This is a genomic window from Paenibacillus sp. FSL L8-0340 (assembly GCF_038593145.1).
In the GTDB taxonomy this organism is placed as follows: Bacteria; Bacillota; Bacilli; order Paenibacillales; family Paenibacillaceae; genus Paenibacillus_AQ.
Map to the genome: position 1 here is coordinate 2,479,009 of NZ_CP151967.1, position 57,671 is coordinate 2,536,679.

Here is a 57,671-nt window from a genome sequence, read left to right on the forward strand (position 1 = left end):
CTGCTCTAACAACTGGCGCAACTTCACTCGAATTGCCATGCTTATCCTCCTAACGAGTAACGCTTAACCGTACTGAATTTATGAAGCAATTATATCACCGCACATGTAGAAAGTCATTGTGTGTTTCGGTTAAGCGGTATATAATGAAATTAATGATTCGGTTAAGCGTTACGGTAATCTCAATTATCGTAACGGTGGGGGAGGAAACAGCATGAATGTCATCGGTTATGTAAGAGTTTCAACGAATGGACAAGCAAAAGATGGATACAGCTTAAGCTACCAACAAGACGAAATAAGTTCGTATTGTCAGACTCAAGGATGGAATCTGATTCATGTTTATACTGATGAAGGGATTAGTGGGGCAAAGGTCGATGAGGATGCTCTTGAGGTCGACAGAATGGGCTTTCAGGACATGCTTACTGCTCTGACTTCCCAGTCCATTGATGCAGTTTTAGTGCTGAATACAAGCCGTTTATGGCGGTCAGACATCGTGAAGGTATTGGTTCATCGAGAGTTTAAGAAGTGTGGCGTGGATGTGAAGAGTATCGAACAGCCAACTTACTCCATCTATAAGAACGACCCTAGTGACTTTCTAATCAACGGATTAATGGAACTGCTAGATGCATACCAACGGCTTGAAATCAACATGAAGTTAAGCCGAGGGCGTAATAAGAAAGCCCAACAGGGCGGCTACGCAGGAGGACGGGCGGCATTTGGTTACAAAGTCCGTAAAGGACACAAGGCAATTGAAGTGAACGACAAGCAAGCCCAAGTAGTGAAGCGGCTCTTTGACATACGGGAACAGAACCCGAATTGGACGTTATCTGAAATCGCATTTCAACTGAACCAAGAAGGCTTTACGACACAGCAAGGAAAACAGTTCACGAAAGTACAAGTGAAACGGATACTTGACCGCAGAGCGTTTTACGAAGGTCAGTATCAGTACGGCGGCATTACAGCAACAGGACTACATCAAGCCATTTTATAGCGTTTATAGAGGAAGAATAGACACGCTTACCCTTCAATGTACGCCTTCGGGCGAATACTAAACAGACGATGCGGCTATTCTTTTTCCCTAAACGCTATAAAGGCTAAGGGGGATACTAAATATGAGACATCGTAAAGAGCAGTTTATCTATGTTGGCGTTGATTTACATAAGCGGACGCATACCGCAGTTGTCATTAACTGTTGGAATGAGAAGCTAAAGGTTATAGAGTTCGAGAACAAGCCATCTGCATTTCCTGCGGTGGTGAATAAGGTCAAGAAGCATGTGCATGAGGGCATGTCTGTTGTATTCGGACTTGAGGATGTGGGCGGCTATGGAAGGTCATTAGCCGTGTTCCTAGTCGAGAATCATCTCCAAGTCAAAGAGGTCAATGCCGCTCTATCTAACTGGAAGCGTAAAAGCTATGCTATGACGGAGAAACATGACAGTTGGGATGCGGAGAACATTGCCAAGCTGTTACTTGATGAACTGGACAGGTTGCCGAATGCCCACCCACAGGATGATTATTGGATTCTGAAACAGCTAGTGATGCGGCGTTACAGCCTTCGGGATACACTTGTCATGCTAAAGAATCAGCTTCACACGCAGTTAAGCAACAACTATCCAAGTTACAGCAAGTTCTTCTCCGAAGTGGACGGAAGAACAGCATTAGCCGTATGGCACGAGTACCCTTCACCTTATCTATTGGAGGGCGTGACGTTAGAAGTATTGGCAGAGTTCTTACGCAAGAACAGCCATAATGTATGCTCGACCAAGAAGGCTGCTCTTATCCTTGATAGCGTTCAAGCTGATGGGAATACGAAGCGGAGCGGTCAGGAGTATCGTGATTTCCTTGTCCGTAGCCATGTGAACCAAATTCGTGACGTTCAACGTGAAATGAGTGACGTTGAGGACAATATCCGAGACATCATGCAGAAGTTAGATTTCAAACTGAACACGTTCACTGGCATTGATAACGTTACCGCTTCGGCTATTGTGGCTAAAATCGGAGACATAAGCCGTTTTACGAGTGCAGACAAGTTAGCCAAGTATGCAGGACTAACACCAAGCCAAATGAGTAGCGGCGGTAGGGGCAAAGACCGCAACCAAAGGCAAGGAAACCGAGCATTGAACAAGATTCTATGGGGATTAGCAGTAAGGCAAGTTCATACCGCTAGAACTTCCAGTAAGCCGCTCAATCCTAAGTTCCGTGAATACTACGAGAAGCGATTGAGTGAAGGCAAAAAGAAGAAACAGGCAATCATTTGTATTATGAGAAGGCTAGTAAACAGCATCTATGGCATGATGAAATATAAAACAGAATACCGACTTGCTTCTTTACCCGAACAGGTAGCGAGTTAATGATAAAATGGTGGTAGCTGATGCCACCTTCTGTCTTCCCTGAATCAAGTTTATAACTAACGAAGGGGAGAAAAATATCGAAGACATTGAGGTCGGAGATAAGGTTCTTTCCAAGGATGAAGAGAGTGGAGAGCAGGCTTATAAGGAAGTCAAACATCTGTATCGAAATGACAAGGAAATCATCTATGAACTTACAATAGGCAACCAGGTCATTGAGACAACCGACAATCATCCTTTCTGGGTTGAAGGAAAAGGTTGGGTGCTTGCGGCTGACTTGCAGGCTGGGGATAAGCTACAGCAAAGCAACGGAAATATCTTAATGATTGACAATATCAAGATAGTCAAGCATGATAACCCAGTTAAGGTATACAACTTTACGGTTGCTAATTTCCATACCTATTTTGTAAGTGATTTGGGGATTTGGGTTCATAATACTGGTTGTGATGTAATGAGAGTCTGGGATTTAGAGGGAACGGGCGATGCAATATCAAAGAAGAATCTAAAAGACATTACTGAGAATATGAAAAAGAACGGATGGGTTGGCGACCCAATAGAGATATATCAAATGAATGGTAAAAACTTTATTGTAAATGGACATCATAGGGCTAAAGCTGCAAGGCAAGCAGGCATTGAGAATGTACCAGTTAAAATGTTAACAGAGCAGCAACTCAGAGACATTTATAAGAAAACTCCAGATCAGTTGCTTAATGATTATTATTACGGAAGGTGATTGTAATGGGTTTAGAATCATACAACTTGTTATTAGTTCCACATGACTCCCAAGTTACTATTGAAGATGATATTGTTGACTATGTGGGAGGGAAAAGAACCCCTTTTTCCAAAGCAGTTGAAGCTATTTTATCTATAAAAGGGATTCGAGCATATGTGCCACCCGATATAACAGTAAGGAAAAAGGCGGAATGTTATTATGTTTATTCAGATGTTAAAACTATTGTTGAGATCGAAATAAACGCCGGATTAGTTGAAAAGGAAGGTATAGAGGAAATTTCGGTACGTTTTGCGGTAACTAGCAATGAAGAAACATTTGAAGTGGCTGTATTTATTTGCAAGGTTTTGAATGAGCAGCTACGAATGAAAACTATTGATATGCGCCTGAAAGAGGAAATAGACTTAACAAACGACTTTCAAATAAGAAGGAGTCAGAAAGCGTTTGAGCAAAAAAAGCGGAGGTTTTACGAAATGTACTCTCTGCCCTATAATTGCATTACTGAACCTATGAACTGTGGAAAAGCATTTTTTGAAGCATTAAGGGGCAAGTAATTTGATATCGAAATAGAACTACTATAATAACCGACCTTGGGGCGACAATTCTCAAGGTCTTTCTTTTCCCCCACCCAGTGCCGAATGAACTGGGGTAGAAGTTATAACAGCCCACAATGATTATTATAATTGAGGTGTTTCAATGAAACTTAGGCATGTTCTTTTAGAAGTATATTGTGAAAACAATACTTCTCGACCTTCTTTGTGTTGAAAAGATAGAATAGGTAACCCTGGATATCATTGTTTATCTGAGAATTGTCCGAATGTTAGTTATACGTATGCTCCGCATGAACTTGCTTACTCAGGAGAATTTGGGGTAGTACCCGACTCAAAAGCATGGATTGGATTAGGAGGCGAAATGTTCCCTGTTGACAAAGATGAAAATATGGAAGTTGAATTCAAAGAATTATGGGAACGTATATGTAGGCAGAAAATTCAGGAAGCCTACGAGGAGTACATGAAACAAGTTGATGAATATGAAAATAATATATTTAGTTTTTATTGTAGACAGATTACATTTGAAGTTTTAGTGTAATGTTCATTTTTGCCAAATTACTCAGAATTCCTTGACTGTGAATAGAGCCTTAGCAGTCTATTGCACCAAATTCAAAACAAAGCAGTAGGCGTAGGACGAAATATTTCAGTACATTGAATTTTTTATAACCACAAATGAATTCAGGGTGCTGTTCTATTCGAATGGGAGGGGAAGTATGGTGAAGATAGCTATAAACGTTGACCGGCAACTGGATGAAGAGACCTATCATTTAGTGGAAGGCCTTGCAAAAACAAGAAGAATGAAAAGAGATGTCAAGATACTTTCTAGTATGGTTCCAGATAAAGATATGGGGGTTGACGGCGAATTTTATTATAATCCATTAGATTTTCCAGAGTCTGGACAGAGCGTAGATCCATCCGTTGTTGATTATAATGCTCCGCCCAGTTGTCAACCGGACCTCTGGTTGCATTGGAAACCAACCAAAGATCGTAAGCAAATCATATGGACCTCCAGTGAACAAACGGTAAATATTGTGGAATGGCTGGTTTATTTGGTTCAAAAGGTCTTTGGGCCCAAAGGTTACTCCTTGAGTGGAGATGCACAAGTAACCGGGTCTATAAGGATCAGGATAGAGAACAATGAGATATTTGTAAACGACAGAGCTATAAACGCCATGGAAATTTTGATGAACATTATAGTGTCCAATATGAGGATGGATTTGAATACATCGGTTTTACCTGGACGAATACTTAAGATGGAGATGTCTCCTGGTGAGAAATGGGCTATCGAGGTCGAAGACACCCGTTCCGAAGTGAGGACTGTATTGTCTTCAGTTGAGAACGAGATTACTTTGGTACAGCAGTGTAATGATGTTTTATTCAGTTATTCTGGCCATCTCCAATTAGATAGTGAGGCTATTGAAATTCATTGGAGTGATGACGGCAGTAGATCCGCGGTTTTCCTGAACGGTTTTCTTGTGACTGTTTATGACTTGGCAAACCAAAGAATGATCAAATCCACGCTGAACGGAGGTGAGTTGATTCCAGTTCCTGCAAAGTGTTTTGTAAAGGGTATTATTGGAAATATAGGACAAGTAATCAGTATAAACATACGCACAAATCGATAAGGGATTTTTAATATATTCTATGCCTAGATAATGTGTATGTACCAATGGAGGAAGAGTACGCGGCTGAAATGACTGGAAAGTGGGGTGGATTCTATGAGTGATGAAATTCAATTAGAAAAGGAAATATCAACTCTCATATTAAATATTCTTCTGTATATAAGAACGAATAGGGAGTTGCCGGAAGAAAGTATAAGAGAGCTACTGGGTTTTTTAGAGGCACTAAGAAAATTCACTAAAGGAAGACATGAAATATCTAAACCTTTGGCGTATCAATTGTTCTACCTTTACACAACAGGTGTAAGTCAAGCTGCTCATAACAAGGATTCAGATAGTACTATACTTACGGAGTTATACATGGGCATTGTTGCCGTATTTAGTGATATTCTTTATCAATAATCAAATTTGCTAGATAGATTGAACTTAAAACTTGGATGATCAAATTTATCATTGACAAAATAATTTATTTATGCTATAATTTACATATCCGAATTTAACGTTTATAATAAGATTCTCCTGGCCAGGGGGAGTCTTATTTTTGTTTATGCGGAGGGTGATTGTATGAAGACAAATGAGTCCAGTGTAACTTCCTTAATCTCAGCATTTGGTCGAGCCTATCATAGTAAATATGACACACCCAAAATTTTCGATGATTTTATTGCCAAAGATTTAATTACGGCCAAAGAATTTGCAGACATCAGCGAGAATATGATCCAAGGCATATCCTTTTTTAACCAGGAGATTGCTCAAAAATATCAAGAGGACCCGGATGAAATTTTAAAATGGATTACACAAGTCCAGCTTTCTCCAACGCCTTTAGCACGGGCAGCATACTGTGAACAAGTATTCCTGAATGAAGCGATACTCGGATTAAAACAGTATGTTATCCTTGGAGCCGGGCTAGATACCTTTTGTTTCCGGCATCCAGAATTGGAAAACAAAGTGGAAATCTTCGAACTGGATCATCCGGCTACACAGGAGTTGAAGAGGAAGAGGTTGGAAGAAGCTAATTTAACGATCCCTATTAATCTTCATTTTGTTCCTATGGATTTTACTAAACAGTTTTCTTATCAGCATCTGATAGAGGCGGGATTTGACAGCACAAAAACGTTCTTTAGTCTCTTGGGAGTTTCTTATTATTTAACGAAAGAGGAAATTTCGAACCTGATCCATCATTTATTTGCCAACGTCCCGTCAGGCAGCTCAATAGTCCTTGATTATGCAGACGACAGACTGTTTGAAGAAAAAGGGAGTTCTAATAGAGTAGAAAATATGGTGAAAATGGCTTCGGTAGCCGGAGAGCCTATGAAATCAGGCTTCGCGTATGCGGAAATGGAGAAGCTGCTGGAGAGCGCAGGCTTACTAATCTACGAGCATCTATCACCGGCTGAGATCAATGACCGTTTCTTCAGTCACCGGACGGATTATTTGTCTGCTTTTGAGACGATTCATTATCTCCATGCGATAAAAAAATAATTGATCAATGACCGCAGGCTTAGGAAAGAGACCGCATTCCTTGGGATTGCGGTCTCTTTCTATATGTCCAGCTGAATAGTTAACTCATGATCCCCCCCAGGGTTTGACAAAATGCTAAATCATTAAGTACATTTTATTTATTCCGACTGTTCAGTATAAATAAAACAAGCAAGGAGAACATATGCCCAAACTAGGGATGGAACCCACTCGCCGGGCTGAGGTTATCATACCTGACGATCGAAGCGGAAATTGCAAACACCATGACAGCCGGGGATATGCTCGATGTTACACTGAAGTATATCTTACCGCCAGCCCGTAATGACACGGGAGAGCAGATTAATGTATCGCAGCTGGATGGAATTGAAAAGATGCATATTCCGTATTCAGCTCAAGGCAGGCTGTTTATTCAGTTTTTTTCGAAAGCTGTCTTGGACCGTAATTTACAGGAAGTTGTGTCCAGCAGTTATCTGGCTGATGTCCATGCATCGCAAAGATCTTTGATTACGGCAACAAGGCGGGACAAATGACTGTAGAGGATGCGCAAAGCGCTGCCTATGGGCTGCTGGCTATGGTAGTAGGACTAAGCTTCTTCAGAGTAGCGGACATACCGCCAAGCCGCAGCGAAGACAACCGGTACATTTGCGAGGAGTATGTCAGAAGGTTCACCAAGCATTGAATATGCAATCTTAGGAGGACAATTATGAATGTAGCAAAGGTAGAAGCAGGTGGCGTAGATATTGCTGTTGTGAGCAGCAGCGATGTATTAATTGGGGATGTGCAGTCAGCGCTGGATTTTATAGCTACCGTACGATATGAAACGGACTGTGACCGTATCGTTCTGAACCAATCCAATGTAAGCGACAGCTTTTTCGACTTGAAAACACGCCTGGCTGGCGAGATCCTGCAGAAGTTCATTAATTATCAAGTGAAGCTTGCGCTGGTTGGTGATTTTTCCGTGTATACCAGCCAAAGCCTTAAAGATTTCATCTATGAATGTAACCATGGGAATGACTTCTTATTCATGCCAACCGAACAACAAGCGATTCAAAAGTTAAGCACGCTGAAGTAAAAGATAGATCGGAAGTGGAGTCAGAGGTTGTGGAGCAACCTGCCCCGCCGCAGTCACCCTACGTTTTTCATTGACGATCTCGGATTTCGTATTCCCAGATCCTAAAAAAGGCGGAAACCCCCCCCTAGAAATAAATCGGATCAACCATAGTGTCTCCAATTATTTGCTAGAGGGTGTCCCCGCTCAATGGACTATAATGCAAAATTACATATTGACGGCTTTGAGGTAATACATGTTGGTCTTCTTGTCTAGTTCAAATTCCATAAAGACACTGAACTTAGAGATGAAGAAACCGGGCAAGTCTATTTCATAAGCCAAAGTAGTATAAGAATCACCTTTATTAGAGTAGTCCGTGTCTAACGTTACATCGTTGGCAGATGCACTTTTTAAAATGGCTGCATATTTCGTAATAATATCTTTTTCATTGACTTTGATGTCTGATTGAACTGTTTTGGCGAAGTTATCCTTCGTTCTTTTTTTGTAGCCCATGTCATAGTCATTTACATCATCGATCAAATATTTATCCACCATAGCATCGAATATGGCAGTTGATCCAGAGGTCAAGGCATTGCCATAGGCTTTGATAAAAGCTGCCGCTATGGATTTATTTTTTTCACCTGAGGCTTTGAGATCATGATTCACAGGCAGTGTAATCAAACCAGCCGGTGTGCTGACCGTCTGAGTTGCCGGAGCACTGGCTGCCGGAGCACTGGCTGCCGGAGCACTGGCTGCCGGAGCACTGGCTGCCGGAGCACTGGCTGCTGGAGCACTGGCTGCTGGTGTGCTAGGAGCAGCATCATTATAAGGGATACCGGCATTGGCGCCACCAGTGGTTGAAATGACAACGGTGTTGCTGCCGCTGTTCCAGAGGACTTCCGCATTCAGCGCTTCACCGACGGCTTTGGCGGGAAGATAGGTAGATCCGTTGTAGACCAGAGGGGAGATTTTGTTTCCACTAGCATCTTTAGGAGTCCAGGAAGCTCCATCTACAGTAAACTTAATTGTGCTATTCAGGTAAGCTTTGACTAAAGAAATCCCGTCAGCAGCGTAGACACCGGCAGCCCCGAACAACAATCCGCTTGCCAGAATGGTAGAAACGAATGCTTTTTTTGAAATGTGCATAAATATTAAATCCTCCTAATTCATTGCTTGGTTTATTTTAAATATGTACTTTAAATGAGGTTTAATTTTCCTCTCTTATTAATTTATAGTACCTTATTCTTATCGTCAACTTTAATGTTATTATCAAGGAAGAATAGAGAGAGTTTTGGAGCTTACACCATAAAACACCATCGAACGCCAAATTTGTCCACAAATTGGACCATACATGGACTAAAGAATACCGGACCTATGGGCGTAATTGTGGTGCTTTCATCCTTCATGATCTGATAGGCCTCCCGCAGAACTGTTTCGTTATCAAAGGTAGCGACCAGCTCTAAGATAGAATCGGATGAATGTTCTTTGTTGCCGCCGTAGTCGCTGAACATAACCCTTTGGCCGAGAATATGCATTTCCGCGTGAATGACAAATTTCTGGGGCTCCTTGTCGGGATCATACATGATGGAATCTGTAGTGGCGTTAAAAGCCTTTTGATAAAGTTCGATAGCTTTGCAGCAATCACCATTCAAATATAATTGTGGATTTAGCATACATTCTCTCCTTTAAGGGATTTATACTAAACGGGTAACAGTTTGAAGAAAGCTGATGCCAGTTTACCCGGTGATAATAAGTTATATTTTACCACCCGTCAATGAACTAATTATCGTTTTCTGATACCTGTGTTGCAGGGGGATCGGCTATCGCGGAGCCATCCGTTTTGAGCTGACCCTGGAAATGTGGGATAATAAGTTACACTGATTGGAGAGGTGAGAATTTAGATGACCTATTCGTTCGCAATTGGACCTATAGAGCTGCAGGAATTTGACAGTGAAGATGAATTGATAAACAAATGCAAGGAATGGAATCTCTTGTCGAGTACAGCAACACGGGTGAAGACCTTTCTGTACAAGAGAAACGGCATCACGCTGCCTTGTGAAATTGTGGGGTACGTCGATAGTATGACTGTAGTGATACAGTTTGAGAATAAGCAGCAGCACTGCATTCACCCTGCTTATTTAAAGGAGATGCAGACCTCCGGTTTTGGACAAAAATCAGCAGCAGCTGCTGAAGTTGAGGTGACAGAGGGAACGGATGAAGCTGGCAATGAAGCGGTAAGTGAAGAAACCGTAATTGAACCAGCGGCAATCGAACCAACCACAATCGAACCAACAACGCTTCCGCCGGCCGCCGGTGTGAAGACTGAGGAAAAACCGCAGGAACCCTTGAAGAAACAGGAGAAAGCGAAAAAGAAAGCAGCGCTTGAACTGCCTGAAGAGAAACTGCAAATGTCCGCTACAGTCAAAGAGTTTACCACCGTGCCCAACCACTTTTCAGATAATGATGATGAGGTCATCATCTATGATGAGGTAGCAATAGAAGGCTACGAGCTGGAGCTTGGGGAAGTTTGGTCCAGCCACAGCGCCACATTGAAGAAACTTGAACTTGCGGTCGGGGATAAAGTTTCTTTTGAAGCAAAGGTGGTTGCTAAGAAGCTCACCCAGCATCCTGTAAAGTATAAGATCAACAACCCATCGAAATTGAAGAAAATAACAGAATAAACAGGACCTTTAGCAGCAGGAGGACGGGTAAGCTTATAAGTGACAATTTTGAAAACAAGCCGTGCTCTTAATCGGTACAGATAGTCTCTCAAGCTGCTGAATGGTATGATAGGAAGCGGGGTGAATTGGACAATGAATAATGAGACAACGAATGAACCAACAAACGAGGAACTAGAAGGCAATCAAGAGAATATGTCTGCCGAGAATTGGTCCGAGCTTCTGAACGCTGTTCATCATAACGGCCTCGTAGCTTTGAAAATGAGCTTTAATGAAGTGGAAGGACAAGTGTCGCAGCTGGAGGCTTACGGTGCGGTGTTTGTGTACCGTGTTAAGGATGCGTCGAACAATGACTATTTCTGCGGGTTTTTCCTTCGCGAGCTGATCGCAAGATTTCAGTCGGGTAATGATCCTGCGATCTGGATGGCCTCTTTCTTCCACGAGCTGATGAAGACTCCAGGAGGCAAGGATCTTCCCAAACCGCCTGCAAACGAGGAAGAAGCAAAAGCGGTCATCGACAACGTGTTGGTTCCGCAATGCATCGAAGCTATTCGTGAAGAATTTGCTCCTGAGCAAATCCATGCGGGGCTCGCCTTGAACCCGGAGCATGGACCTGTCCTGGAAGCCGGATTCCCGGCCATTACGGATGGCCCTAACGTTTGCGCGATTCCGCTACATTTCTTGCTAACCCATTTGCAGCTGAACCGTGATCCGTCTGAGCTGCTAATTACAGGCATGTACAATATCCGTAAAGAGCATGGATTGGACTAAAATGTGAAAAGCATGAAACCATACAAAAGCAACCCTGCCATCGGGCGGGGTTGCTTTTGTAATTTGCAGTACATATTTCAGAGTGTTTAGCGGTACAGGGAAGCACGTAATCGCCGCAGAGGTAATTGGCTGACTATAAGCCCGAACCGCAGTTTGCTCCTGCTCATATGTTGAATGGATGACAGGAGAGGGGAGAACGGCCTTGGGAAAAGCAGCTGATCCATACGGCGTTTCAATCATCGTGTGCACCAACCGCCCGCAATTTTTTGATAATCTGTTAGGCAGCTTCAGAAGTCAGCAATACAAAACGAAAGAATTAATCATTATACTTAACAGAAACAGCATGAATCTGAAGCAGTATCAAAGTAAAATACGCGCCTATCCCAATATCTCGCTGTATAAGGTACCCGAAAAAACTTCGCTAGGACAATGTCTAAACTGTGGGATTGCTAAAGCCCGGTTCCCGTTTATCGCCAAGTTTGATGATGATGATTACTACTCCCCGTACTATTTGAAGGAGCAGATGAATGCGCTCAAGCGCACCAAAAGTGATATCGTCGGAAAACATGCTTGTCTTGTGTATCTGTCAGGCACCAAACGGCTCATCATCAGATCGCCCAGAGAAAAGAATAAAGCTGCGGATTTTGTGCAGGGGGGAACGCTGCTGTTCAGCAGACAAGTGACGAGGCAGGTGCGTTTTTCGGATCGTTCGCTGGGGGAAGATGTTGCTTTTTTACGCAGATGCAGCGCCAAAGGGTATCGTACCTATGCCACATCCCCGTATAACTATGTCTATATGCGCAGAGAAAACAAGGGCAGCCACACGTGGAAAGTGGGAGACCGCTTTTATCTTAAAGGAAGTATACCTGTCGCCGTGACCGACAATTACCGGGCAATCGCAAAACGGAAAGTGTAGAAGTGGAATTGAGGGGAAGGCCAAGGGGGGACAACCACACAGGTGGTTAATCCCCAAGCCTTCACAAGAAATAATGGCATTAGCGTTCGGAGGATTTTCTTGCCCGGATAAATAAAAATTGCGGTTTGCGCAGCAGCTTCTCATATGACTGAGGCAGCGCTTGCTTGAATTCTTCCGTCGGCATAGGCTCCAGCAGCTCTTTGAGTATAAAGCCAGCGTGAAGTACAGCGGACATAATCGCATTTAGAGGGCGGCCGTTCATAGTAAGCATTATAAGGTTTTTTGTCCACATCGTTGAGATAGTATTCTGCCATTTCTTCATAAGAATCCAGCGAAACTGACTCCTCGTGCATTCTGATCCCCCCTTTTCGCAATTAACCTTCCTGTAGCAGCCTTTGAAGTTCTTCTTCGTCACAGCCCGATACCAGCAGCTCTAGATGTTGAAACAGCTTGTGCTCATCCCAGTTCCACCACTGCACTTTGGACAGCAGCCCGATCAGCTTATCACTGAAGCGTTTTCGAATTAAACTGGCGGGATTACCGCCGACAATGGAATAAGGCTCTACATTTTTTGTTACGGTTGAATTGGAAGCGATAATGGCACCGTCCCCAATCGTGATACCCGGCATAACTGTAACCTGCTGGCCGATCCAGACATCGTTGCCAATTACGGTATTCCCTTTAAAAGGAAGCTGGTCCAGCGTAGGTGTCACCTTTTCCCAGCCGCCGCCAAAAATATTAAAGGGATAGCTTGTCAGTCCATCCATGCGGTGATTGGCACCGTTCATAATGAACGTAACACCTTCTGCAATGGCGCAGAATTTGCCGATGATCAGTTTGTCGCCCAAAAATTCATAATGGTGCAGAATGTGTTCGTAGAAATGCTCCGGGCTGTTGTTATTGTCACTGTAGTAGGTATAGTCACCGATTTCTACATTTGCCCTAGCTGGAAGATTACGGATATAGCATACAGTTTTAATATTCTCATTGGGGTACAGCTTGTTTTTATCCGGCCCGGCCATCATGGCTTTCACCTCGCGAGTTATATTTACGGAATATTGAAGCAGGGGTAAGCGAAACTCCGCAGTCATTCTATCTTACTAATTTATGGCAGTCCGTCAAGTTGGAGAAACTTAGGGAAAAGCGGAAAAAGCAACTCCCCCAACCCGGCAGGAATTGCTTTTTGTGTTGCAGCTTTATCAGTTACAGTGCTTTATCGTCAATGGAATTTAACCAGCCTTCAATCTCTCCGATGACGGAGCTGACGCAGCCATCCTCGAATGGTGAGATCAGACCGGCAAGCTGGGCCAATTGGACAAAAGATTGGCTTCCACCGGCCTCACAGAGGCGCAAATAATCGCTCCAGGCAGATTTGAAATCTTCATTTGAACGTTTCCAGAACTGGAAAGCACAGAGCTGGGCTAGCGTATAGTCGATATAATAGAACGGTGAGCGGAAGATATGTCCTTGCTTATGCCAGAACCCGCCTTGTTCCAGATAAGTGTTGCCGTCATAATCGCGGTGCGGCAAATATTTCTTCTCAATTGCCCGCCAGGCCTGCTTGCGCTCAAGCGGTGTGGCCTCTGGATTCTCATAGACAAAATGCTGGAATTCATCCACAGAAACACCATAGGGAATGAACTCCAATCCAGACGCCAAATGATTGAAGCGGTATTTGTCGGCATCCTGCTCAAAGAACAGGTCCATCCACGGCCAGGCAAAAAACTCCATGCTCATCGAGTGAATTTCCGCCGCCTCCGAAGTTGGGAACTCATATTCAGGCAGCAGCATATTACGGCTTGAATAGACCTGGAAGGCATGGCCCACTTCATGGGTCAGCACATCAATATCTCCTGCCGTTCCGTTGAAATTGGAGAAAATGAACGGGGCTTGATACTGGCTCAGATAGGTACAGTATCCGCCGAATTGCTTGCCTTTTTTACTTGTCAGATCCATGAGCTCGTTGTTCTTCATAAAAGTAAAGAATTCATCCGTTTCCGGAGAAAGCTCTTTGTACATCTTTGCACCATTTGCGACAATCCACTCGGGATCGCCTTTGGGTTCAGCATTGCCTGTATTGAAGTTAAAGCCTTCATCGTAATACTTCAGGGCATCCAGACCCAGACGCTCGGCTTGGCGCTGCTTCAGCTTCAGGGAGACAGGAACGATATGCTCCAGCACCTGCTTACGGAAATTGGCCACCATCCCGGCGTTATAATCGGTTCGCATCATCCGGTCATAACCGAGTTCTACAAAGCTGGCGTAACCCAGCTTCTTGGCTATGCGGGCACGAACCTTAACGAGCTCGTCGTAAATACGGTCGAATTCGGCCTCATGTGCGGCCATAAATTCATTTTTGGCCAGATATGCACGTTTGCGCGTATCGCGGTCTGTTGCCGTTTCAAACGGTGTCAATTGGGACAAGGTGCGTTCTTCCCCATCGAACAGGATCTTGGCGGAAGCGATCACCTGGGAGTATTCGGTGGAGAGCTTGTTCTCCAGCTGCAGATCCTCAATAATTTCCGGGCTGAAGATCCGGAGCGAAATTTCAGCCAGCTGGAGAAGCTGCGGGCTCCATTCCTTTTCAATTTCAGCTCTGAATTTGGAGTTTACGAGCGCTTTGTAGTATTCAGTTATGTATTCCTGGACAATGGGGCTGATCTCATCTACGTAATCCTGTTCTGCCTTGTAGAATTCATCCTCAGTGTTGATGGAATGCCGGATGTAGACGAGGGTTGTCATGGTTTCAAAAGAACTGCGGAGTTTGTTCAGCGCAAGGATTGCGGCCTTTTGTTCCTCCCAGTTATCCGCTTCGAGACCTTTTAGCAGCGCCGTGAACTCCAGCTTGAACTTGTTTGCGTCGGGGCGTTCATAAGGGTATTCTGTAAATTTCATGAAACCATCAACATCCTTTCTCTACCATATGGACTATATTATATACGCTGGAGCATCAAAAAAACAAAAAAATAATGTTCGGAGACCTTTAATTAATTTGGATGTGTGGTATTGACTCTCCCCTTAGAGGAGGCCCTAAACTAAGTTTTGAAAGGAGCGGGTTCAGTTGCTTTATAGCGTAAAGGAGACAGCCGCACTATCCAAGGTAACCGTCAAAACTCTGCATCACTATCACAAAATCGGCTTGCTGATGCCGTGTGAGATCAGTGAAGCGGGGTACCGTTTGTATGGGACGGAGGAGCTGGAACGGCTGCAGCAGATTCTTTTATACAGGGAATTGGATCTTACGCTGGAGCAAATCAAGCAGCTGCTGGAAGATGAGCCGGATAGACTAACGATTCTTGTAGAGCAGGAGAAGCTTCTGCTTCTCCGCAAGCAAAGGCTGGAAAGTATGCTTGGAACACTAAAGAAATCTATTATGAGCAGAAAGAAGGGAGAACAAATGGAGGATAAAGAGCTGTTTACAGGTTTTGAGAGTGAGGAAGAGTGGGCGGAGGCCATGCAGCCACAGTATGAGCATTTGAAAGAAACATATGATTTTGAATTGCTTGGTGCGGCTCCCGTTGATCTTCAGGGGATGAATGAGATGGCGGCGGAGGCAGCAGCTTTTATGAAGGCGATGGCGGAAGCTCTGCGTTCAGGAGTGAAGCACAGTGATGCGGCCATCACACAGTTAATCGAAAGCCATCTTGGGTTTTTGAAGGGGCAGGGGCATCCGGTTTCAGCACAGGATTTTGCACTGCAGAACCGCTTTTTCCTCGGGGATGACTTTCATTTGCAGATGCTTGAAGGCCAGCAGACCGGGCTTGCTTATTATCTGTCTGCGGCAGCAGATTATTTTGAAAGATAAGAATTTATATGTTTCACGCTATAAATTATCCTTCTATTTCTCGCTGAAACGGATACCGTCCTTTTGGGGACGGCAAAGCCGTTTCCACTTGCAGCGCAAGCGCAGTAGAGTGAATTCCAAACGGACAGCAGAGCTGTACGCACCGATATTCCGCCAAGCACGTTTAAGTGTTTGGCGGTTTTTGGTGATAAGGTACAGAACTATTTTTTGTCACGGAAATCCAAATGCATTCATGTTATCATCGGTTCAGCAAAGGAGTGCTGATGTTGAAGACGAAGTTGATCCCACCGCCAGGAAAGTTAATTCGGGTTAAAGGCAAACAAATGCATATCAGAATAAATGGGTTACCGGGAGGTAAGACCGTTGTTTTCGATCATGGCTGCGGCTACGGATCTTATTCGGATACATGGTCACTGGTTGAGGAGAAAGTAGCGCCATTTGCACAGACTGTTGTTTACGATCGGGCGGGGTATGGTTGGAGTGAGAAGGGATCCGTTCCTAGAAACAATGAGCAAGCTGTTGAAGACTTGCACGAGCTGCTTCAGGCAGCAGGAGTTCGACAGCCTTTTATCTATGTGGGCCATTCCTATGGTGGTGTAAATGCGCGTCTTTATGCGGCGCGGTATCCGGAAAATCTGGCTGGCATCGTGCTTGTTGATGCTAGTCACGAAGATGAGCTGACAGACCGGTTCCCAAGAGAACATGTGAAGGGGCAAAAGTCGGGAATATTGATGTTTCGGATGCTGTATTGGTTGACTAGAGCAGGTATCCTGAAATGGCTACTGCAGCGGAACAAGCTGAAGGATTTTGAAGCTCTGTTGAAGCATTTCCCTGAGTCAATATCTCTACGGATGAGACTAATGACCCCACAGAGAGCGACAGGATTGGCAGTATATCAGGAATTCAAAAATTTACAGCTTGGCTATGATGCAGTCCGAAAAAAAGGTCTTCCACCAGGAATGCCCTTGCTTGTACTAAAAAGTGGAAAAGTGGAGCATTTAGAGAAAGTACCGGCAGGGATCGCCGATAAAATAACGAGCTGTTTATTGGATGTAGCTGAAGAAATGTCCCAGTTGTCTGACCAGGGCGAACTGGTCGTTGTGGAAGACAGCGGACATAATATTCATATCGAACGGCCCGATGTCGTAGCTCAAGGAATCCGTCAAATGCTTTAAAACCGTGTTTCCGAACATATGCAACCTGTGGTTGACAGATTGTTAACGTCGCTTGGTAGTCAGGAACATGACGGTTTAATACGATAAGTTTGAGGTGATGATGATGGATTTTGCGGATAAACTGCAAGGCTACAGAAAACAAAGGGGGATGTCCCAAGAAAATTTGGCGGAGGTTATCGGTGTGTCGCGGCAAGCCGTATCTAAGTGGGAATCGGGTCAGTCGTATCCGGAAATGGATAAGATGATTGCCTTAAGCGAGTTCTTTGGTGTAAGTATGGACCATATGGTCAAAGAAGTTTCGGGTAATCAGGAAGCAGTCCTGCCACTCGATGCTGGGAATTTCCACTCTGATGTTACTGCAAAGTATCATTATGAATACAAGAGCAAACGAACGTTGTTCGGGATTCCCCTGGTGCATATTAATGTCGGACGCGGAATTTATGTCGCCAAGGGAGTTCTGGCTATTGGGAATATTGCCGTTGGCGGTTTGTCAGTCGGAATCCTCTCGCTTGGCGGCCTATGCTTCGGCGCACTTGCAGGGGGGATGATGAGCATTGCCGGGCTGGCTCTCGGTTTTCTTCTGGCCATTGGCGGACTGGCCGCAGGAATTATCGCTATTGGGGGTCTTGCCGTTGGGATCTTCGCCATCGGCGGGCTGTCCATCGGAATGTTCTCGCTCGGCGGCTGTGCGATTGCTTCGCGGATCGCCATCGGGGGTTATGCAAGCGGACATATTGCGATCGGCGACGTGGCCAAGGGGGCGTACACGATCCTAGTCGAACAGGATCATTTCAGCAGCATTCAGGCGGAGCAAGTGAGGGGACTGATAAATCAGGAGTACCCGCGCCTGTGGAAGCCAGTGGCGGAAGGGATCATAGCTATCTTCGAATAGAAGCCAGTGTAGCATCCAGCCGCTGATCACTGACAGGAACTTTCTAACCAGCTTCCGGAGCGCATGGCTGTGGCGGTGTACTCCGGGGGGATTTCTGCAGGAAGGCTGGCAACCCTGTTACAATTTGGTATACTGAGCCTATTATTACAACTTCCTATGCAACCAGAGTTTGACAGATGAAGTATGTTTCGCATAGAGATCTAATGTGTTATGGGGGAAATGGGATTGAAAAAGGCTGTTTTATGTTCAATATTGTTCATGTTTATAATGGGTAGCTGGATTCCCGGGGTGGGAGCGGCTGCGAATTCCGTCTATCCGGGTGATAATGGGCCCCGGCAATCCAGTTATGCTGCACCGTTAGCCAAGCCGGAGTTGAAGTGGGCGGTTCCGTTCACAGGAGAAATTAAGCAGGTGGTTGTTGATTCAGCAGGTATTTTGTATGTTCTGTCCGAAGGAGCGCGGGTAGTGAAATTAACGTCACTTCGGGCAAGCGGCGAGATCCTCTGGTCCAAGGAAATAAAGGGCGTAGAGGCGAATACACTCAACCTGTCCAACGATAAGTTTCTGATCGTATCAAGCTCGCTCGACGGCCGGGAGCTGACTGATTCTTCAAGGCTGAACGATAGAACGGCGATTGTATCCAAATACTCTATCGCCGGAGAACTGCTTTGGGAAAATACATACGAATATGTAATGAGACTCGGCAATATCACCGTAGGTGATGACGGCTATGTGGCGCTTGCGCTATCGTACTTTACTCAAGCAAGCGGATCGAAGAGATATACGGAACATGTGAAACTGATCGGCATGAATGCGAGTGGTGAAACCAAGTTCAACAACACAATGGTTTCGGACACGGAGATGGTCCCGGTATATTTCTCTGCTCCTCTAATTGTGAAGGACAACGTATACTTGTCGATATCCAAGGGATTCATGAGACCTTATAGTTCAAGAGCGATGAAGCCCGAATTCACGGATGCCCAATTTTTAAAGATCAGCAAGCAGGGGGAATTGTTGTCCAGCACGAAGTATAAAGGCATTAGTCCGTATGCTCCTGTCTATTACAACAACAATTTCTATGTGAGCGGTGAACCCTATGGCGGGGACAACAACTTGTATATTATCAATACCGCCGGGAAGATCACCAAGACCCTCAGCGTAGAAGCGGGCCATATCGGCAACCAGATTCCGGCTTCCATCAGCAGGGATGGGCATATTGTTTTTGCACAGCATGTGTATAGTCCTGCCGGCAAGCTGCTCTGGAGTTTTCAGCCGACTGTCAAAGGCAAGGTCTACCGCTTTTATCCGTATTCCGTACCTGGCCTCACCCTTGACAGCAGCCAGAATATTGTATATAGCGGCTATGATAGTCTATACGATGGCAATTACATCAGCTCCATCAATATGAAGACTAAAAAGATCAACTGGAGCTTGCCCAGTAACACAGACGCACGGTCTCCGGTCATCATTGGCAAGGACGGAACGATATATGTATGGGGATATAAGTTATATGCGTATGGCAAGAAAGCTTCGTAAGTAAGCTGAGCTTTGAACAGTCATTCCCAAACGGCAGAAATGCCGTTTTTTTTGTTGCCCGCGTGACCGGGTAAGTACACGTTTTTCAGCTGGTGAAGGCCGTGGAGCGGGAGGGGGCAATCCCTTGCCCTCAATAACTCTATCTCTAATCACGATGTTCGATTCGCTTTCTGCTTGTCTCGGTTTCAGATGTTGATCGTGCGTATCAGGTCTATGAATAACCCAATCAGCGGGGAGTAGTGGCGGTCGCGATTATAGGAGTAGAAGATATGCCGCTGAAAATTGTAGTCCGGAATAGTCCGCATCATTAATTTCCCCCTCGCCACCTCATCTTCCACGGCAAGCCGCGAAATAAAAGACACATGTCTGCCGCCTATAAGCGATTGCTTGATCGCCTCCAGTGAATCGAGCAGGATATGGGCTCTTGGCGTTACGCCGGATCGTTCAAACCACTTGTTGGTCAACTGGCGTGTGCTCGATTCCATATCATGCAGAATAAAATGGGCAGATGCAATCTCGGACGGACTAAGCCTGGTCTGAGCTGCAAATTCATGCGTGGGGGCGAACACCAGTACAAGCTCATCTTCGCATAAGGACTGGCTGTGCAGAGTCGGCACATAAAAGGATTCCGTGGACAATATGCCCAGATCAATTTCATGATTCACCAGCATCTCTTTAATTACGGGGGAGGGCTTAACCGATAGCGAAATCGTTGTCCCCGGATGCTGCTCTCCGAACTGGCCCAGGATTTGGGGGAGAATATATGTGGCCGGCACATAGCTTGCACCGATTTTGAGCGTGCCGCGGCCTGCATTACTGAATTCCTTCACTACCCGCTCGGCCTCTGCGGCCAGTGCATTGATTTTGACAGCATAATGAAGAAACGCCTTGCCGCTTTCCGTCAGGATCATTTTATCCATTTTCGACTCAAAAAGCTTCTCCCCGAGCTGCTGCTCCAAATTCTTCAAATGATAAGTCACTGTAGGCTGCTTCAGTCCCAGTTCTTCGGCTACTGTCGTGATTTTCCTGTGTTTATAGAGCAGTTCTACGATCTGCAGCTTAATCAAATTCAGGTTCATTTCTATTCACTCCCTCGTCTGCTAGCTAAACGATAACATAGAAAAATTCTATGAATGTTAAAATAAATCGGTGAAAAAGTTAATATCGGCGTTACACCCGGCAAATATTGCGGGAATTGTTTGCCTTTAAACTAAGGACATGTTCATAGCAACCTTACTTTAGTGCAGTCATTATCTCTTTATAAGTTAAGAACAGGCAGGTACATGAGAATGAAGCAGCTTATCATTAGTGGACTGGAAAAGAAATTCGGTGACGTGCATGCCCTGAAGCCTGCCGATCTGACCATTGCAGCAGGAAGCTTTACCACGTTGCTTGGGCCTTCGGGCTGCGGTAAAACCACCCTGCTTCGCCTGCTTGCAGGACTGGAAACACCGGATGCCGGAGAAATTGTGGCTGACGGGGAACTTATTTTCTCGAGCAGCCGGAAGATCAGCCAGCCGATTCACCGCCGGAACTTTGGCATGGTCTTTCAGGATTTTGCGCTTTGGCCGCATCTGAGTGTCTTTGAGAATGTAGCGTTTGGGCTGCGGGCATCGCGGCAGAAGAAGGAGCTGCGCAGCCGGGTGCAGGAAGCGCTACGCAGCGTAAGACTGGAAGGACTGGAGCTGCGGTTTCCCCATCAGCTGTCTGGCGGGCAGCAGCAGCGGGTCGCTTTTGCCAGAGCGGTGGTGACCCGGCCCCGGCTGGTGCTGTTCGATGAACCACTCAGTGCGCTGGATGCCGTCCTCCGGGATGAGATGCGGCTGGAACTGCTCTCCCTGGTGAAGGACATGGGCATCACCGCCCTGTACGTGACACATGACCAGACCGAAGCGATGTCTATGTCGGATGAGGTGGTTGTCATGCATGGCGGAAGCATCCTGCAGACTGGTGCCCCCGAGGAAATTTACAGGAAGCCGGCTGAGCCATTTGTGGCCCGTTTTATCGGCAGGTCGAACTGGATTGTCCCCGGGAAGCAAATGCTTCGGCCGGAGCAACTACGCTGGATCGACAGAGAGGGAGCCTCTCAGGTATTTACAGGAGTCATCCGGCATGTCAGCTATATGGGTGACCGCTATGAGGTCATTCTGGAGATGCAGGGAATGGGCACCTGGACGGCCTATCATTCACACCGCTTAACGGTGGGTGAGAGCATTCAGGTCTACGCCTCACAGGAGCACATTCACCATCTGAACTAACCACAATTATTCTTAGGAGGTCTTCCCTTGAAAATCATTAAAAAAAGCAAACTAGGTTCCGTTCTCTTGACTGCCGTGTTAAGCATCAGTCTGGCTGGCTGCGGTTCCTCCAATACACCCGAGGCTAACGCCAAAGCGAACGACAGCAAGAGCAAAAACAGTAATACTCCGTCTGCTATTGAACAAGCCTCACCACCGGCAGAGAATACGCTTAGCGGCAGTCTGGTGGTATACAGTGCTGGACCTGAGGGACTGGCGAATAAAATCAAAGAAGGGTTTGAAGCGAAAACGGGAGTCAAAGTGGAAATGTTCCAGGGTACCACAGGTAAGATTCTGGCGCGGATGGAGGCGGAGAAAACCAACCCGGTGGTCGATGTGGTGGTACTTGCCTCCCTGCCTTCCATGCAGGGCATGAAAAACGACGGGATATTGCTTCCTTATCAAGAAGCGGTGAATGCCGGCAAGCTTGTCAGTGACTGGTCGGATGCGGAAGGGAATTACTTCAGCTACAGTGCGTCGGCACTGGGAATTGTCTATAACACCAAGAAAGTAACCACACCGCCGGCTTCCTGGGCTGACCTGGGCCAGCCGGAATGGAAGGGCGTGGTCAACATCCCCGATCCATCGCTCTCCGGCTCGGCACTGGATTTCATGACCGGTTACCTGAGTGCTCAGGGAGACAGCGGCTGGGATTTGTTCAAGCAATATAAGGCAAATGGGGTGGCGATGGCAGGGGCGAATCAGGAAGCACTGGATCCGGTAATTACCGGTGCCAAATCCGTGGTTGCCGCAGGGGTAGATTATATGGCCTATAAAGCTAAAGCGGATGGGGAACCGGTGGATATCGTGTATCCGGCAGAAGGCACAGTGATCAGCCCGCGTCCGGCAGCCATTATTAAGACGAGTGCAAATGTGGACAACGCCAAAGCATTTATTGATTATCTGCTTTCCGATGAAGCCCAGGCACTTGTAGCCAAGGCGTACCTGCTGCCGGGAAGAAGCGATGTGAAGGCGGAGAACCGCGCCAATCTGGATGAGATCAAAACCTTTGACGTGAAATGGGATTGGATGAACGAATATGGCGATGAAGTGTCCACAACATTCACGGATTTGTTCAAGTAAGCGGAATGAAAATTAACGCTGTACGCTCATTTAAGTGGGTGAGCAGCAGCCTTGCTTTGTGTATACTGGCCATTCTGGTGCTGCTGCCGCTGCTTCTGATCTTCTGGACCAGCATTTATTCTGGTCAACAACTCGATATCACCGCGCCGCTCAGGACCATTACCGGAAACAGCGGGCTAATGAAGGTGCTGCTGAATTCTCTGGGTCTTGGAGCAAGCGTAGTCGCCTTGACTACAGTGTTCGCCTTGCCGCTGGCCTGGATTATGGCCAAGAGTGACATCGGGCGCCACGCTTGGCTGGATGTTGTCCTGCTGAATCCGTTCATGACACCGCCTTACATCGGTTCCATGGGGTGGATGTTATTTATGCAAACGGGTGGCTATATGGAGCAGGTTCTTCCGTCTTCTGCAGCACTGACCCCTTACTTCTTCAGCTATGGGGGGATGGTGCTGATCATGAGCCTGCATCTGTTTCCTTTCCTCTATCTGCTGCTGCGCAATGCACTGCTGCAGATCGGGGGCGGCTTGGAGGAAGCGGCTTCGGTTCACGGCGCTCCATTCCTTTACAAGGTTAGAAGAGTTATTGTGCCCTTGCTGTTATCGAGCTACGGGCTTGGTGTGCTGCTAATCTTTGTTAAGACAATTGCCGAATTCGGGACACCTGCGACCTTCGGGCGCAAAATCGGGTTCTATGTTCTGACCTCGGAAATTCACAAATATATTTCCAGCTGGCCGATTGATTTCGGCAAAGCGACTTCACTGGCCAGCCTGCTGCTCGGAGTCTGCCTGATCCTCTGGTATATCCAGACGATTATCAGCAGCCGCTATTCTTACCGCCTGGTGGGCGGGAAAGGGATACGCAGCAAGCATTACGCCGCAAAGGGAGCCTTGGGCTTCTTCAGCTGGGGGTATATTGTGCTGCTGCTGCTCGCTTCCGTCGGAGTCCCGTATTTCTCCATTATTACCGCCTCATTATTGAAGCTGCGCGGGGAGGGGCTGTCGTGGGGGAACTTGACGTTAAGTCATTATGCTGAGCTGCTCTCTCCAGGCTCACCAGGCCTTCAGGCACTAATCAATAGCTTCAGCCTGGCGATTGTTGCTTCGAGCATCGCAGTAATTCTTGGCACATGGCTCGCGCTGATCATTGGCAAGGGCACAGCCTGGCGGCAAAAATGGACCGATCTGTTCAGCCTGCTGCCGAATACTGTACCGGGCATTGTCCTTGTTGTTGGGCTGATCCTCATGTGGAATGCCCGCTGGATGCCGGTCCCGCTCTATAACACCTATGGGATGGTCGTGCTCACCTATGTCGTGCTGTTCCTTCCCTACACCGTGCAGTATGTAAAAGCCAGCTACGGGCAGATTGATTCCTCCCTGATGCAGGCGGGGCAGGTATTTGGCGGAAGCAAGGTTTACGTGTTCCGCCGTATCCTGCTGCCGCTCATTCTTCCCGGAATGGCGGCTGGCTGGATGATGACCTTCACCATCTCCGGCCGTGAATTGGTGGCCTCGCTGCTGATTCTGCCGCCGTCGATGCAGACGTCGGCGACTTATATCTTTGCCCAGTTTGAACAGGGTGCAGTGGCGATGGGCATGGCAATGGCCGTAATCTCTGTAGGCGTTACAACTGCATTGCTGCTTGTAATTCAATACTTAAGTCCAGACAGAAAGCGGAGACAACTATGACCAAGCTGACGATATGGGGGGGCGCCGGGGAGCATGGGCGCTCCTCCTACCTTTTACAGGGTAAGGAATCCAGTATTTTGCTCGATTGTGGTGTAAAGAAGGAAGGAACAGGAGAGTATCCGCTGCTGGCTGCCGCGGTTATTCCGCAGCTTCAAGCGGTCTTTTTATCCCATGCCCATGAGGACCATTCGATGGGCCTTCCGCTGCTTTATAAATATGGCTATAAGGGGAAAGTATGGACAACACGCGATACCTTCAGGCAGCTGCCCGGCTATTTCGAGGCGTGGAGCAGATATACGGCCGCTGAGTCAGCCGGGCTGCCTTATGGAGATGAAGATAAGCAGGCGATGGAATTTATGTTTCTGGACGAGCAGGCCGGACCCCGCACCTGGCTGAACGTTGCACCCGGCCTGCGTGTGCAGTGGGGGCGAAGCGGACATCTGGCTGGTGCGGTATGGCTTGCCCTGGAATGGGAGGGGAAGAGGATCTACTTCTCCGGTGATTACACCGAGGAGTCGCAGCTGCTGGCAGTGGACCGGCCACAGGCGCTGTTCTTGTCCGGGCCTGAGGCAGGCAGGGGGCAAGGAGAAGCCGATCTGGCCATTATCGACGCCGCTTACGGAGCGGATCCCGAAGAGCAGCATGTGAAACTGCTGCAGCTGGAGACTGTGATCCGGGATACTTTAGAAGGCGGCGGCTGCGTGCTGCTGCCAATGCCGCTGCAAGGCCGGGGCCAGGAGCTGCTCATCTGGGCTGCTGAGCGGTTCCCACAAGCGCAGCTTGTGGTGGAAGAAGCTCTGCTGGCTCCGCTCCGAGCGCTGCAAACCCGTTCAGCTTGGCTGAGAGATGAGGCTCCCGGCAGCATTGATCGGCTCCTGAACAGCAGGAACTTGAAAGCAGTCTCCAGTCCTTCCGAGCGGAAGGAGGCACTGCTGGAGCGGAAGAATAAGATAATCTTCACGAACGACGCACTGCTCCAGTCTCCTACAGCCCAGTGGTATTACCGGCAGCTGCTTGATGTTCCCGGCAGCCATGTGATTTTTACAGGCCATTTGCCTGAAGGCAGCTTTGGCCGCAACCTGCTTGGGCAGCAGAGCAGCGGCGGCTGCAAGGTTTCTCTGATCCGTTACAAGGTGCATCAAGGCCTTCCTGACATCCGCCGGATGCTGCGGGCTGTTCCAAGCCGCCGCACAGTGCTGGTTCATGCCCCTAAGAAGCAGACGGATCAGGTGCTTTCCATCCTGGAGGAAGAAGGGTTTACGGGACTGTATTCTCTGCTTCCCGGAGACAGTATCTCCTTCTGATGCACTCGAATACGCTCTTCAGACAGCAAGCCAGCTCGATACCTGAGCTGGCTTGCTGTCTGTTTGCTGTTTATCTACTAAACCCAGCGATACGCAAAAGGTCGGTTCAATGGGTTATTCAAATAGCTGCTGTTATTCCGTGACCAGAACCCGTGGTGAAGTGCTGCGGATAACGCTGGAGGCGATCCAGCAGCCGAGACCGGCCACGGTTATACTAAGCAAAGCGAGGAAGGAGATGCCAGCCCACTGCATTAGGAGCGGCAGCTTGACAATACCATAGGTGGAGAGCAGACCTCTTAATATGCCGGGGAGGAGAAATACCCCGCAGCCGATGCCCAGAGCCGTACCCGCTGCGGACAGCGCCACAATGCTCCAGGTTACTGCACCCCGGATGTTATTCGAAGTCAGCCCGATGGATTTGTAGATGCCATAGGTCTTGGTTTCCTTGCGGATATGAATCCGGCAGGTACTGTAAATAATGAGGCAGGTGACCAGCAGAAACAGCAGGCTCAGAATGCTCATCGGAAGGATCAGTACCGCCGTAGCTTCCTTGAATACCGAATCGAGCAGGGTTTGCTGTTTGATGGCCTGAATTCCAGGGCCATATTTGTCATTCAGCTGCTGCACTATCTTATCTGCATCATCGTCGTTTATTAAATTCAAGTACGCCGTATCAGGGTGAAACTGGGTGAGTGCATCCGAGGTTATTCTGGCCTGATTGGACATATTGGCAATCGACTGATAAATGCCGGTCACTGTAAAGGTGTGCCGCTCTCCTTCAACATACAGCTCGATAACATCCCCCAGCTCTTTTCCAAGCTGCCTGGAGATGTTGATGCCGATGGAAATTTCATTCCGGTTGGCCGGATTTCTGCCGTTTAAGGAGGCGAAGCCCACCTCATCCAGACTTCCTTCTACGGCATTAAGCGGAATGCTGAGGGATTGTGAAGTATCGCCCACCTTCCCGGAGCTTCGCATGGTTTCTGCAGATACAACGCCGATGGATTGGCCTGCCCAGTTAAGGTTCAGGATAGCAGGATCGGCCTTAACCCCGGCATTCAGAGCTTCACGGTCAAAATCCGCCTCGTTCACGACCATGACAACAATATCAGAGGCATCATAACCCCACAGCGGCGAGGTTTTCTGCATTTGATAGATGCTGTTCAACAGGACGAAGCCGAAGACCAGCACTGACGTTGTAACGGTGGTCAGAATAAGCATCAGGATAGAGCCCTTAAGATTTTTGGTTACATTTCTCAGCCCGATGACAGCAGGAACCGGCCAGCGTTCAAACTCACTGCCCCGCTTTCCCCGGCCTTTCGAACGTTTGCCAAGGCTGCTGTGCGAAGCTTCAGACATGCCATAACGAATGGCCTGCATCGGCTGGATGGAACGCGTTTTGCTGGCATAAATCCACACGCATACAAGAATCAGCAGCAGCATCCCTGCTCCGACCATCCAATCACTCCAAGCTCCCTGTAGCTGGATCGAGGAATGATCTGTTTTTAAGAAGGATAGAGACTGGTCAATAATCACTCCGGATAAAAAGCGGCTGATCCATAGCCCGGGCAGGATGGACAGCAGTGCAAGAAAACTGTACTGGGCAACGTAGGTGCCTATAATCTGCCTTGAAGTCAGACCCATGGATTTGAAAATCCCAATGGTTTTGTAATTGGCCAGAATCGCGTCCGAAATCGTAAAGCTGATCGTAAACAAGGCAACCAGTATCATTACAATGCTAAGGAAGCTCATGACAAAACCGATGATTTTATTCATGATAAAGTAAAAAGCAGAAATTTGCTCAAAGCTGGTCTTCTCCTCCATGAATGGAGTACCCAGAAAGGCTTCAAACCGTTCCCAATAATCAGCACGCTGGCTGTAGTCAGCGAAACGGAGCCCCAGAATATATGAATCAGTGTCTTGAGCAGAGCTTAGATCCTGCTGGTAGTCGCTGCTGTTCATCCAGATTCGCGCGGTTGTGGAAAAGGGCCCTCCCAGCGGAAGGTCGATTACGACAGCAGATACAGTTAAGCTAAGAGGAGTATTACCTGTCTTGAACTGAAGCTCGTCACCAATGGAAACATCATATTTATAGGCGAGTGAGGTTGGAATCCAAATCGTACCCTGTTCGGGTTGAGCAGTCTCCGGTCCTTGGGCAAATACAAGCTCATCTGTGCCAAAGGGCCGGTCCGGTGTATTCATCATATACAAATACAGGTTGGGGATATCTTCTCCTCGGTGTTTGACTCCTGCCAATGGCTTGTAAGGCAGCAGCACGGATGCCGTTACACCATCCTGCTGGGACCACCACTGGGCTGACGCCTGCGGATTATGAAGACCTCTGCTGAACATTAATAGTTCATGGGAGCCTTTAGTGTCGCGATGCAGGCTTTCGTAAAGATCTTCCGAGTTCGAAATAACGGTTATCGCGGTGTTCGTCAGCAGCGTGGACAGCAGAATAAGCAGCGCAATCAGACTGTTCTGAACTTTGCGTTTCCTCAGATTCCCCCAGCAAATCGTCAGTATTGCATGCATTACGTAAGGCTCCCTTCACGGGAGATGTAGGAGAAGATGAGGGACTCTCTGTCCTGCAGCTGATCAGGGGTAAAAGCACCAAGCTCCAGCACGCCGCCAACCTGACCATCGCGGATAAAAATCAGCCGGTTCGCACGGCAGGCCGATTTGATATCATGAGTGACCATGACGATGGATTGTCCTTCGGCATTCATGCTTGTCAAAATATCAAGTACCGCAACGCCCTGATCATAATTCAGGCTTCCTGTCGGCTCATCTGCAAAAATGATCTCAGGCGTATTGATTAATGCCCTCGCAATAGCAGCTCTTTGCTGCTGGCCCCCGGATACCTCAGCTGGCAGCCGGTGCTGCTGCTCTTCAATGCTCATGGCCTTCATCAGCGACAAGGCCTTCTGCTTCACTTCACGCCGTGGCCTTGCTGCAACATAGCCGGGTAAAGCGATATTTTCCAGCAGTGTCAGATCAGGTACAAGATTGCTGCTCTGATAGATATATCCGATTTTTCCAGCTCTCAGCCCGGAAAGCTCCTTCTCGGAGAAGCTGTTCATACGCTGCTGGCTGAAATGGACTTCACCTGCGGTGACCGTGTCCAAACCGCTAAGCAAGTAGAGCAGCGTTGATTTTCCTGACCCGGAATCTCCCATAATTACAGTAAAATCCCCTTGGTAGATGTCCAAATCAATATTTCGGATGGCGTGAAATTGCTCGCTGCCGGTGGAATAGGTTTTACACAGGTTTTTGGTATGAAGTATCGCGGTTTTCGGCATACATAAATCCCTCCAGGTATCATTTTCCTTCATTGTAGAGGGGGAATCTTGCAATAAGCTTATCAGGTTATTAATAAAGTATTACAAGGCAAGGAGCTGTCAGGAGATAGGCAGGGTGAAATAAAATTCGGTCCCTTGATGTTTGGCGCTTTTAAAGGAAATGGTGCCATGATGGGCTTCAATAATATGTTTGCAGATCGACAGACCCAGTCCGGACCCCTCATTGAACCGCTTCTCCAATTGGGAAGGCGCATGTCCCTGGAAATAACGTTCAAATATAAAGGGCATGTCCTGCGGCAGAATTCCCTCGCCTGTATCGGATACGGTCACCGTAAGCTGATGCTGTTCCTGGAGGATGGCTACCCGGATCGTATCTCCGGCAGAAGTATGCTTCAGCGCATTGGCGATAAGATTGGATAGAAGCTGTTCGATTCGGACAGGATCTATGCGGATCAGCACGTTTGGGATTTCGGCAGGCTCAGTAAATTCCACGCCTGCCGTACGGATATAAGGACCCATTGGCCTGAGGATGGACTCGAAAATCTCCTTGCTGTAATGCTCCACGGGATGTACAGAAATTTGGCCTAAATCCCTTAAAGCATGCACCAGCAGATCCTCGACCAGCACGGTCATCTTGTTGGCTTGCGCCTGCATAATCTCCATATACGCCATCACCGCCGGCAGATCGGAGCAGACCCCTTCGCGGATCGCCTCAATGTAGGCTTTTACGATGGTCAGCGGTGTTTTCAAATCATGTGAAATATTGGAGATGAGCTCCTTCCGGGCTTTGCTCTGCGCTTCATTCTGCATGCTCAGCGTCATAATTTCACTCCGCATTTGATCAAATACGGCGTAGACCTCACCGATTTCATCCTGCTTTGCATATTCGGCTTTCTGCCCGTAGTTCCCCTTGAGAATGGCCTCGGCATGATCCTTTAAACCGTTAACCGGATAAAGGAGGTCGTGATTGATTTTGTACCGGAGCCGGAATAGAAGCAGCAGCAAGAGGAACAAGGCTATCATCAGCAGAGTGAACATGGCAGGAAAAGACGCAGTTTGCCTATAAGCGAGGAGTGAGCCGGGCAAGGTGAAGATCGCATTCCCCGCCTGCACTCCAGACTCAGGATCAACAACCGGGAAGGCCAGTTTGAACCTTTCCTGTGCTGTTTTGGAGCTGTAGAGATCATAATGCAGATCACTTTTAAGATTCAGCTTGTCCTTATTCATGGAATGTGGAGCCGAGGAGTCGAAAAGAAGGGTACCATCAAGGCTAGTGTATTGCAGATGGAGCTGCTTCTCTTCACTCCACTTACGCAGTTCTTCCCGTATCCTGTTCTGACTGGAGACTTCTGTGTGATGCTGCTCCAGAACCAACATAATGCGGCTTATCTCAATACGAGCCTGATTCACCACTTCGTCCGGAAGAACATCCTGTTCCGTAGCCGAAAGTCTATACTGAATGAACGCCCCGCAGCCCCCCATAATTACAATACAAGCGATGGCTGAGGCGAACCACGGTTTAAACCAATTTCTCCAATACATAGTTCAGCGGCTCCATTCTTTGATTTAATCCAGGTTGAATTTATAGCCGACTCCCCATACGGTTTTGAGATACTCAGGATTGGAGGGGTCCGCTTCAAGCTTCTCACGCAGCCGGCGGATGTACACGGTAATGGTGCTTTCATCTCCAAAGGAGGTGTAGCCCCAGATTTGATCGAGCAGCTGGCTCTTGGAAAACACCTGATTTTTATGCTCGGCCAAAAAGAACAGCAGCTCAAATTCCTTGGCAGACAACGGAATCTCCCGACCGCCTTGCGTTACCTTATAAGCTTTTTTGTCGATGGTCAGGGTACCGATAGAAATCAGTTCGTCCTGCGGCAACGGATTTCCGAGGCTCTCCATTCTGCGCAGGTGAGCCTGAATTCTTGCCACCAGCTCGCTGAGGGAAAAGGGCTTGGTCATATAATCATCCGCACCGAATCCCAGCCCCAGCACTTTATCGGTATCACTGCTGCGGGCGCTTAGAATGAGAATTGGCGTCCGGGTTTTATCGCGGATTTGTCTGCACAGCTCAATCCCGTTTGCATCAGGCAGCATGATATCCAGAATAATGAAATCGGGCTGTACTGCTTCCAGCAGCCGAAGACCGTCCACGCCATTGTCTGCAATATGTACGTCAAAACCCTGCAATGTAATATAATCCTTCAGAATACGGGAAATGTCCTGTTCATCTTCAATGATGAGAATCCGTTTGCGTTGCTGCATCGTTTACACTCCTACTTGTTTATTCTGCTTCCATTATATAGGGCATTCCGGAGATTCACTATAACTCCTTATGTTCTCTATGGTTTCGGGCTGAACATAGCTTTATTATCGGAAGTATCGTCTGATATAATAGGCTTAACTATACAAATTTAAAACATAGGGTTGCTTGCTGCAATTTGGAGGAATACATAATGATTGAGAGCACAAAACTTCACATCCCCCATGGCCGCAACTCCCTGGTCCCCCGGCCAAGTCTGATGAACAAGATCAATGAAGGAATGACTGCAAGGCTCACTGTTGTATCAGCACCCGCAGGTTACGGGAAGTCAACAGCGTTAAGTGAATGGGTCAAATACAGCGGATCGCGTGCCGCCTGGGTGTCCCTGGATAAGCAGGATAACGACTGGATCACGTTTTGGAGCTATGTGGCAGCTGCGGTCGAGGAGCAGATTCCTGGGTTTGGAGCCGGAATCCGGCCTTTGCTTAAGAAAGGTTCCTCAATATTCTTTGAGCCTGCACTGGACGTTATGCTGAATGAATTCAGAGAAACTGCTGCCGATCTGGTCATTATACTCGATGATTATCATTTCATCAGTCTCCCGGAAATACATGATTCGCTGGTTTATCTACTCCAGCATTTGCCGCCTCATATTCACTTTTTTATAGCTGGCCGTACCGACCTGGCCATACTGATCAGCAGTATAACGGAAGCAGTCACTGTACATAAAATTACTATGCAGGATTTGAGCTTCCAACTGGATGAAGGGATGATCTTCTTCCGGGAGACAACGGATTTAAGGTTGACGAAGGAACAGGTGACACAGCTCTACCACCAGACCGAAGGCTGGATCAGCGGACTGCAGCTGGCCGCAATTGCTCTAAAGAGCAGTGATAACATCCCCCGCTCCATTGATAGCATTAGAGGTCAGCATCAGGACATCTCCCGCTATTTGCTGGAGGAGATATTCTCTCATTTGCCTGAGCCCATACGTGTATTTCTATTGGAAACCTCGATCCTGAGCCGGATGAACCATTCCATCTGTGAAGTCGTAACCGGTCAGCCCGATTGCCAGGAGCAATTGGAGAGCCTGGAACAGCTGAATTTGTTCATTATCCCTTTGGACGATCAGAGAAACTGGTACCGGTATCATCATTTGCTGTCTGATTTCTTGCGGGAACAGTTGTCAGCTGAAGATTCGGCAAAAATAACAGAGGCCCATATCCATGTGGCGCATTGGTGGGAGCATTATGGATTTGAAGCGGAAGCGGTGGAGCATTACTTGGAGGGCAAGCAATATGAGGACGCTGTCCGGTTGATTGAAAAGAATATCCTTCACCTTTTGCAGTCCAGAAGTGTTGTGCTCAACCGATGGTTATCCGTCATTCCGGAGCATTATTATGCCGGGAAACCCATGGTGGAAGTCTTCTATATCTCTGTGCTGCTCGGAGTGGGGAAATGGGAAGCAGCATTTAAAAGAACTCAGCAGGCTGAGGGTTCATTCCAAACCCTGCAAGCCACTTTAAGCGAACAAGCATATCATCAGGCGATGGGCAATATCTACTTCATGAGTTCGGTCTCTGCCTATCTGCGCAAGGACTTGGTAACCATGTCGAAATACTTCGAAAAGATGGAGCAGCATATACCGGAGGGCAGCTTTTTTCAAACGATGGGGCGCAACAGATATCAGGGATACGATGCCTTCGATGATCATTTGGTCTATATTAACGATCTTCATTATGCAGAAGAGACATTGGTGAAGTGGATATCTGTCTGGGAGAGTAAGCGGGAATATCCTTTTGTGGGCTTCCTGTTTGTCTCCTATACCAAGCTGCTCTACGAGTGGAACCGCCTGGAGGAAGCTGCTGTTTCTGTTCATAAGGCGCTCAAGCGTGAGGATATCAAACCTTTTGCACGGATATTGATTCACCTTACCGTCAGCGCCGTGCGAATTCATAACGCCCAGGGTGATCCTGAAGGTGCTTCGGAGCTGCTCTCCGGTCTGGGCTCACAGATTGATTCCCCGGATCATTTGCAATTTATGAAAAGAGTTGAAGCGGAGCAAGCCTTCTTGGCACTGGAGCAGGGCCGGGTGGAAGAGGCCCGCGCGTGGCTGCAGAGCTGCGATGTAGCCTATACGGATGAGGTATCTCCGAACCTTGTAGCCGAGCATCTGATCTTGGCGAGAGTGCTTGCGGCTTGCGAACAATCAGATAACGCACTGCAGCTGTTGGAGCGGATGTATCAGTTATTATGCCAGGAGGACCGTCAGCGCGGCCAGATTCAGGTGCTGGTCCTGCAGAGTGTGCTACATCAGGGAATGGGACAAACGGAGACGGCCCTTGTTAAATTGGGAACCGCGTTGCACTTGGCACAGCCACAGGGGTATATCCGCAGCTTTATTGACGAAGGGGCTGCTATGAAAGAGCTGCTATCCTCTTATTTGAAGCTGGGGTGGGAGAGCAATTTGCGCAAGCGTGCCGAAGTTTCCACGGAGTATGTTGAGCGGCTGCTGCAGAGTTTTGAATAGAGGGTAACTCTCTGGCAATGCATCCAAAGAAACGGCAGAAATGCCGTTTCTTGAGTTGTTATAAACACCAGATGGCCAGTACTCAGTAAGTACTTACTAATAGGCTGCTGCGCGATTCCTTGGTGTGATTGATTGGGCGCTTGCGGCAGGGAAAACCGTACCGAAACGCATTCGAAAACTACCGGAAAAAGTACCGGAAAGCGCATAAGAAAAGTCCAGAGTATCCAACCCGAAAGAGTAACGGAAAACGCAGCGGAAAAGTACCGGAGTACGTAACCCAAAAACTACCTGAATACGTACCTAGCAGATCATCCCCGCAAGCTGCGGACTGTATAGCCTCTATTTATGCTGGGTAGCTCTTTTTAGCAGGTTCGCGGACCGTATAGCCTTTATTCGCCTCCAGTTACTCCTAAATAGGAGAGAGTTGAGCAAATCCAAATACCGATAGCCATTATTGAAATCCCGAACCTCCCACTCAGGAAACAGATGGTCAAAATTCCCGACTGCCGGGAACCAGACTCTCTTTAGAAATTCAACCGTTCCATGTCCCAAAGCTTTGGCCAGCAGCTCCCTCCGTCTAGGATTAATCTCATTCGTGATATTCTTTTCTAACCATTCCATGTACTGCTGCTCGAACCGCGCCATTGCTTTCCCTCCCTAATAATTGTTTCGAACAAAAAGAAAAGCCGCTTTCCCACCACTCATCCCGGATTAACATACGAGAGATGAATAGTGTAAAAGCGGCGTGTTCTTCACGACCTATAATTCTGATTATACGTGGAAGCTTCCCATTCAACAATTGAAAATAGATAACCCTCCACTTCAGAACCATTTTCCTCACACCAAAAATAACCAATTCTATGATAAATTAGAATGAGGCCGAAGGCCGGGCCAATTTGATTATGTGGAAGGATTATAGACTATGGAAACTTTGCATCAGCCATTCGATTTCAACAAGCTGTGTGCAGCTTACGATTTGGGGCAATTAACAACACAGCCGGAACAAATTTTCGGCGGGTTCCTTCATAAAATGTACCGCTTAACTACGGACCGAGCTGAATATGCTGTTAAAGTGCTGAATCCGCAAATTATGAAGCGGAGCACAGCGATGGAGAACTATGTTTTTGCGGAAAAGGTGGCAACTCTGGCCCGTGAGCAAGGAATAAACGCTCTTCCGGCTCTCGTATCGAAGGGGAACTTTATGCATGAAGTAGAGGGTCAATATGTGCTGCTGTTTCCTTGGGTGGACGGAAAGCCGCTATCCTCCGGGACCATTGATATGGATGCCTGTGAGAAAATTTCCGGAATTCTCGCAGGCATACATCGCATAGATTTCTCTCAACTTACAGATGAGGCTAATTCAGCCAAGGAAGATTTTATACCGTCAACCGTGGATTGGCAGAGTTACGCCCTCAAGGGAGAGCAAGTTCACTTGGAATGGTCGTCCATGCTGACAGAATACTTGAGTAAACTGCAACTATGGGAGCAGCAGGCGAACGCAGCAGGGGCTGCTTTGATGAATAACAAGGTGATCAGCCACAGAGATTTAGATCCGAAAAATGTGTTGTGGGATAACAATCATGTTCCGGTTATCATTGACTGGGAAGCAGCCGGGGCGGTTAACCCCATGCAGGAGCTGATCGAAGTAGCTTTGTATTGGTCGGGCTCTAAGCCGGGGAATGTTAACAAAGACGTTTTCCGTACAATGATAAACACATACCGCAAGCATGGAGGCAAGATCGGCGATAACTGGCATGACGTGCTGAATTGCGGATTTCAAGGGAAGCTCGACTGGCTCAGCTATAGCATCAAACGATCGCTAGGAGAGGAAAGCACAGACGCTGCGGAACAAGAGCTGGGAACGAGTCAAGTCATACCGACAATACAAGCTATGGCGGATTATGCTGATTTTATACCGGTCTGCATTAAATGGCTGGAGGAAATGGAGAGTTGATCCTGCCTTTCGGTAAGATAGGTGAATTTGTTGACCGGTGCTTACCTGTAAATGGCCACTGTTAACACGGACAAGAAGGCGATCCCGGCTAAAGGGGTCATGATCCATTTTTCTTTTGGACTCTTGGAGAAAAGGTTGGCGAACGTATTCAGGCCCAAATAAACAGCAATGATCCAGATAAAAATAGATGTGAAATGAAAGCTGAATCCTGAGGCAAGGACTCCGGCGTGTTGCAGTGAAACTGCTGAAAAGAACAAGAGAATGAAAACCGACAGCAGACTGAACAAACGCAGCTTTCCAGGCAATTTGCCTTTATTTCTCCCGCCCATTGTGATTTCACCCCAGGGCATACCGAACGTCAGCAGCAATTGGATCAAAGCAATGATCATGAACAAGAGAGTGCTAAGTTTTGCCGCTGCCTGTATGTAAGAATCCTCCATCGTGTTAGCTCCTTTTTACTTTCTTTACAGTTCTCCATATTTTACGCCCAGTTAGTTTATATAGTCCAAAAGCAAGCAAACAGCCATATCAAATGGCTGTTTGCTCCAAGCTAATGTCTAGTATAACGGCTTTTTCTTTTGGCTTTGAGAAGATTCGCTCTACGGCTTCTGAGCTGTCTAATGATGCTTAGTTCGGTTAAGGAGAGGCGGAGAGTCTTCGACCGTTTCACTTTCAAGTGAAGTCTTCTGCTTTTTTTGTAACGAAGTTTAAGGTGGGTGACTTTCCGCTTTCTCCGTTTCAAATACGTTCTGAATTTTCTCCACGGCGTCAGGCTGAGGTATTTATGATGCAGACCTGCCCCCGGAGAGTTTTGATCCCAGAACTTTTCCGCTCCGGTAAAATGGATAATTTTATTATGGAAGTCATGATTGGGTATAGACTGGTTGAAGAAATTGAAGCGCCGATCCAACTGAAGGTAATTCCCCCCGAAAACTGCATTCAATGCATCCTGATCAGGCATCGTGGAATCCGGGAAACTGCGCAAAAAGTGCAGTGTTTCTTCGTACCATTCCTGGTGGCAGCGGATAGTATTCAGGGCAAACAGAACCACTCCGGAATTGAAATAACGCTCGGGAACCAAACCTTTGGAATTGATAACATGTGCAACTTCCATAATGCCCTGATCCCAAACTGCGCCTAAATAATACTGTCCCAGATCAATTCGCCACAGCTCTTCAAGGTCCATATTGACCAGCACATCGCAGTCCAGATAGATGATTTTTTCAACCGGGATAAGTGCGGGAAGAAGCAAGCGGTACATACATGCCTGTGTCCATACATTAATCGAGCCTACATTTTCCATTACCTGAAGCATGTTTTCAGGAAGAGTAATGGGATAGAAGGTAATGGTGTGTTTATATCGGCTTGTTAGTCTCATGAGCTTTGACTTGTTCTCTTCCGTTAAAGTCTGATCATGCAAAATATGAACATTAACACGGGAAGCGGTATTGTGGAAAACCGAGGCTAAAACAACTCCGGCATGCTCGGCATAGTGTCCATCCTGATCCTGAAAAGCTAACGCAAGTTCGATCATACGCTAATTCCTTTCTCAACTTTATTGTGTGAATGTACCATAGTATACGTTTGCCATGGATACATGGATCAGGCGATATGCCTACTCCATTCACCCATTTTCAAACGGTCTGCTGGATGGAAGGAAGCAGGCGACGTTGACGTAAACTTGTCTAGTTTCCGGATTCAATTTAATATTGAGATAAATTAAAGTGTTTTCTTCGAGGAGGGTCAGCATGAAATACGAGTCGGAAAGTCCGGAAGACTACATCAGCCAACTGCCGGAAGATCGTCAGGAAGCCATTAAGCAGCTACGGAGCACAATCAAGGGGAATCTTCCAAGCGGCTTCGAGGAAACGATGTCCTATGGCATGATTACTTATGTTGTTCCACATCACTTGTATGCGCCGGGTTATCACGTGAATGCTGAACAGCCTCTTCCGTTTATAAGCATAGCCTCACAAAAGAATTTTATCGCACTGTATCATATGGGACTGTATATGCACCCTGAGCTACTGGTGTGGTTCCGCGGGGAGTATCCGAAGCATGTCCAGACAAAGCTTGATATGGGCAAATCATGTATCCGGTTCAAAAAAACAAACAACATTCCATACGGGCTTATTGCCGAACTGAGCCGCAAGATTGCGGTGCAGGAGTACATTGAAATCTACGAGCGGGAAACAGAAAAGATCAGAAAAAAATAATTTATGCTGCGGATTCCCCGTTGGCAGCTAAAGGAGAGAAACGTTATGGACAACAAAATTACTTATGAATCTGTGGATGATTATATTTCAAGATCTGCTCCTGAAGTTCAGGAGATCCTCCAAACGTTGAGAAAGGTCATTCAAGAATCGGCCCCTGAGGCGAAAGAAAAGATAAGTTATCAGATGCCTACTTTCGAGCTGCATGGCAATCTGGTCCATTTTGCGGCATTTAAGAAACATATTGGATTGTATCCGGCACCGAGCGGGATTGAAGCCTTCAAAGAGGAGCTGGCGGAATACAAGGGAGCCAAAGGTTCCGTTCAATTCCCTTTAGATAAGCCGATGCCCTATGATTTGATCAGACGGATCGTTGAATTTAGAGTGGCTGAGAATCTTCAACATGCAGAGGACAAAGCGAAAAAGAAGAAGAAAGAGCAGAAGCAGGAGAAATAATTCAGGGTGAACCTGTAAGTGAGTGAGGTGGAATATAGTGACGGAACGGATTCCCTGCCAAAGCGAAGACTGTGCGGCAACCATTTTACCGGCTACTGCCCACAAAACGGGCGGATTCTGCATGCCGTGTTATCAGGAACAGGAACGCCGCAAACGCCAGGCGTATATTGAACAGCACCGCAGGGATGTGGATCTATATAAAGGAATCACTGATCCGGTGGAAGTGCTTAAGATTATGCATGCAAAACGAGCCTACGACCCTTTGATCCGCTATCTGCCCTATCCCTTAAACCGCGAGCAGGTGTATTCTTCCTTGTCGGGTGAGGATGCGGAGAGGATGAAGGTATATGCATTAGAGCTGCTCATTGCCGGTGACGAGGAGACCAGCGTGGATATTCTTTTGTCGCTGCTCTGTTACAACAACGTGCGGCTTACGGACTGTATCCCTGAGCTCATCGGCCATGAGCTGTATTACCCGGGGATTCTGTATAAAGATGCTTCAGCGGAGGTCCGGGATCAGCTGCTGGAACAGGTGGAACAGGATAGTGAGAACCGCAATCATCTGCTGCTGGCCTTAGCCTGGATAGGAGACGGACGGATTGTTCAGCAGTTTCAGCAGTGGCGGCAGCATCCGCCCCAGTGGGCGAAAGAGCTTTTTGTTTCACCTGATCAATACTCACTTGAAGCCGGCTGGAAGCTTACAGAAGCCGGAGTGCGGCGGGATTTGTTTTCTCACACCGTATTTGCAATTGAACGGGCAGCGGAACCGCTGGATGCTGAACTTGCTGCAAAAGAAGCGGCGCGGTTTCTGGGAGCGGCCCCGGAGGAATGCCCGTGGTGCGGCGGCGGGTTAATGCGGCTGATGGAGCTGCGGAAGAATCACCCGTCGATTCGTGATTTGGCTCTGGAAGATGAGTGGCTTAAGGTGGATACATGCCTGTCCTGCGGCAGTTACAGTGTGATTTATATGGAAACTGGAGTTCAAGGAGAACCCCGCTGGAGCCTATACAATCAAGCTCCGCAACCATTGCCGGAGCTTAATCTAGCCGACGATAATGACGAGTATTTAGCCGCTGCACCACGCCTGCATCTCGCTGCCCAACCGCGGAATGCCTATCATGCCGTGGAGTGGACACTGGAACCCGCAGCCTCGCAGGTTGGCGGACACCCGACCTGGATTCAGGATGCAGAATATCCGGCCTGTCCCTGCTGCTCTGAAAATATGATATTTATAGCCCAGTTGGATTGGTCACAGCTTGGCCCTTACGGAGAGGGCATCTATTATATGTTTATTTGTCCGAAAGATAAGATTACAGCTACCGTATATCAGCAATCCTAGTATATTAACGTCACTGGAGAAGGACCCTTATTCTCTGGAGCTGAACATCTTCGGATGTGGGGGTGATTTTTGTATTCCTTCAGAGCTCCCGGAAGGTTTAATTTTAGTGATTGCCTTGTTTGAATTTATATTTTACAGTAAGATTTGTGAATACCATGATTTGTAACTCTGCTTGGTGACATAAGGCGCTGATTAGGGGGTGTAAACCTTGTACCAGATTATTGATTTCGTACTCAACAAGCTCCATGCAAAGCCTGCGGAATAAACAAGGCGAAGCTTGGCATGGAGCGAAGGAATAATTTCGCCTGTAGTAACTTAAAAGTTGTGTTTATTAAAGCAGGCTTTGCCCTTAGAATATCTATTCTATTTTAAGGAGCGAGCCAATTATGGATTATATAAGAGCGACAGATGTGTTCCCGGATCGACTACTCCAGGAGATCCAGCGGTATATTCAGGGGGAATTGATCTATATTCCAACCCGTTCAACCGAGCGGAGAAAATGGGGCGAGAATTCTGGTGCGGCAAACTATTATATTGCCCGTAATGAAAAGATCCGCCAGAGTTTCCGCGAGGGTGTGACCATCGATCAATTGTCAGACCAGTTCGGATTGTCGGTAGAGAGTATTAAGAAAATCGTATATTCGAAGAGATAACATTGGGGGCTGTCCCAAAAGTGAACTGCACCCCGTCAAGTAGACAGCGTAAATAATAAAAGATCCTTAAGCGGCCTTAGTCCTGAATTCATTGGGACTGAGGCCGTTTAGTTTTGCCTGTAACCGTTCGTAATTGTAAAAATGTATGTAATTATCAATGTCTTGTTGGAGCTCTTCAAAGGTTTGGTAGGTATGCAAGTAGTACTTCTCACATTTGAGTGTCCCCCAGAAGGATTCCATGGGTCCGTTATCAATACAGCAGCCCACCCGGGACATGCTCTGCGTTAGTTCTGCCTCGTCCAGCATCTGCTTAAAGTGCAGAGAGGTATACTGGAAACCACGGTCGCTATGAAGTAAGGGGTGGGTCTCTGGTGCTGCCTGCAAAGCCAACTCCAGCGTCTTAAAAACCAGCGAATTATTATTAGAATGACCCAGAACGTAAGCAACAATGGACTTGTCATGTAGATCTTTTATTGCACTTAAATACGCCTTCCGCCCGTTACCATATTTAAATTCCGTTACATCGGTTACCCACTTTTGGTTTGGCATTTCCGCCTCGAATTTACGGTTCAGTACGTTCTCTGCAACCTGCTGAGGCGCAGAGCCTACGTACTTCTTCCTCTTTCTGCGGATGACGGACTGGATGCCTTGGAGCCTCATGAGACGGTACACTCGCTTCGCGTTAATGACTCTACCCATTTGTCTGCGCAAATGCAGGGTCAATTGACGATACCCAAAGATTCGTTCCACCTTCTCATACAGGAGAAGCATGGCCTGTGTAAGTTTCACGTTGTCGGTCTCCCGGGAACTGGGTTCACGATTCAACCATTTGTAGTAGCTTGACCGTGAGATCCCTGCGATGTTACACAAAAGCTGAATAGAGCAAGACTCCTCTTGCTGAACGGCCTGAATAGCCAGGTAGATGTTCTCCTGACGAACGTGACTTAGCGTCTCCTCCTTTCGAGTTCCTCTAACTTTTTTAGAAAAGCATTCTCTGCACGCAGCCGCGCATTCTCATATTCCAGCTTTTGCATCGCGAGTTTGTGGCGATCTGCTTCTGTGAGCTCTTCAGGTGCTTTGGTACGTCCTCTGCCGTCTCGTAATGCCTCTTCGCCGCCTATTTCGTACTTCTTCACCCAGCTATATATTTGTTGGTAAGAAACCTGGAAATGGTTTGCTGCCTTTGTGTAGTCTTGTCCATTCGACAGGCAGTACAGCACGATATCCATCCGTTCCTGCCAAGTGGTTACGCGTCCTTTGGTCATAGCTCTAGTTCCTCCTGAATTAGCTGTTAAGCTGCTGCTATGACCATTATACTTCTTAATCCAGTTGGCGAGTTGGGTTCGACTTGCGATCTTATACTTGTCGATGATTTGATATTGCGACAATGCCCCCTCCATATAATCTTTAACGGCCTGGCGCTTAATTTCCACAGTATATTTTCGGTTGCAGGACCGGACTTCCAGCCCCTCAAAACCGTACAATTGATAACGTCGTCGCCACTTCACTAGAGATGTTTTAGATAATCCGTACTTTCGAGCTGCAGCCTTGAGCCCGATCTGGCCGCATTCAACCTCTTGGAGAATCGTTAATTTTTCAAATGCTGTAAACTTCTTTTGTTCCATAAAAATACTCCCCATACAGTAACAGGTTTTTATTATTTCACCTGTCTACTATATGGGGAGCATATCAAAAGTGATGTAATGGCTGCTTGGGATAGCCCCTTGTTTTTAAGTAGGATCAACGTGAGCACTTGGGTGGTCGCTCCGCGAACGGACCGTTGTTCCAATCGCTGTGGTCTCCAGATTTTTTACATTCCCCTTAGCGGTGAAAATCCGGAGACCAAGACGACCGCTGCCGCTTTTCCACAATCGTTCCGTCCTCTCCGCTGCTTTTAAAGGAAAAAGTTTCTGTAATCCTTCTAAATTCACAAAAAAGAAATCGCCGCCGGACAAACGCTGCATTTCCGCAAAAAAAGCAAGGAAACGTTAGAGAGTGGATATGAAATCCGAAAACGTCATTACCGTAGCCAGAGCTGCGAGGGCTGCCCACTGAAGGAACGATGTACGAAAGCCGAAGGAAATCGAGAAGTGGTCGTCAGTTTGGAACGACTGCGGTACCAGAGTCAGGCTCGGGAGATTCTACGGAGTGAAGAAGGTTACGCCTTGGCCGCGCGCCGGATGACGGAACCGGAAAGTGTATTTGGCCAACTGAAGAACAACCGGGGATTCCGGCGCTTCCTACTTCGTGGGACGGAGAAAGTGAAACTCGAGGTCGGTTGGCTTTCCCTTGCCCATAATCTATTAAAGCAAGCAGCCAATGACCAAAAACGCAAAGCAGCGATTCTCCAGTAACGGGAGAATCGCTGCTTTGCTCAATTTTTGTGGTTTTAAGAATGAAGAAAGCTATCACAGTCAAAGAAATCTACTTTTGGGACAGCCCCTTCTACATTTCTCCCATTGCCTCCGCTTCGCCCGCTGGTCATTAGGGATGTCCAGGAATAGCCTCCGTCCGCTGTGCTCCAGGGATATTCTTATGTTCAAAAGATTACACAAATGTGCAAACGATTGACGTTACGGGTTTTCCATAAAAACTAATCATATCCATTTTATCAAAAATTAACATAAAATATATTTACTATTGGTATATTATATGGTATATTTATCCTGAATTTCATACCAAAAAAAGGAGATGTCGTAAAATGTTTAAGAAGATGAACAAGAGTTTATCGATTTTGGTTTTGGCAGCTGTTTTTGTGCTAACGTTTGCACAATCTGTCTTTGCCAGTGACCAGCCTGTTCAACTGACTTCAGCCAATCTATATATTTACAAGTTTGGATACGTTGGATTCAGCGGCAATATCGAAGTAAGCAACCTGGGCAACCCAAAAACTGTAACTATTCACTATACTCCTGGAGACGGTCAGTGGTATGATACGAACGCCTCCAATCAAGGCCCAACGGACTCCACGCATGAAAAATGGGCTTTTGCTGTTTCCACCGATAACATTAACAATAAAAATCCGCAGCTCGCAAATGCCGAAACGATTCAATTTGCAATTAAGTATGAAGTCAATGGACAAACGTATTGGGACAATAACAACGGACAAAACTATTCCGTCAGCCGTTCTAATCAAAGTTCAACCATTCTTGGTAAACCGAACGTTTTTCGCGCTTCCGATGATTTATATGAGAACACCTTCTCGGGAAGTGTATATGTCAAAAATTTAGCGGTCAGCAAAGAGGTTAAGATCAAATATACAACCGATAACTGGAATACAACTAAGGAAGGATACGCCAGCTACTCCATGCCGGCGAACTCCGATGGCAGCGTAGAAAACTGGCATTTCAGCTTTAATAATATTGACCCAAGTGTTACGCAAATTCAGTACGCTATCTCCTACACCGCAAATGGACAAACGTATTGGGATAATAATTACGGGAACAACTACACAGTAAACCGCTATTAATACAGAAATATATCCGTGAACTTAATGCTCTTCCCCTTATTTTGGAGTAGGATCAACGTGAGCCCTTGGGTGGACGCTCCGCGAACGGACCGTTGTTCCAATCGCTGTTGTCCCCAGATTTTATTTATTCTCCTTAGCGGTAAAAATCCGGGGACAAAGGCGACCGCTACCGCTTTTCCACAATCGTTCCGTCCTCTCCGCTGTTTAAGCGGAAAAAGTTTCTTCAAATCTTTCTAAAATCACAAAAAGAAACCGTCCTTTGGTAAAATGGAGTTACCACACAACCATTTCAAAGGAGAGGTTTCTTTTGTACATTCAATATACCATGGACCAACTTTGCTTGCCAATGGATCTGGAAGAAGATATTCCAGAAAGTCACCTTGTTCGTGTCGTGAATGCCGCCGTCAATCGACTGGACGACGCCATTTTTGACGCTGCCTATCCCGGCGGCGGCCGCGACAGCTATCACCCAAAGATGCTTACTAAAGTCATTATTTACGCCTATACTCAGCGAATCTATTTCGTTTCGTCAAATCGCTAAGGCCGTGCGAGAGAACCTTCCTTTCATGTGGCTGGCCGGACGGCAACGCCCCAACTTTCGCACGCTGAATCGCTTCCGTTCCCAGCGAATGAGGAATGTCCTTGAAACGGTATTTACAGCCGTGCTTCAGTTTCTGGCTGACGAAAAATACGTGTCTCTGGAGCATTACTTTGTGGATGGTACCAAGATCGAGGCCAATGCCAATCGCTACACCTTTGTTTGGGGGAAAGCCGTTAGTACCAAACTGCAAGAAAAGGTACATACATTGTTTGCCGACATTGAGGCTGCGGAGGAACAAGAAGAACAGGAACACCGCGGCCAGGACCTGAGCGAACTTGGCGAGTCCGCTGAGATCAGCAGTGAGAAACTCGAACAAATGACTCAGGCGCTAGAGTCGCAACTGCTGGAGAAGCCCAAGAACAAACCACTGAAAAAAGCGGTTCGGATGTTGCGTAAGGATTTGCTTCCCCGACTGCTGAAGTACGAACAATATCAAAAGCTGCTTGGTGACCGGAACAGTTTCAGCAAGACAGATCCAGATGCAACGTTTATGCGGATGAAAGAAGACCACATGCGAAATGGCCAACTGAAACCGGGATACAATGTGCAAATCGGGACCGAAAACCAATTTATTTTAGCCTACAGTTTACATCAAACACCGACCGACACCCGCTGTTTAGAGCCGCATATGGAAAAAACGCAGCAGATCCTCGGACAATTGCCAAAGACAGTCATTGCGGATGCAGGCTACGGCAGTGAAGAAAACTACGCCTATCTGGAAAAGAAAGAGATTCAGGCGGTGGTGAAGTACGGCAGCTACCATAAGGAAAAGAGTAAAGCCTGGAAAGCAAACGTTGGTAAAATCGAGAACTGGACATACAACACAGCCGAGGATCACTGGACGTGCCCAGCCGGGAACATGCTGCATTTCCACAGGGGAAGCAAGGAGACCTTAGAGGGCGGCTATGAAATTCATAGACGTCATTACCGAAGCAGCTCCTGTGAAGGTCGCCCCCTAAAGGAGCGTTGCACGAAAGCGGCAGGAAATCGGGAGGTGGTCGTCAGCCTGGAACGGCTGCGATACCAGAACCAAGCGCGGGAACGGTTGCGGAGTGAAGAGGGCTATGCCTTAGCGGTACGCCGAATGACGGAGCCGGAAAGTGTATTTGGGCAACTGAAGAACAACCGGGGGTTCCGGCGATTTCTGCTTCGCGGCATGGAGAAAGTGACGCTAGAAGTCGGTTGGCTTTCGCTCGCCCATAATCTATTGAAGCAAGCTGCAATGGACCAAAAACAGAAAGCAGCGATTCTCCAATAACGGGAGGATCGCTGCTTTTTTAACATTTGAAGCTTTTGAGAAATTTGAGAATCTGACTCGTCAGTAGAATATCTACTTTTGGGACAGCCCCTTTTAACTTTATGAAGAGCCGCGAGCATCGTAGTTTTGCGACATCGTAAGGCGCTGGATTTCAAGGTATGATGATGGAGTTAGTCAGTGTGTGCGACCGCACTGATTTCGATCCGTTGCTCAGGGTACGCTAGGAAGGTCACACCGATGAGACTGCCGGCTGGCCGGTGATCTCCCATGTATTCCTTGAACAGTTTGAGGCATGTCTCAAAGTCTTGCGCGTTTGTCAGATAAACCTCCACATAATCGAGGTTCGACCTCGTGACACCAAATCCCGCCAGCACGCGATCAAGATTCTCCAGCGTCTGCCGGGTCTGTACCTCGATATCGCCCTCGCCCACAAACGCGCCCTCCGTATCGTGCGAAAATTGTCCCGAAATGTAGATGGTGCCGTTTACGCTGTATCCCTGCGTGATGCCGTGATCCCAAAGATCGTGATTGTAGGTTTTGACATTAGCCATTTTTTTCTCTCCTTTACTTCAAAGTAAGGTCAGTATAAAGTGAACGTAAATAAAAATATAGTACGCACTTTTTTGATAGGTACTACCAGAAAGGATAGTGTAAATATGAGTATGGCTGAATATAAAGGTAAGGTTAAGAATATTCAAGATACACCTTTTGGTTACACCTTGTCCGTTATTGGCGGTAAATGGAAGATGGTGATTATGTACCTGCTGGCAGAAAATCAACCGGTTCGCTTTAATGATCTGAAAAGACAGATAGGAGCTATTACGTATAAAACATTGAGTTCACAGCTGAAAGAACTGGAAGCTGACGGTATGGTGATACGGAAAGAGTATCCACAAGTTCCCCCTAAAGTCGAGTACAGTCTGACAGATAAAGCCGAAACGTTATTGCCTGTTTTGGAAGGTTTATGTGAGTGGGGGACGATACACCAAAATAATTAGATGAGTCATGGTGTACAACTTTTAATAAGTAATCTCGGTATATCATCTCAGCCTGCAGTTTCCTTACAATAAGGTCATACAGAGATTAAGGGGCTGGTTAACGATGACAGTACGGTTCAGAGCCTATACTTCGGAAGATATGCTGAAAGTACGCCAATTTCTTTCACATGTTTATAGCAATCTTGGGCGGCCGAATAGTTGGCTGATTGCACGCTTTGAATTCGAGATTTTTTTCCTGCAAAAGAATGCCGGGTGGCTTCCCGAATGGGAGCAGAATATAGGGTTATGGGAAGAAGAGGACGGTAAGCTGGTTGCCGTAGCCTGCAAGGATGGCGATTTCTATTTCCAACTCGATACAGAACAGCCGCAGGAAAGCCTGCTCATGGAAATGTTCGAATTCATTGAAGAGAGGTCCCGCCAGGGAACAGCCGGTTATTGCAAACTGGCTGTTCCGGCCTTTATGCCACAGCTGGAAAAGATGGCGCTAAGTCGCGGATATGAGCTTCTTCCGAACGAAAGCGATAATTTCGTTTCTATCGCACTGGACCGGATTTTTCCTGTGGAGATTCCATCGGGGTTCACTCTTTGCTCTGGAGCGGATGTCTCTAATAGGGCTAAGGCGCAGGGGCATATTATGGCGTTTAATTATCCGGGAACTCCATATGCGGAGCAGATGCTTCAATATTATGGAGGGATTGCCGAAGCTCCCGGTTATCGGCCTGAGCTTGATCTGTCACTTGTTAATGGGCAAGGGGAGGTCGTGTCTTTCTGCAATGTTTTTCTGGATGAGGAGAACAAGATGGGCATACTTGAACCGGTGGGTACTCATAGGGATTACAGGTTGCATGGGCTGGGGCGAACGATTATTTATGAAGCGCTAAACCGGCTGCGGGCAATGGGGATGGTCAAGGCATATACGGGTCCCATGCAGCCTTTTTATCAGCATATCGGTTTTGAGCTGGACGTGGAGCTGACCGTGTGGAAGAAAGAAATATAGTATTCTATGTTGAACGTAAATCCCTTTATAGCGCGCAAACAAACCAAGCTCTGAGGTACTGGGGCTTGGTTTGTTGTATGTACTATTTTGAGGCGACTCTAATTCATAATCCCGATATCGGAAAATACAGATCACACTCGCAATAATGCTTGTTGCCCTTGGCGTAATTAATATATTCAAAGCTGAACTTCTCCTCTAATTGAAAAGGTACGGTCGGCATCCAGGTTGAGGTGATGTATTCCCAGATTTCACTCAGGGAGTGCGGCGTAATCTCCTCAGGCCGATGCAGCCCGATATAGGTAAACACACCGTATTTATGCGGTTTAATATGTTTGATATTCAGGTCAGGCGGGATGATGCTGCTGTGGTTGATTTGCAGGGAGGGCTGGTAGGTCATAGAGCCGGTAAAGGGCTCGGGAATGGAAGTGAAGCCGATATAGACATCCTTCTCTACCGGATTCATAATCCTGGAACGGGAAAGCGTGAAGAATTCGACACCATAACAGGCCGCAGCCTGGGACAGCAGGTTGTCCTCTGCATGAATAGTATAGGTGGGTCCTGCTATTGAAAAAGGGGGCAATACCGAGATGGAGCGAAAAAAAACGAGGCCATCTCCGGCGCGGCTCATAAAGTCGGCATTGAACCGGTCCAGGATATTCAGCGGGGAAGGCGATCTGCGCCATTTGGCCGGAGTGACATGATACTCTTCCTTAAAGGCCCTGTTGTAGGTCCGTTCACAGCTGAAGCCGTATTTGGCGGAAATATATTCAATGCTGCTCCGCTGATTCAGCAGATCGCCAAGCGACAGGGCAATCCGCCTTCTGCGCACGTACTCCATTAATCCAGTGGCTGTAGCCCCTTTCCAGATGCGCAGCAGGTGGAATTTGGAGACATTGACATGCCCGGAGATATCATCAAGACAGAGCGTTTCCAGCAGATGCTCTTCAATATATTCCGTTGTCTGGTTGATAGTTTCCAGTAAATAATGATCCATTGGGGTCTCCCTTCCAGCAATTTCTGTCCGGTTTTCATGAAAAACGTGAAGTATAATTTTACCACAAGCTCCAGAATCGGCAAGCGATTTCAATCATAGGGAGCGGTGGAGGATTAATTGGATATGGATGATAGAGTACTGCTGGAGTTAAAAGACCGCTATCTGGCTGCGACGGAAAGCTTTGTTGACAGGGTCAGGGAAGATCCGAACGTTATTGCCGTCATTGTGTGCGGAAGTCTCGCTTATGATTCAGTCTGGGAGAAAAGCGATATCGACATGGGCCTGGTCGTCCGCGACCAAACCCTGCAACAGAACGCGTATTGCCTCGTGGAGGATGGAATTACGATAAACGTCCAGCTGTTTGAGCGAAGTACCTTCAAGCGGGGTTTTGAACGAATAATCGGCGGGTCGATGCCGCAGTCTTTTTTTGCGAAGGGGCGAATGATCTATACTTCTGATGATAGTCTTTATGATTACTTCGAAGAATTCAAGCAGCTGGGAAGCTATGATATTGCGTTGTCCCTGCTTTGGAATGCCTGTGAGTTGATTGATGTGTACTACAAATGTCAAAAATGGCTGACGGTGCGCAAAGATCTGCTGTATGCCCAGTATTTTTTGCTTAAGGCAGGCAATCTGATCGCCAATATGGAGCTGTGCTCACAAGGTGAGCCGCCGATCCGGGAGTCGGTCCTTAAGATCCTCGAACACAGTCCGGAACGTATGGCCCCCTTTTACCAGAACCCGATGTCCCGGCGCTTAAGTGAGGATGAAATTCAGAACGCCATAGACACAATAGGACAAGTCCTGGACCGTCATCTCGACATGATTAAGCGCCCGGTCATTGAATTTATGGCAGATCAGGAGATGAAGACCGTAACCTTGCTGGCGAAGCATTTTCATATGCAAAGTCATTTTCTGATCAACATCCTGGAGTATATGGCTGAGAAGGGTGTCATCGAGAAGGTGTCACAAACGATCCGCATCACCTCCAAGAGCAAACCGGCCGTCGAGGAAATTGGTTTCTTGTATATTCCATAAAGAGAAGGGGGAATTGTCATATGTCCGTACGCACGACAATTGAAATATCGGGGGCCAAGCAGAACAATCTCAAGAATATCTCCGTAGAGATCCCGCGGGACAAGTTAACGGTCATCACCGGGGTATCCGGCTCGGGCAAATCCTCTCTTGCGTTTGATGTCATCTATGGGGAGGGACAGCGGAGATTTCTCGATTCAATCTCGAATTTTGCCAAAAGCAGGATCAGCCAGGTGAAGAAAGCCAAGGTTGATTCTGTGCGGGGGTTGTCCCCGGTTATTGCCATAGAGCAGAAAAAGGGCAACAATAATCCCCGTTCCACCGTAGGGACTGTGACGGATACCAATGATTATTTGCGGCTGTTGTTCGCGACAGCGGGTACCGGGCATTGTCCGGAATGCAGCCATCCGCTCAAGCAGCTGTCTGCAGCCCAGATCGCCGAACATATCTCGGCGCTGCCTAAAGGCACGGTCGTTGAGCTTCGGGCTCCAGTATACAAGATCTACGGGGAAGACTACAGCTATACTTTCCAGCAGCTGCGGACCAAAGGCTTCAAGCATTTGCTTATTGATGGGGCTCCGGTGTCATTGTCGGAAGAAATTGAGCTGGATGAATCTGCAATCTACAAGATCGAAATGGTTATTGACCGTTTCACTTTAAAGCATGACACCTACATACAGCTGACCAAGACCATTGAGGCGGCGATGCTGGCGCTGGATGAGGATATATTGATCAAGGTAGAAGTGATCGGGGGAGTGGACGACGGGTTTTACGAGCATTTTGGCTGCCGGGAGCATCATTTTTTCCTCTGCGATATGCAGCCGTTCCATTTCTCCTTCAATACACCGGCAAGCGCCTGCCATACCTGCATGGGTGTGGGCATGTCCTATGTCGTGGAGCCGCGTTTTCTGGTGGTTGCACCGGAGAAAAGCATTAATAAAGGAGCGCTGAAGAACACGGTGTTCAACACATCGGGCAAAGACAGCTACCGCTCGGTGATGATGTACAGCTTGTCCCAAAAATATGGCTTCAGCCTGGATACACCATTCCATGAACTTCCTACATCGGTTCACGAGCTGCTCTTCTTCGGCAGCAAAGGCGAACTCGTCCCCATGCTGCACCCGCCTGCCTCCCAAAAGAAGAACTGGATTACCGGCCGGGACCGGCCGTTTGCGGGATTTGTGCATGAGATGGATCATTGGTACAAGCAATACATCCGCAAGTCATCCACCTCGGAGGCATTTGAACCGGCCTTTATCAAGGAGTGCATGATCGAGCGAATATGCCCGGCATGCGGTGGAGCGAGGCTGAAGAAACAACGGCTACGGATTACGGTCGGGGACCGGAATTTTGACCAGCTTAGCCGCATGCAGCTGCATGAGCTGCTGGGATTTCTGGATGGCTTGACCTTTGAGGAAGAGGTACGGGATGTAGGGGAGACTATTATCCGCGAGCTGCATACGAGAATCTCCCTGCTGATCGAAATCGGGCTTTATTACATCAACCTGGGCAGAAGAAGCGATAGTATGTCCGGAGGCGAAATGCAGCGGATCAAAATGTCGACGCAGATCAGCAGTGAGCTGATGGGCATGCTCTATATTATGGATGAGCCGAGCATCGGACTTCACCCGCGCGATTCGAGCAAGGTGATTGATACGATGAGAAAGCTGTGCGATATCGGCAATACGATCATAGTGGTTGAACATGATCTGGATACGATACAGTCTGCCGACCATATCATCGAAATTGGTCCAGGGCCCGGTATTCATGGCGGGGAGATTGTTGCGAGCGGAACGATGAAGGATATTATGGACGAGCCGGAGTCGGTTACGGGCCAATACTTATCCGGAAGCGCAAGCATCCCTATTCCCAAGCAGCGGCGGAATCTGGGAGATCACTTCTTATCCATTCAGGGAGCCCGGGAGAATAATCTCAAGAATGTGGACCTGGACATTCCGCTGGGTGTTTTTATCTGCGTGACCGGGGTATCCGGCTCTGGGAAAAGCTCGCTGATCAACGAGATTCTGTCCAAGCAGCTGAGAATAGATAAAACGGGTGCACGGATTGTCGCCGGGGAGCATGATTATCTGTTCGGTTCGGAGCTGCTAAACCATGTGATCAATATTGATCAGACACCGATCGGGAGAAACAGCAAATCCAATCCGGCCACTTATATCGGGATATACGATAAAATCCGTGACCTGTTCGCCATGCAGCCTGTTGCCGTAGCGCGCGGGTATCAGCCAATCGACTTCAGCCTTACCCATGCAAACGGGACACGATGCGAACACTGTGCGGGCGACGGGATTATCGTCACAAGCCTGCAGTTTATGGCTGACATTGAATCCATCTGCCCGGTGTGCAAAGGCAACCGGTTCTCTGAAGAAGGGCTTGAAATCAAGATCCGGGATAAAAGCATAGCCGATGTTCTGCAAATGACCGTGGAAGAAGCCAGTATTTTCTTCGAGGAGCATAAGTATCTTAAGCATAAACTGGGGATTATGAATGAGCTGGGACTGGGATATATGACCCTTGGCCAAAGTTCAACCACCTTGTCCGGCGGAGAAGCGCAAAGAGTGAAGCTGGCTTACGAATTGGGCAAGATCAAGAAAGGCGCCCACAACCTGTATATTCTAGATGAGCCTACAACGGGATTGCATCTGGCGGATATACAGAAGCTGCTGCTTGCCCTGAACAAGCTGATGGACAGCGGGCATTCTGTCATCGTCATTGAACATCATCTGGATGTGATGAAATCGGCAGACTATATCATTGATATGGGACCGGAAGGCGGCAATGAGGGCGGATATGTTGTTGCGGAGGGAACTCCAGAGCAGGTGGCACAAGTGGAGGCTTCCCATACTGGAAGATACCTGCGCAGTGTGCTTGAACTACGGAAGTAGGAGTGAAGGAGCGAAAGTAATGAACGGACAATACAAAGTGAAATTTGCGGAAATGCAGGATGTTGATTCATGGATGTCAATGATTGAAGCTGTCCGCAGTAATTTTCCGGGTCTCCACAGCGAAGAATTGCTGGAGGGCTATAAACAGACCGTAATTAAGAACATTAACAGGCGGACGGCTATCTGCGCGGTCTATGCTGGCGAGGTTACCGGGCTGATGCTCTTCTCCTATAATGCCAAATGTCTTTCCTGCATGGCCGTACACCCGGATCACCGCAGACAAGGAATCGCCACAGCAATGATCGATCAAATGTTATCTTTGTTTCCGGAGGATACAGAGCTTTCCGTAACTACGTTTAGAGCAAATGATCCGCTGGGGGCAGCACCGCGTCCGTTATATAAGAAATTTGGATTTGTTGAGGATGAGCTGATAGAGGAATTTGATTATCCCCATCAGAAATTTGTCCTTCGCAGATCACCATCATAAAGGGGGATAACATTGAATCAGCCACAGATTTATCCATATGAATTGTCTGCTGTTGTAGAAGCGCGTATTGGATCATTTACAGTTCTCTCAGATCACAGACAAGGCAGCTCAAGAACAGGAGTGTGGAAGATTCAAGCGGCCCAAGATCAGACATGTTATTACCTGAAGACTCATAGCCGTATTCAAAGATGGCATCCCGAAGTGTATGCCTACAACCACTGGGTGAATGCTTTAAAGCCTTATGTGCCGGAGCTAATTGCAGCTTTTGAGGGAGTGGGTTGGCAAGCTATCTTAATCTCCGCACTCGATGGAGTCACTATGAGAGAGTCAAACCTGAAGCCGGCTGAGCGATACACTGCTTACAATAAAGCAGGGCAATTGACCAGGCAGCTGCATGATTCACAGACCGGTGATTGGTTTGGCCGTCCGGATAAAGACGGAAATCCCATTGAGCTATATCATCATGCGGATCCTGTTGTCTATATCCGCAGCACGCTTGAGGATATGGCCGGCAAATGTATGGAACTAAACCTTCTTCAGCCTGCTGAGCTTGAACTGCTGGAGTGGGCTCTACAGAATGCCGGTGTTTTTGAAGGCAGCAAGCCTGTCCCTATAAGCTGGGATTCAACCCCGGGCAACTGGCTGGTAGATTCTAACGGAATTCTCACCGGACTGATTGATTTCGAGAACATGTTATGGGGCGTAGATATTGACCATTTTTCGGTACTGTTTGAGAAATATTTTATTAAGGATGAACGGGCCAAGGTTGCGTTTTTTGAAGGCTACGGAGATGAGATACTGACTCAAAAGCAGATCCATATTAGAATTTGCTGCATCAAGCTGGCTTTGGGAGATCTCTATTGGGGTACTCAAAATAACATGCCTAAAGTTATAGCAAACGGGAGGAAACTTCTGGCGTCCTTGCTGAAAGCTAATGATGATAAATGATGACTTTTAACGAGGGTAGGATACTTTCGCTTATTCACAGTAATCTTCCTGCCAGTTCATTATTTTACATTTTTCGAGTTTCCTGTACAATATAAGTTACATATTATTACAGTCATCAATTGAAAATGCTTGCGTTATACATACGCTAAGGAGTGGATCAAATTATCTTAATGCAGTATTGGTGGCAACTGTCTTTAATTGGAGTCGTCAGCTATTTCCTGGGGAATATCTGCGGAGCGGTGATAGTCTCAAACAAGTTTATGCACAAGGATATCAGGGGGCTAGGAAGTGAAAATGCCGGAACGACGAACATGGCCCGGGTATTTGGCGTGAAATACGGAGTAGCGGCCTGGATTTAAAAGGAGGTAAGGGATTTGCTCAGGAATAGGTGTGTTTATGGCGCTCCAGCCGCTGTTTACACTGATTCTACTAGTCTACGGGCTTCTTAGCTCTACCATCTGCTGAAATATGGAAAAAGGGCTCATTGGGCTTGTGAGATTTATTAAACATTATAAATTTATGAATCTAGTAAGTGTGGAGGTTATAACTTGTGTCGAAACCTGTGTATGGAAAAAACGCTGTGCAGCTGAAGCATAACGAAAGATCAACAGGGGGAGTATGGCTGCTGGCTGCCGCTTTTATACTTTTTCTGGGATGGGCGCCATTTCAGAGGGGATTGTTTAACAGTCAGCAGCTCATATTCGAGAAACCTCTCTTTGTGTCTGCTCTATTATGCTGTCTTATGCTGTTTGGCTGGGTAGGTTTGAATTATAAAAAATTCAAGCTGCAGGAGCAAAGTGACTTGCTTGTCCTGGCTGCATTTATGTTGCCGGTCATTTACGCGCTAACACTGTTTGTAGCTGTTTCGCATTTCTCAGCGATGAACATGCTGTTTATTCAGACTATGTACGCTGCCGTCTTTATAATCTCCTTCTACCTGTTAAAGCAAAAGCAGGTAAACTTTGCGGTACAGCAGGCCATCTTGAGTATTGCTTATATCATTGTATGGTTTGGCCTGCTCAATTGGTTGGGGAGCGGGAAGTTAGCGGGCAGTCTGGTAGGCTGGTTCACAAAGGAAGTGGTCAATGGAACTTACAATGGCGCACTGATAACTGATTCCAACGGTTTGCGCCTGACCTCGATATTTCAGTATGCCAATACGTATGCAGCTTTCTTAATGGCCTTTCTGTTTGTTGCTCTGTTTGCACTGGTCCGCTCCAAAAAGGGGTACGGCTGGCTGATACACGGGTTCATGCTCGTCCCGATTATCGTTTCCATGCTGCTCACGCTGTCACGCGGCGGGCTTGTCATGATGCCGGTAGTATTTATATTGCTGTTGTTATTCCTGAAGTCTGTGCAGCAGATTCTATGGATCATTCATCTTGGGATTTCTGGATTGGCATCTTTAATTATTGCGTCACCCGTCACTAATCTGGGAATCAGCCTCAATACGGATTTCACGTCATCATCGGCATTAAAGGGCTGGAGCTACTTGCTCGGGGCTTCGCTCCTCACAGCCGGATTAAGCTGGGCAGTGCAGCGTTACCTGGCTCCATGGCTCCGAGGCAAGCTGGACGGCGAGAACTCCCGAAAACTGAATGGAATGTGGATTCCACTGGGTTCGGTAGCGCTTGTCGGTATTATTGCCTTTCTGCTGATCGGTACAGGCGTGCGGAGTATTCTCCCGGACCACATTGAAGTCCGGCTGGAGAATATTAACTTCAAGCAGCATAGTGTTTTGGAGCGGATTACCTTTTATAAGGATGCTGTTAAGGTTATTAAGGATAATCCGGTTCTTGGGATCGGAGGTAGCGGCTGGCAGGCAGTGTTCGGGCAATATCAGAATAATCCCTATGTCAGCCACCAAGTGCATAACTTTTTCCTGCAGTATCTGATAGAGGTGGGGATAGTCGGGTTTGTTGTGTTTATGAGTTTCATTCTCTATATTTTTTATAAGTATATCCGCGGGTATACGGCAAGGAAGCAGGATGAATTCAGCAATGGTTTCTTTTATCTGATTATTGCATTATCCATTCTTGTTCACAGTCTGTTGGATTTCAATATGAGCTATGCATTTATGGGGATTCTGGTCTTTTTGGGCATGGCCGGAATGGCAGTGGTGATGGACAGCAAACCGCTGCGCCGGAACTGGAACAAGGCAGGGGTGCGTTACGGGTACCTTGCAATCCTTACGGCAGGAGCGGTGTTCATGCTGGTTCTGTCCATTAACTATATCAGCTCCAACAATGCCGGCAATAAAGCCCGGCAGTTGTTCAGTGTCAGTCAATCCTATGATGAGCTCAAAGCTCCGCTGGTCAAGGCGCTGAAGATACGTCCAGGCCATCCGGAGTCGACGATCTATCTGTCTTCACTGGATCAGCAGGTGTATTCCCAGACGCAGAACGAACAATTTCTGGAGGAGTCGCACACCTTACTGACGACTGCGCTAAAGAGAGAGCCCTACGATAAAGAGTTATTGAAGCAGTTGGTTTCTTATTATGACCTTAAAAATCAAAGCGACCTTGCCCTCAAGGTCTACCACGATAATGCCAACAAGTACAAGTGGGATATCGATTGGTACAGTACGCTGATCAGCCGCTCCTTTATGCTGGGAGAGCAAGCCTTTAATTTAAAGGACGATGCGGCTAAACAAGAATATTTCACAATTGGACTTCAAGCCTACGATCATGTGACTGCCGGTGTGGAGCATCTGAAGACACTGCCACCCGAACAGCTGCAAGGAAATCCATTCTCTGTAACCCCGCTCATCGCCCTGAACGCGGGTAAGATAAAGTTTATGATGGGCGAAGTACAGGAGGCATCGGATATCTTAAAGCAGGCCTTAAGTGCAGATTATGCGGATGTTACTAACCGCGAGATCGCCCGCTGGTATCTGGCTGCACTGAAAAAGAATGGAGGCCAGGACCAGGCGGTCCATGATCTGCTGATTGCAGCGGACGCACAGGAGGCGGCCCGAATTGATGAAATCTTAGCTAAGCAGTATTAAAGGAAGGGACACTCTCCTGAATAAGAAATCGTTTTGCATATTGCATTTTTTGAAAATTAAAGTGTAATTGAGGCGTTTTTGCGTTATCCTCTAAGAAGACACAGCTTTCCCGGAGCTGGTCAAATCCAAAGAAAAGTAGAGAATACCGCAGGAGGAACCTGGATGTCAACTGAGATTTCCCGTTCGTATATTGAGAATGTAAAGCTGGAACTGCTCAGCAGGCTTGGCCTGAAGCAGGTCTATTATAAAGGTCCGGCAGGCGATGATTTACTCTTTGAGGCCACGGGCTTTGACAAAGGAACACAGCACAAATTTTGCGTCAGAACAAAAACAGGGACCATTGATGAGTTCGT

General features: G+C 47.3%; 55 protein-coding genes and 3 pseudogenes (2 of these 58 only partly in view). 41 read left to right on the top strand and 17 right to left on the bottom strand.

What is annotated here, in order from left to right:
- A protein-coding gene (locus NST07_RS10915) for a helix-turn-helix transcriptional regulator (protein WP_138754418.1) crosses the window boundary here: on the bottom strand, window positions 1–39 show its 5' end (the start). Its footprint begins 162 nt before the window's first position; the window shows 39 of its 201 coding nt (coding positions 1–39); the start codon lies at window positions 37–39; its stop codon lies beyond the left edge, outside the window.
- A 172-nt stretch (window positions 40–211) separates the two neighbouring features.
- Here NST07_RS10915 and NST07_RS10920 point away from each other — a divergent pair, with 172 nt between their 5' ends.
- The 11 genes and pseudogenes from NST07_RS10920 to NST07_RS10970 form a co-directional block, all read left to right on the top strand.
- On the top strand, window positions 212–988 hold the full coding sequence (locus tag NST07_RS10920; RefSeq protein WP_342481544.1) for a recombinase family protein: 777 nt from the start codon (window positions 212–214) through the stop codon (window positions 986–988).
- Between the two features lie 121 nt (window positions 989–1,109).
- Window positions 1,110–2,348 (top strand): IS110 family transposase, encoded by a 1,239-nt coding sequence (locus tag NST07_RS10925; RefSeq protein WP_342481545.1) that lies wholly within the window; start codon window positions 1,110–1,112, stop codon window positions 2,346–2,348.
- Between the two features lie 52 nt (window positions 2,349–2,400).
- Entirely contained in the window at window positions 2,401–3,078 is a 678-nt protein-coding gene (locus NST07_RS10930) for a polymorphic toxin-type HINT domain-containing protein (protein ID WP_342481937.1), read from the top strand.
- Between the two features lie 5 nt (window positions 3,079–3,083).
- A complete protein-coding gene (locus NST07_RS10935) occupies window positions 3,084–3,629 on the top strand; it encodes a hypothetical protein (RefSeq protein ID WP_038589198.1) in 546 nt (181 codons plus the stop codon).
- A gap of 358 nt (window positions 3,630–3,987) precedes the next feature.
- The gene (locus NST07_RS10940; RefSeq protein WP_341091609.1) at window positions 3,988–4,164 is read left to right on the top strand and encodes a hypothetical protein; all 177 of its coding nucleotides are present in this window, start codon (window positions 3,988–3,990) and stop codon (window positions 4,162–4,164) included.
- A 175-nt stretch (window positions 4,165–4,339) separates the two neighbouring features.
- Entirely contained in the window at window positions 4,340–5,251 is a 912-nt protein-coding gene (locus NST07_RS10945) for a hypothetical protein (RefSeq protein ID WP_341378087.1), read from the top strand.
- Window positions 5,252–5,344: 93 nt separating this feature from the next.
- A complete protein-coding gene (locus NST07_RS10950; RefSeq protein ID WP_341091613.1) occupies window positions 5,345–5,647 on the top strand; it encodes a hypothetical protein in 303 nt (100 codons plus the stop codon).
- A 162-nt stretch (window positions 5,648–5,809) separates the two neighbouring features.
- Window positions 5,810–6,724 carry a class I SAM-dependent methyltransferase gene (locus NST07_RS10955; RefSeq protein WP_341091615.1) on the top strand — a complete coding sequence of 305 codons (915 nt, stop codon included), beginning with the start codon at window positions 5,810–5,812 and terminating at the stop codon, window positions 6,722–6,724.
- Window positions 6,725–6,905: 181 nt separating this feature from the next.
- Window positions 6,906–7,400: pseudogene (locus tag NST07_RS10960) on the top strand (TetR/AcrR family transcriptional regulator).
- A 24-nt stretch (window positions 7,401–7,424) separates the two neighbouring features.
- Entirely contained in the window at window positions 7,425–7,793 is a 369-nt protein-coding gene (locus NST07_RS10965; RefSeq protein ID WP_342481546.1) for a DUF4180 domain-containing protein, read from the top strand.
- Between the two features lie 22 nt (window positions 7,794–7,815).
- Window positions 7,816–7,898, top strand: a pseudogene (locus NST07_RS10970) (formylglycine-generating enzyme family protein); the annotation flags it as partial.
- A gap of 99 nt (window positions 7,899–7,997) precedes the next feature.
- Here NST07_RS10970 and NST07_RS10975 read toward each other — a convergent pair.
- Both NST07_RS10975 and NST07_RS10980 read right to left on the bottom strand, forming a co-directional pair.
- The gene (locus NST07_RS10975) at window positions 7,998–8,915 is read right to left on the bottom strand and encodes a stalk domain-containing protein (protein WP_342481547.1); all 918 of its coding nucleotides are present in this window, start codon (window positions 8,913–8,915) and stop codon (window positions 7,998–8,000) included.
- Window positions 8,916–9,067: 152 nt separating this feature from the next.
- The gene (locus tag NST07_RS10980; RefSeq protein ID WP_038589217.1) at window positions 9,068–9,442 is read right to left on the bottom strand and encodes a VOC family protein; all 375 of its coding nucleotides are present in this window, start codon (window positions 9,440–9,442) and stop codon (window positions 9,068–9,070) included.
- Window positions 9,443–9,670: 228 nt separating this feature from the next.
- Here NST07_RS10980 and NST07_RS10985 point away from each other — a divergent pair, with 228 nt between their 5' ends.
- The 3 genes from NST07_RS10985 to NST07_RS10995 all read left to right on the top strand — a co-directional run bounded on the left by NST07_RS10985 (window position 9,671) and on the right by NST07_RS10995 (window position 12,134).
- Complete coding sequence (locus NST07_RS10985; RefSeq protein ID WP_341378089.1) at window positions 9,671–10,450, top strand: hypothetical protein; 780 nt, start codon at window positions 9,671–9,673, stop codon at window positions 10,448–10,450.
- A 132-nt stretch (window positions 10,451–10,582) separates the two neighbouring features.
- Entirely contained in the window at window positions 10,583–11,218 is a 636-nt protein-coding gene (locus tag NST07_RS10990) for a hypothetical protein (RefSeq protein ID WP_341091620.1), read from the top strand.
- A 202-nt stretch (window positions 11,219–11,420) separates the two neighbouring features.
- Entirely contained in the window at window positions 11,421–12,134 is a 714-nt protein-coding gene (locus NST07_RS10995; protein WP_341091621.1) for a glycosyltransferase family 2 protein, read from the top strand.
- Between the two features lie 79 nt (window positions 12,135–12,213).
- Here the strand turns inward: NST07_RS10995 and NST07_RS11000 are convergent, their stop codons facing one another.
- The 3 genes from NST07_RS11000 to NST07_RS11010 all read right to left on the bottom strand — a co-directional run bounded on the left by NST07_RS11000 (window position 12,214) and on the right by NST07_RS11010 (window position 15,029).
- Window positions 12,214–12,405: a hypothetical protein gene (locus NST07_RS11000; RefSeq protein WP_342481548.1), complete on the bottom strand. Its 192-nt coding sequence runs from the start codon at window positions 12,403–12,405 to the stop codon at window positions 12,214–12,216.
- Between the two features lie 103 nt (window positions 12,406–12,508).
- Complete coding sequence (locus NST07_RS11005) at window positions 12,509–13,159, bottom strand: Vat family streptogramin A O-acetyltransferase (protein ID WP_341097616.1); 651 nt, start codon at window positions 13,157–13,159, stop codon at window positions 12,509–12,511.
- A 178-nt stretch (window positions 13,160–13,337) separates the two neighbouring features.
- A complete protein-coding gene (locus NST07_RS11010) occupies window positions 13,338–15,029 on the bottom strand; it encodes a M3 family oligoendopeptidase (RefSeq protein WP_341091624.1) in 1,692 nt (563 codons plus the stop codon).
- A gap of 166 nt (window positions 15,030–15,195) precedes the next feature.
- Between NST07_RS11010 and NST07_RS11015 the strand changes: the two genes are divergently transcribed.
- The 4 genes from NST07_RS11015 to NST07_RS11030 all read left to right on the top strand — a co-directional run bounded on the left by NST07_RS11015 (window position 15,196) and on the right by NST07_RS11030 (window position 19,542).
- Window positions 15,196–15,939, top strand: a complete 744-nt coding sequence (locus tag NST07_RS11015) for a MerR family transcriptional regulator (protein WP_341091626.1) — start codon at window positions 15,196–15,198, stop codon at window positions 15,937–15,939.
- A 263-nt stretch (window positions 15,940–16,202) separates the two neighbouring features.
- Window positions 16,203–17,114, top strand: coding sequence for an alpha/beta hydrolase (locus NST07_RS11020; protein WP_342481938.1), 912 nt, complete (start codon window positions 16,203–16,205; stop codon window positions 17,112–17,114).
- A gap of 97 nt (window positions 17,115–17,211) precedes the next feature.
- Window positions 17,212–18,006 carry a helix-turn-helix transcriptional regulator gene (locus NST07_RS11025; protein WP_342481549.1) on the top strand — a complete coding sequence of 265 codons (795 nt, stop codon included), beginning with the start codon at window positions 17,212–17,214 and terminating at the stop codon, window positions 18,004–18,006.
- Between the two features lie 267 nt (window positions 18,007–18,273).
- On the top strand, window positions 18,274–19,542 hold the full coding sequence (locus NST07_RS11030; protein ID WP_342481550.1) for a hypothetical protein: 1,269 nt from the start codon (window positions 18,274–18,276) through the stop codon (window positions 19,540–19,542).
- 185 nt (window positions 19,543–19,727) lie between these two features.
- On the opposite strand, the gene NST07_RS11035 is transcribed toward NST07_RS11030, so the two are convergent.
- Window positions 19,728–20,621 (bottom strand): LysR family transcriptional regulator, encoded by an 894-nt coding sequence (locus NST07_RS11035; RefSeq protein WP_342481551.1) that lies wholly within the window; start codon window positions 20,619–20,621, stop codon window positions 19,728–19,730.
- Window positions 20,622–20,831: 210 nt separating this feature from the next.
- On the opposite strand from NST07_RS11035, the gene NST07_RS11040 reads away from it, so the two are divergent.
- Genes NST07_RS11040 through NST07_RS11055 form a run of 4 tightly spaced genes read left to right on the top strand, consistent with a single transcriptional unit; the run spans window position 20,832 to window position 25,911 of the window.
- Entirely contained in the window at window positions 20,832–21,800 is a 969-nt protein-coding gene (locus tag NST07_RS11040) for an ABC transporter ATP-binding protein (protein ID WP_341378096.1), read from the top strand.
- A gap of 27 nt (window positions 21,801–21,827) precedes the next feature.
- Window positions 21,828–22,922 (top strand): ABC transporter substrate-binding protein, encoded by a 1,095-nt coding sequence (locus tag NST07_RS11045; RefSeq protein ID WP_341091638.1) that lies wholly within the window; start codon window positions 21,828–21,830, stop codon window positions 22,920–22,922.
- A gap of 5 nt (window positions 22,923–22,927) precedes the next feature.
- Window positions 22,928–24,607, top strand: a complete 1,680-nt coding sequence (locus tag NST07_RS11050; RefSeq protein ID WP_342481552.1) for an iron ABC transporter permease — start codon at window positions 22,928–22,930, stop codon at window positions 24,605–24,607.
- The gene (locus tag NST07_RS11055) at window positions 24,604–25,911 is read left to right on the top strand and encodes an MBL fold metallo-hydrolase (protein WP_342481553.1); all 1,308 of its coding nucleotides are present in this window, start codon (window positions 24,604–24,606) and stop codon (window positions 25,909–25,911) included. The genes NST07_RS11050 and NST07_RS11055 overlap by 4 nt, the downstream gene beginning before the upstream one ends.
- Before the next feature lie 132 nt (window positions 25,912–26,043).
- On the opposite strand, the gene NST07_RS11060 is transcribed toward NST07_RS11055, so the two are convergent.
- From NST07_RS11060 to NST07_RS11075, 4 genes are all read right to left on the bottom strand, one after another.
- A complete protein-coding gene (locus tag NST07_RS11060) occupies window positions 26,044–28,446 on the bottom strand; it encodes an FtsX-like permease family protein (RefSeq protein ID WP_342481554.1) in 2,403 nt (800 codons plus the stop codon).
- Window positions 28,446–29,213 (bottom strand): ABC transporter ATP-binding protein, encoded by a 768-nt coding sequence (locus NST07_RS11065; RefSeq protein ID WP_342481555.1) that lies wholly within the window; start codon window positions 29,211–29,213, stop codon window positions 28,446–28,448. The genes NST07_RS11060 and NST07_RS11065 overlap by 1 nt, the downstream gene beginning before the upstream one ends.
- A gap of 99 nt (window positions 29,214–29,312) precedes the next feature.
- Window positions 29,313–30,755 carry a HAMP domain-containing sensor histidine kinase gene (locus NST07_RS11070; RefSeq protein WP_342481556.1) on the bottom strand — a complete coding sequence of 481 codons (1,443 nt, stop codon included), beginning with the start codon at window positions 30,753–30,755 and terminating at the stop codon, window positions 29,313–29,315.
- A 24-nt stretch (window positions 30,756–30,779) separates the two neighbouring features.
- Window positions 30,780–31,478, bottom strand: coding sequence for a response regulator transcription factor (locus NST07_RS11075; RefSeq protein WP_341091647.1), 699 nt, complete (start codon window positions 31,476–31,478; stop codon window positions 30,780–30,782).
- Between the two features lie 191 nt (window positions 31,479–31,669).
- Between NST07_RS11075 and NST07_RS11080 the strand changes: the two genes are divergently transcribed.
- A complete protein-coding gene (locus NST07_RS11080; RefSeq protein WP_342481557.1) occupies window positions 31,670–34,006 on the top strand; it encodes a hypothetical protein in 2,337 nt (778 codons plus the stop codon).
- 392 nt (window positions 34,007–34,398) lie between these two features.
- Here NST07_RS11080 and NST07_RS11085 read toward each other — a convergent pair.
- Window positions 34,399–34,651: pseudogene (locus tag NST07_RS11085) on the bottom strand (transcriptional regulator); the annotation flags it as partial.
- A 277-nt stretch (window positions 34,652–34,928) separates the two neighbouring features.
- On the opposite strand from NST07_RS11085, the gene NST07_RS11090 reads away from it, so the two are divergent.
- Window positions 34,929–35,960 (top strand): phosphotransferase, encoded by a 1,032-nt coding sequence (locus NST07_RS11090; protein ID WP_342481558.1) that lies wholly within the window; start codon window positions 34,929–34,931, stop codon window positions 35,958–35,960.
- A 41-nt stretch (window positions 35,961–36,001) separates the two neighbouring features.
- On the opposite strand, the gene NST07_RS11095 is transcribed toward NST07_RS11090, so the two are convergent.
- On the bottom strand, window positions 36,002–36,400 hold the full coding sequence (locus NST07_RS11095; protein WP_342481559.1) for a hypothetical protein: 399 nt from the start codon (window positions 36,398–36,400) through the stop codon (window positions 36,002–36,004).
- A 110-nt stretch (window positions 36,401–36,510) separates the two neighbouring features.
- Window positions 36,511–37,494 carry a glycosyltransferase family 8 protein gene (locus NST07_RS11100; RefSeq protein ID WP_341091653.1) on the bottom strand — a complete coding sequence of 328 codons (984 nt, stop codon included), beginning with the start codon at window positions 37,492–37,494 and terminating at the stop codon, window positions 36,511–36,513.
- A gap of 214 nt (window positions 37,495–37,708) precedes the next feature.
- On the opposite strand from NST07_RS11100, the gene NST07_RS11105 reads away from it, so the two are divergent.
- From NST07_RS11105 to NST07_RS11120, 4 genes are all read left to right on the top strand, one after another.
- Window positions 37,709–38,176 (top strand): DUF1801 domain-containing protein, encoded by a 468-nt coding sequence (locus NST07_RS11105; protein ID WP_341091654.1) that lies wholly within the window; start codon window positions 37,709–37,711, stop codon window positions 38,174–38,176.
- 45 nt (window positions 38,177–38,221) lie between these two features.
- Window positions 38,222–38,629, top strand: a complete 408-nt coding sequence (locus NST07_RS11110) for a DUF1801 domain-containing protein (RefSeq protein ID WP_342481560.1) — start codon at window positions 38,222–38,224, stop codon at window positions 38,627–38,629.
- Window positions 38,630–38,666: 37 nt separating this feature from the next.
- The gene (locus tag NST07_RS11115; RefSeq protein WP_342481561.1) at window positions 38,667–39,968 is read left to right on the top strand and encodes a DUF1963 domain-containing protein; all 1,302 of its coding nucleotides are present in this window, start codon (window positions 38,667–38,669) and stop codon (window positions 39,966–39,968) included.
- A gap of 386 nt (window positions 39,969–40,354) precedes the next feature.
- Window positions 40,355–40,621, top strand: a complete 267-nt coding sequence (locus NST07_RS11120) for a CD3324 family protein (protein ID WP_341091658.1) — start codon at window positions 40,355–40,357, stop codon at window positions 40,619–40,621.
- A 66-nt stretch (window positions 40,622–40,687) separates the two neighbouring features.
- On the opposite strand, the gene NST07_RS11125 is transcribed toward NST07_RS11120, so the two are convergent.
- Window positions 40,688–42,246, bottom strand: a protein-coding gene (locus NST07_RS11125) for an IS3 family transposase (RefSeq protein WP_342481277.1) whose coding sequence is annotated in 2 segments (ribosomal slippage) — window positions 40,688–41,613 and window positions 41,613–42,246 — 1,560 coding nt in all. Because the reading frame shifts where the segments join, the coding sequence is not laid out codon by codon here.
- Between the two features lie 333 nt (window positions 42,247–42,579).
- Between NST07_RS11125 and NST07_RS11130 the strand changes: the two genes are divergently transcribed.
- From NST07_RS11130 to NST07_RS11145, 4 genes are all read left to right on the top strand, one after another.
- On the top strand, window positions 42,580–42,975 hold the full coding sequence (locus tag NST07_RS11130; protein WP_342481939.1) for a transposase: 396 nt from the start codon (window positions 42,580–42,582) through the stop codon (window positions 42,973–42,975).
- A 347-nt stretch (window positions 42,976–43,322) separates the two neighbouring features.
- The gene (locus NST07_RS11135; RefSeq protein WP_342481562.1) at window positions 43,323–44,090 is read left to right on the top strand and encodes a hypothetical protein; all 768 of its coding nucleotides are present in this window, start codon (window positions 43,323–43,325) and stop codon (window positions 44,088–44,090) included.
- A 307-nt stretch (window positions 44,091–44,397) separates the two neighbouring features.
- A complete protein-coding gene (locus NST07_RS11140) occupies window positions 44,398–44,631 on the top strand; it encodes a hypothetical protein (protein ID WP_341097835.1) in 234 nt (77 codons plus the stop codon).
- Window positions 44,519–45,949 (top strand): IS1182 family transposase, encoded by a 1,431-nt coding sequence (locus NST07_RS11145; protein WP_342481940.1) that lies wholly within the window; start codon window positions 44,519–44,521, stop codon window positions 45,947–45,949. Before NST07_RS11140 ends, NST07_RS11145 begins: the two co-directional genes overlap by 113 nt.
- Before the next feature lie 170 nt (window positions 45,950–46,119).
- Here NST07_RS11145 and NST07_RS11150 read toward each other — a convergent pair whose 3' ends face one another.
- Window positions 46,120–46,500, bottom strand: coding sequence for a RidA family protein (locus NST07_RS11150; protein ID WP_341378104.1), 381 nt, complete (start codon window positions 46,498–46,500; stop codon window positions 46,120–46,122).
- A gap of 105 nt (window positions 46,501–46,605) precedes the next feature.
- Here NST07_RS11150 and NST07_RS11155 point away from each other — a divergent pair, with 105 nt between their 5' ends.
- Both NST07_RS11155 and NST07_RS11160 read left to right on the top strand, forming a co-directional pair.
- Complete coding sequence (locus NST07_RS11155) at window positions 46,606–46,947, top strand: helix-turn-helix domain-containing protein (RefSeq protein WP_038589298.1); 342 nt, start codon at window positions 46,606–46,608, stop codon at window positions 46,945–46,947.
- 103 nt (window positions 46,948–47,050) lie between these two features.
- Window positions 47,051–47,944, top strand: a complete 894-nt coding sequence (locus tag NST07_RS11160; protein WP_342481563.1) for a GNAT family N-acetyltransferase — start codon at window positions 47,051–47,053, stop codon at window positions 47,942–47,944.
- 103 nt (window positions 47,945–48,047) lie between these two features.
- On the opposite strand, the gene NST07_RS11165 is transcribed toward NST07_RS11160, so the two are convergent.
- Entirely contained in the window at window positions 48,048–48,938 is an 891-nt protein-coding gene (locus tag NST07_RS11165; RefSeq protein ID WP_342481564.1) for a helix-turn-helix domain-containing protein, read from the bottom strand.
- Between the two features lie 123 nt (window positions 48,939–49,061).
- On the opposite strand from NST07_RS11165, the gene NST07_RS11170 reads away from it, so the two are divergent.
- The 7 genes from NST07_RS11170 to NST07_RS11200 form a co-directional block, all read left to right on the top strand.
- The gene (locus NST07_RS11170; protein WP_342481565.1) at window positions 49,062–49,976 is read left to right on the top strand and encodes a nucleotidyltransferase; all 915 of its coding nucleotides are present in this window, start codon (window positions 49,062–49,064) and stop codon (window positions 49,974–49,976) included.
- Between the two features lie 20 nt (window positions 49,977–49,996).
- Window positions 49,997–52,876 (top strand): excinuclease ABC subunit UvrA, encoded by a 2,880-nt coding sequence (gene uvrA / locus NST07_RS11175; protein ID WP_342481566.1) that lies wholly within the window; start codon window positions 49,997–49,999, stop codon window positions 52,874–52,876.
- Between the two features lie 19 nt (window positions 52,877–52,895).
- Window positions 52,896–53,363 carry a GNAT family N-acetyltransferase gene (locus NST07_RS11180; protein ID WP_341091667.1) on the top strand — a complete coding sequence of 156 codons (468 nt, stop codon included), beginning with the start codon at window positions 52,896–52,898 and terminating at the stop codon, window positions 53,361–53,363.
- A 12-nt stretch (window positions 53,364–53,375) separates the two neighbouring features.
- Window positions 53,376–54,311, top strand: coding sequence for an aminoglycoside phosphotransferase family protein (locus tag NST07_RS11185; RefSeq protein ID WP_342481567.1), 936 nt, complete (start codon window positions 53,376–53,378; stop codon window positions 54,309–54,311).
- Between the two features lie 170 nt (window positions 54,312–54,481).
- Window positions 54,482–54,670 (top strand): glycerol-3-phosphate acyltransferase, encoded by a 189-nt coding sequence (locus NST07_RS11190; RefSeq protein ID WP_341097619.1) that lies wholly within the window; start codon window positions 54,482–54,484, stop codon window positions 54,668–54,670.
- Between the two features lie 191 nt (window positions 54,671–54,861).
- Entirely contained in the window at window positions 54,862–57,318 is a 2,457-nt protein-coding gene (locus NST07_RS11195) for an O-antigen ligase family protein (protein ID WP_341091670.1), read from the top strand.
- Between the two features lie 162 nt (window positions 57,319–57,480).
- A protein-coding gene (locus NST07_RS11200; protein WP_341091672.1) for a hypothetical protein crosses the window boundary here: on the top strand, window positions 57,481–57,671 show its 5' portion. The gene runs 52 nt beyond the window's last position; 191 of the gene's 243 nt are visible here — the first part of the coding sequence; it begins with the start codon at window positions 57,481–57,483; its stop codon lies off the right edge, out of view.

What these genes read in the sequence shown, in the direction of transcription:
- NST07_RS11020 (WP_342481938.1), top strand. Translation starts at nt 16,203, where the DNA reads ATGTTGAAGACGAAGTTGATCCCACCGCCAGGAAAGTTAATTCGGGTT.
- NST07_RS10940 (WP_341091609.1), top strand. Translation starts at nt 3,988, where the DNA reads ATGTTCCCTGTTGACAAAGATGAAAATATGGAAGTTGAATTCAAAGAA.
- NST07_RS10935 (WP_038589198.1), top strand. Translation starts at nt 3,084, where the DNA reads ATGGGTTTAGAATCATACAACTTGTTATTAGTTCCACATGACTCCCAA.
- NST07_RS11190 (WP_341097619.1), top strand. Translation starts at nt 54,482, where the DNA reads ATGCAGTATTGGTGGCAACTGTCTTTAATTGGAGTCGTCAGCTATTTC.
- NST07_RS11150 (WP_341378104.1), bottom strand. Translation starts at nt 46,500, where the DNA reads ATGGCTAATGTCAAAACCTACAATCACGATCTTTGGGATCACGGCATC.
- NST07_RS11075 (WP_341091647.1), bottom strand. Translation starts at nt 31,478, where the DNA reads ATGCAGCAACGCAAACGGATTCTCATCATTGAAGATGAACAGGACATT.
- NST07_RS10975 (WP_342481547.1), bottom strand. Translation starts at nt 8,915, where the DNA reads ATGCACATTTCAAAAAAAGCATTCGTTTCTACCATTCTGGCAAGCGGA.
- NST07_RS11090 (WP_342481558.1), top strand. Translation starts at nt 34,929, where the DNA reads ATGGAAACTTTGCATCAGCCATTCGATTTCAACAAGCTGTGTGCAGCT.
- NST07_RS11060 (WP_342481554.1), bottom strand. Translation starts at nt 28,446, where the DNA reads ATGCATGCAATACTGACGATTTGCTGGGGGAATCTGAGGAAACGCAAA.
- NST07_RS10990 (WP_341091620.1), top strand. Translation starts at nt 10,583, where the DNA reads ATGAATAATGAGACAACGAATGAACCAACAAACGAGGAACTAGAAGGC.
- NST07_RS10955 (WP_341091615.1), top strand. Translation starts at nt 5,810, where the DNA reads ATGAAGACAAATGAGTCCAGTGTAACTTCCTTAATCTCAGCATTTGGT.
- NST07_RS11080 (WP_342481557.1), top strand. Translation starts at nt 31,670, where the DNA reads ATGATTGAGAGCACAAAACTTCACATCCCCCATGGCCGCAACTCCCTG.
- NST07_RS11095 (WP_342481559.1), bottom strand. Translation starts at nt 36,400, where the DNA reads ATGGAGGATTCTTACATACAGGCAGCGGCAAAACTTAGCACTCTCTTG.
- NST07_RS11040 (WP_341378096.1), top strand. Translation starts at nt 20,832, where the DNA reads ATGAAGCAGCTTATCATTAGTGGACTGGAAAAGAAATTCGGTGACGTG.
- NST07_RS11135 (WP_342481562.1), top strand. Translation starts at nt 43,323, where the DNA reads ATGTTTAAGAAGATGAACAAGAGTTTATCGATTTTGGTTTTGGCAGCT.
- NST07_RS11010 (WP_341091624.1), bottom strand. Translation starts at nt 15,029, where the DNA reads ATGAAATTTACAGAATACCCTTATGAACGCCCCGACGCAAACAAGTTC.
- NST07_RS11025 (WP_342481549.1), top strand. Translation starts at nt 17,212, where the DNA reads ATGATGATGGATTTTGCGGATAAACTGCAAGGCTACAGAAAACAAAGG.
- NST07_RS11180 (WP_341091667.1), top strand. Translation starts at nt 52,896, where the DNA reads ATGAACGGACAATACAAAGTGAAATTTGCGGAAATGCAGGATGTTGAT.
- NST07_RS10920 (WP_342481544.1), top strand. Translation starts at nt 212, where the DNA reads ATGAATGTCATCGGTTATGTAAGAGTTTCAACGAATGGACAAGCAAAA.
- NST07_RS10950 (WP_341091613.1), top strand. Translation starts at nt 5,345, where the DNA reads ATGAGTGATGAAATTCAATTAGAAAAGGAAATATCAACTCTCATATTA.
- NST07_RS11105 (WP_341091654.1), top strand. Translation starts at nt 37,709, where the DNA reads ATGAAATACGAGTCGGAAAGTCCGGAAGACTACATCAGCCAACTGCCG.
- NST07_RS11050 (WP_342481552.1), top strand. Translation starts at nt 22,928, where the DNA reads ATGAAAATTAACGCTGTACGCTCATTTAAGTGGGTGAGCAGCAGCCTT.
- NST07_RS11055 (WP_342481553.1), top strand. Translation starts at nt 24,604, where the DNA reads ATGACCAAGCTGACGATATGGGGGGGCGCCGGGGAGCATGGGCGCTCC.
- NST07_RS11030 (WP_342481550.1), top strand. Translation starts at nt 18,274, where the DNA reads ATGGGTAGCTGGATTCCCGGGGTGGGAGCGGCTGCGAATTCCGTCTAT.
- NST07_RS11000 (WP_342481548.1), bottom strand. Translation starts at nt 12,405, where the DNA reads ATGCTTACTATGAACGGCCGCCCTCTAAATGCGATTATGTCCGCTGTA.
- NST07_RS10945 (WP_341378087.1), top strand. Translation starts at nt 4,340, where the DNA reads ATGGTGAAGATAGCTATAAACGTTGACCGGCAACTGGATGAAGAGACC.
- NST07_RS11065 (WP_342481555.1), bottom strand. Translation starts at nt 29,213, where the DNA reads ATGCCGAAAACCGCGATACTTCATACCAAAAACCTGTGTAAAACCTAT.
- NST07_RS11035 (WP_342481551.1), bottom strand. Translation starts at nt 20,621, where the DNA reads ATGAACCTGAATTTGATTAAGCTGCAGATCGTAGAACTGCTCTATAAA.
- NST07_RS10925 (WP_342481545.1), top strand. Translation starts at nt 1,110, where the DNA reads ATGAGACATCGTAAAGAGCAGTTTATCTATGTTGGCGTTGATTTACAT.
- NST07_RS11155 (WP_038589298.1), top strand. Translation starts at nt 46,606, where the DNA reads ATGAGTATGGCTGAATATAAAGGTAAGGTTAAGAATATTCAAGATACA.
- NST07_RS11165 (WP_342481564.1), bottom strand. Translation starts at nt 48,938, where the DNA reads ATGGATCATTATTTACTGGAAACTATCAACCAGACAACGGAATATATT.
- NST07_RS10965 (WP_342481546.1), top strand. Translation starts at nt 7,425, where the DNA reads ATGAATGTAGCAAAGGTAGAAGCAGGTGGCGTAGATATTGCTGTTGTG.
- NST07_RS11110 (WP_342481560.1), top strand. Translation starts at nt 38,222, where the DNA reads ATGGACAACAAAATTACTTATGAATCTGTGGATGATTATATTTCAAGA.
- NST07_RS10980 (WP_038589217.1), bottom strand. Translation starts at nt 9,442, where the DNA reads ATGCTAAATCCACAATTATATTTGAATGGTGATTGCTGCAAAGCTATC.
- NST07_RS11100 (WP_341091653.1), bottom strand. Translation starts at nt 37,494, where the DNA reads ATGATCGAACTTGCGTTAGCTTTTCAGGATCAGGATGGACACTATGCC.
- NST07_RS11070 (WP_342481556.1), bottom strand. Translation starts at nt 30,755, where the DNA reads ATGTATTGGAGAAATTGGTTTAAACCGTGGTTCGCCTCAGCCATCGCT.
- NST07_RS11005 (WP_341097616.1), bottom strand. Translation starts at nt 13,159, where the DNA reads ATGATGGCCGGGCCGGATAAAAACAAGCTGTACCCCAATGAGAATATT.
- NST07_RS11120 (WP_341091658.1), top strand. Translation starts at nt 40,355, where the DNA reads ATGGATTATATAAGAGCGACAGATGTGTTCCCGGATCGACTACTCCAG.
- NST07_RS11170 (WP_342481565.1), top strand. Translation starts at nt 49,062, where the DNA reads ATGGATGATAGAGTACTGCTGGAGTTAAAAGACCGCTATCTGGCTGCG.
- NST07_RS11160 (WP_342481563.1), top strand. Translation starts at nt 47,051, where the DNA reads ATGACAGTACGGTTCAGAGCCTATACTTCGGAAGATATGCTGAAAGTA.
- NST07_RS10985 (WP_341378089.1), top strand. Translation starts at nt 9,671, where the DNA reads ATGACCTATTCGTTCGCAATTGGACCTATAGAGCTGCAGGAATTTGAC.
- uvrA (WP_342481566.1), top strand. Translation starts at nt 49,997, where the DNA reads ATGTCCGTACGCACGACAATTGAAATATCGGGGGCCAAGCAGAACAAT.